The organism is Luteibacter sp. 1214 (assembly GCF_031455395.1).
In the GTDB taxonomy this organism is placed as follows: domain Bacteria; phylum Pseudomonadota; class Gammaproteobacteria; order Xanthomonadales; family Rhodanobacteraceae; genus Luteibacter; species Luteibacter mycovicinus.
Map to the genome: position 1 here is coordinate 401,006 of NZ_JAVDSQ010000001.1, position 57,671 is coordinate 458,676.

The 57,671-nt window shown below is 64.5% G+C and carries 33 protein-coding genes (1 of these 33 cut by a window edge); 13 read left to right on the forward strand and 20 right to left on the reverse strand.

Annotated elements, in window-relative coordinates; all coding sequences use genetic code 11:
• From J2X57_RS01770 to J2X57_RS01805, 8 genes are read right to left on the reverse strand one after another with little or no spacing between them, the layout of a single operon-like run.
• Entirely contained in the window at nt 1–777 is a 777-nt protein-coding gene (locus J2X57_RS01770) for a DUF1080 domain-containing protein (RefSeq protein WP_309863063.1), read from the reverse strand.
• A 20-nt stretch (nt 778–797) separates the two neighbouring features.
• On the reverse strand, nt 798–1,703 hold the full coding sequence (locus tag J2X57_RS01775; protein WP_309863065.1) for a TIM barrel protein: 906 nt from the start codon (nt 1,701–1,703) through the stop codon (nt 798–800).
• 2 nt (nt 1,704–1,705) lie between these two features.
• The gene (locus J2X57_RS01780) at nt 1,706–2,761 is read right to left on the reverse strand and encodes a sugar phosphate isomerase/epimerase (RefSeq protein ID WP_309863069.1); all 1,056 of its coding nucleotides are present in this window, start codon (nt 2,759–2,761) and stop codon (nt 1,706–1,708) included.
• A gap of 1 nt (nt 2,762) precedes the next feature.
• Nucleotides 2,763–3,353, reverse strand: coding sequence for a gluconate 2-dehydrogenase subunit 3 family protein (locus J2X57_RS01785; RefSeq protein WP_043694001.1), 591 nt, complete (start codon nt 3,351–3,353; stop codon nt 2,763–2,765).
• 9 nt (nt 3,354–3,362) lie between these two features.
• Nucleotides 3,363–5,054 carry a GMC family oxidoreductase gene (locus J2X57_RS01790; RefSeq protein WP_036113240.1) on the reverse strand — a complete coding sequence of 564 codons (1,692 nt, stop codon included), beginning with the start codon at nt 5,052–5,054 and terminating at the stop codon, nt 3,363–3,365.
• 10 nt (nt 5,055–5,064) lie between these two features.
• Entirely contained in the window at nt 5,065–5,937 is an 873-nt protein-coding gene (locus tag J2X57_RS01795; protein ID WP_309863075.1) for a sugar phosphate isomerase/epimerase, read from the reverse strand.
• Nucleotides 5,937–7,163 carry a nucleoside permease gene (locus J2X57_RS01800; RefSeq protein ID WP_090352008.1) on the reverse strand — a complete coding sequence of 409 codons (1,227 nt, stop codon included), beginning with the start codon at nt 7,161–7,163 and terminating at the stop codon, nt 5,937–5,939. The genes J2X57_RS01795 and J2X57_RS01800 overlap by 1 nt, the downstream gene beginning before the upstream one ends.
• On the reverse strand, nt 7,160–8,350 hold the full coding sequence (locus J2X57_RS01805; RefSeq protein WP_309863080.1) for a Gfo/Idh/MocA family oxidoreductase: 1,191 nt from the start codon (nt 8,348–8,350) through the stop codon (nt 7,160–7,162). Before J2X57_RS01805 ends, J2X57_RS01800 begins: the two co-directional genes overlap by 4 nt.
• Nucleotides 8,351–8,750: 400 nt before the next feature.
• Here J2X57_RS01805 and J2X57_RS01810 point away from each other — a divergent pair, with 400 nt between their 5' ends.
• Together J2X57_RS01810 and J2X57_RS01815 are read left to right on the forward strand one after the other, a co-directional pair.
• Nucleotides 8,751–9,746 carry a LacI family DNA-binding transcriptional regulator gene (locus tag J2X57_RS01810; RefSeq protein ID WP_309863084.1) on the forward strand — a complete coding sequence of 332 codons (996 nt, stop codon included), beginning with the start codon at nt 8,751–8,753 and terminating at the stop codon, nt 9,744–9,746.
• A 30-nt stretch (nt 9,747–9,776) separates the two neighbouring features.
• Nucleotides 9,777–11,354, forward strand: coding sequence for a Gfo/Idh/MocA family oxidoreductase (locus J2X57_RS01815; protein ID WP_309863088.1), 1,578 nt, complete (start codon nt 9,777–9,779; stop codon nt 11,352–11,354).
• A 55-nt stretch (nt 11,355–11,409) separates the two neighbouring features.
• Here the strand turns inward: J2X57_RS01815 and J2X57_RS01820 are convergent, their stop codons facing one another.
• On the reverse strand, nt 11,410–12,342 hold the full coding sequence (locus J2X57_RS01820; protein WP_309864352.1) for an alpha/beta hydrolase: 933 nt from the start codon (nt 12,340–12,342) through the stop codon (nt 11,410–11,412).
• A gap of 109 nt (nt 12,343–12,451) precedes the next feature.
• Here J2X57_RS01820 and J2X57_RS01825 point away from each other — a divergent pair, with 109 nt between their 5' ends.
• Complete coding sequence (locus J2X57_RS01825; protein ID WP_309863091.1) at nt 12,452–12,796, forward strand: MerR family transcriptional regulator; 345 nt, start codon at nt 12,452–12,454, stop codon at nt 12,794–12,796.
• A gap of 706 nt (nt 12,797–13,502) precedes the next feature.
• Here the strand turns inward: J2X57_RS01825 and J2X57_RS01830 are convergent.
• Complete coding sequence (locus J2X57_RS01830; RefSeq protein WP_309863094.1) at nt 13,503–14,129, reverse strand: hypothetical protein; 627 nt, start codon at nt 14,127–14,129, stop codon at nt 13,503–13,505.
• Nucleotides 14,130–14,550: 421 nt separating this feature from the next.
• Here J2X57_RS01830 and J2X57_RS01835 point away from each other — a divergent pair, with 421 nt between their 5' ends.
• Complete coding sequence (locus J2X57_RS01835; protein WP_309863097.1) at nt 14,551–18,264, forward strand: P-loop NTPase fold protein; 3,714 nt, start codon at nt 14,551–14,553, stop codon at nt 18,262–18,264.
• Between the two features lie 600 nt (nt 18,265–18,864).
• Here the strand turns inward: J2X57_RS01835 and J2X57_RS01840 are convergent.
• Complete coding sequence (locus J2X57_RS01840; RefSeq protein ID WP_036113303.1) at nt 18,865–19,755, reverse strand: alpha/beta hydrolase; 891 nt, start codon at nt 19,753–19,755, stop codon at nt 18,865–18,867.
• Between the two features lie 586 nt (nt 19,756–20,341).
• Here J2X57_RS01840 and J2X57_RS01845 point away from each other — a divergent pair.
• The 3 genes from J2X57_RS01845 to J2X57_RS01855 are packed head-to-tail and all read left to right on the forward strand — an operon-like array spanning nt 20,342 to nt 25,985.
• Complete coding sequence (locus J2X57_RS01845) at nt 20,342–21,457, forward strand: efflux RND transporter periplasmic adaptor subunit (protein ID WP_309863102.1); 1,116 nt, start codon at nt 20,342–20,344, stop codon at nt 21,455–21,457.
• The gene (locus tag J2X57_RS01850) at nt 21,454–24,543 is read left to right on the forward strand and encodes a CusA/CzcA family heavy metal efflux RND transporter (protein WP_309863106.1); all 3,090 of its coding nucleotides are present in this window, start codon (nt 21,454–21,456) and stop codon (nt 24,541–24,543) included. The genes J2X57_RS01845 and J2X57_RS01850 overlap by 4 nt, the downstream gene beginning before the upstream one ends.
• Nucleotides 24,540–25,985 (forward strand): efflux transporter outer membrane subunit, encoded by a 1,446-nt coding sequence (locus tag J2X57_RS01855; protein WP_309863109.1) that lies wholly within the window; start codon nt 24,540–24,542, stop codon nt 25,983–25,985. Before J2X57_RS01850 ends, J2X57_RS01855 begins: the two co-directional genes overlap by 4 nt.
• Before the next feature lies 1 nt (nt 25,986).
• Here the strand turns inward: J2X57_RS01855 and J2X57_RS01860 are convergent, their stop codons facing one another.
• Entirely contained in the window at nt 25,987–27,603 is a 1,617-nt protein-coding gene (locus J2X57_RS01860) for a histidine kinase famiy protein (RefSeq protein WP_309863112.1), read from the reverse strand.
• 197 nt (nt 27,604–27,800) lie between these two features.
• The gene (locus J2X57_RS01865; protein ID WP_309863114.1) at nt 27,801–28,343 is read right to left on the reverse strand and encodes a helix-turn-helix domain-containing protein; all 543 of its coding nucleotides are present in this window, start codon (nt 28,341–28,343) and stop codon (nt 27,801–27,803) included.
• 121 nt (nt 28,344–28,464) lie between these two features.
• On the opposite strand from J2X57_RS01865, the gene J2X57_RS01870 reads away from it, so the two are divergent.
• Nucleotides 28,465–29,451 (forward strand): NADP-dependent oxidoreductase, encoded by a 987-nt coding sequence (locus J2X57_RS01870; RefSeq protein WP_309863117.1) that lies wholly within the window; start codon nt 28,465–28,467, stop codon nt 29,449–29,451.
• 8 nt (nt 29,452–29,459) lie between these two features.
• Here J2X57_RS01870 and J2X57_RS01875 read toward each other — a convergent pair whose 3' ends face one another.
• Nucleotides 29,460–31,094 (reverse strand): NAD(P)/FAD-dependent oxidoreductase, encoded by a 1,635-nt coding sequence (locus J2X57_RS01875; protein ID WP_309863120.1) that lies wholly within the window; start codon nt 31,092–31,094, stop codon nt 29,460–29,462.
• Nucleotides 31,095–31,311: 217 nt separating this feature from the next.
• Between J2X57_RS01875 and J2X57_RS01880 the strand changes: the two genes are divergently transcribed.
• Nucleotides 31,312–32,727, forward strand: a complete 1,416-nt coding sequence (locus tag J2X57_RS01880; RefSeq protein ID WP_309863123.1) for an NAD-dependent succinate-semialdehyde dehydrogenase — start codon at nt 31,312–31,314, stop codon at nt 32,725–32,727.
• Nucleotides 32,728–32,758: 31 nt separating this feature from the next.
• Here the strand turns inward: J2X57_RS01880 and J2X57_RS01885 are convergent, their stop codons facing one another.
• Entirely contained in the window at nt 32,759–34,108 is a 1,350-nt protein-coding gene (locus J2X57_RS01885; RefSeq protein ID WP_309863126.1) for a PepSY domain-containing protein, read from the reverse strand.
• 224 nt (nt 34,109–34,332) lie between these two features.
• On the opposite strand from J2X57_RS01885, the gene J2X57_RS01890 reads away from it, so the two are divergent.
• The gene (locus J2X57_RS01890) at nt 34,333–35,355 is read left to right on the forward strand and encodes an MBL fold metallo-hydrolase (RefSeq protein WP_309863129.1); all 1,023 of its coding nucleotides are present in this window, start codon (nt 34,333–34,335) and stop codon (nt 35,353–35,355) included.
• Between the two features lie 25 nt (nt 35,356–35,380).
• On the opposite strand, the gene J2X57_RS01895 is transcribed toward J2X57_RS01890, so the two are convergent.
• The 3 genes from J2X57_RS01895 to J2X57_RS01905 all read right to left on the reverse strand — a co-directional run bounded on the left by J2X57_RS01895 (nt 35,381) and on the right by J2X57_RS01905 (nt 38,260).
• Nucleotides 35,381–37,096: a M1 family metallopeptidase gene (locus J2X57_RS01895; protein ID WP_309863133.1), complete on the reverse strand. Its 1,716-nt coding sequence runs from the start codon at nt 37,094–37,096 to the stop codon at nt 35,381–35,383.
• Between the two features lie 88 nt (nt 37,097–37,184).
• Nucleotides 37,185–37,565, reverse strand: a complete 381-nt coding sequence (locus tag J2X57_RS01900) for a VOC family protein (RefSeq protein WP_309863137.1) — start codon at nt 37,563–37,565, stop codon at nt 37,185–37,187.
• Nucleotides 37,566–37,603: 38 nt separating this feature from the next.
• Entirely contained in the window at nt 37,604–38,260 is a 657-nt protein-coding gene (locus J2X57_RS01905) for a DsbA family oxidoreductase (RefSeq protein WP_309863140.1), read from the reverse strand.
• A gap of 117 nt (nt 38,261–38,377) precedes the next feature.
• Here J2X57_RS01905 and treS point away from each other — a divergent pair, with 117 nt between their 5' ends.
• The gene (gene treS / locus J2X57_RS01910; RefSeq protein WP_309863144.1) at nt 38,378–40,450 is read left to right on the forward strand and encodes a maltose alpha-D-glucosyltransferase; all 2,073 of its coding nucleotides are present in this window, start codon (nt 38,378–38,380) and stop codon (nt 40,448–40,450) included.
• A gap of 18 nt (nt 40,451–40,468) precedes the next feature.
• Here the strand turns inward: treS and J2X57_RS01915 are convergent, their stop codons facing one another.
• A complete protein-coding gene (locus J2X57_RS01915) occupies nt 40,469–41,344 on the reverse strand; it encodes a bestrophin family ion channel (protein WP_309863147.1) in 876 nt (291 codons plus the stop codon).
• Between the two features lie 24 nt (nt 41,345–41,368).
• A complete protein-coding gene (locus tag J2X57_RS01920) occupies nt 41,369–41,782 on the reverse strand; it encodes a hypothetical protein (RefSeq protein WP_309863150.1) in 414 nt (137 codons plus the stop codon).
• 547 nt (nt 41,783–42,329) lie between these two features.
• Between J2X57_RS01920 and J2X57_RS01925 the strand changes: the two genes are divergently transcribed.
• Complete coding sequence (locus J2X57_RS01925) at nt 42,330–43,208, forward strand: efflux RND transporter periplasmic adaptor subunit (RefSeq protein ID WP_309863153.1); 879 nt, start codon at nt 42,330–42,332, stop codon at nt 43,206–43,208.
• Between the two features lie 61 nt (nt 43,209–43,269).
• Nucleotides 43,270–57,671 carry the 5' portion of an Ig-like domain-containing protein gene (locus J2X57_RS01930; protein ID WP_309863156.1) on the forward strand. 22,387 nt of this gene lie beyond the right edge of the window, so the window shows 14,402 of its 36,789 coding nt (coding positions 1–14,402); the start codon lies at nt 43,270–43,272; its stop codon lies beyond the right edge, outside the window.

A 57,671-nucleotide genomic window follows, 5' to 3' on the forward strand; every position in this document is an offset into this window, starting at 1 on the left:
TTAGTCCAGCGGACGCACCCAGATATTGCGGAAGCTGATCGGTTGCGAATGGTCGCCATGGGCCTGCAGCTTGATCGCCGCCGTCGTGTACGGCTTGTACTTCGGCTTGCCGATGTAGAAGGTCTCGCCGGTCAGTTCGGTGTGGTTTTGCACCAGCACGCCGTTGTGAAACAGCGTGAGGTACGCCGGCGACTTCACCGAGCCGTCCGCGGCGAACACCGGCGCGGTCCATACGATGTCGTAGGTCTGCCAGTCGCCAGGATGGCGCGCGGCGTTGACCAACGGGGCCGCCTGTTTGTAGATGCTCGCGGCCTGTCCGTTGACATAGGTCGCGTTTTCGAACGAATCCATGATCTGGACTTCGTAACCCTCGTCGCCGGGGCCGGTGGAGGCAAGGAACACGCCGCTGTTGCCGCGGCCCTGGCCCTCGCCGGTGATGTCCCTGGGAATCTGCCATTCCAGGTGCAGCTGATAGCTGTGGAAGCGCTGCCGGGTCTGGATATTGCCCGTGGTCTTGTCGACGGTGACGATGCCGTCGTGCACCTTCCAGGCCGCCGGCGACTGGTCTTTCGATGCCTCCCAACCACGGAGGTCGTGGCCGTCGAAGAGCACGACCGCATCGGACGGCGGCGCGTTCTCCTTTGCACCTGGAGTCACCACCTTCGGTACCGGCTCCCATCGTTCCGTGGCCTTCGGATCGTCTTGTGCCAGGGCGCAGGACGAGCCCAGGCTCGCGACAGTAAAGAGGGTGAACGTGGCGGCGCCGATGCGCTTCATGGGCATTCCTCTGGAAGATGTCATACGGTGCAGATCCTGTAAGCCTCGGCGAACGAATCGAAGGGATTCGGGCGCGATGGCGAAAATTCGTGAGCGATGAAGCCCTGGTAGTTCAGATCGGCGATGGCCCGGGCGACGGCGTGGTAGTTGAGCTCCTGCGTGCCGTCGATGTCGTGGCGGCCAGGTACACCGCCCGTATGGAAGTGACCGATCCACTGGATGTTGTCGCGGATGGTGCGAATCACGTCACCCTCCATGATCTGCATGTGGTAGATGTCGTAAAGCAGCTTCACGCTGGGAGAACCGAGGCCCTTGGTCACGGCCACGCCGAACGCGGTGCGGTCGCCCTGATAGCCATGATGGTCGACCTTGCTGTTCAGCAGCTCGAGGCACAGCGTGATGCCGTTTTCCGCGGCGTACGGCGCGATCTTTCCCAGTCCGGCAATGCAGTTGTCGATGGCCCGCTGGTCGTCGATACCGTCCTTGCGGTTGCCGAACATGGTGATGATGTTGGTGACGCCGGCGCGTTTGGCAAGCGGGATCGTGGTCTCGATCTCCCGGATCAGAACGGCATGGTTCGCCGGATCGTTGAAGCCCATCTCGATGAAGTTGTCCCGCCTGGCGGGATAACCCATCGATACGGCCAGGCCGTGATCCGTCACCACCGACCACTCATCGGCGTAGAGCAGATCGACGCCTGCGAAACCGAGGGCCTTCAGCCGCGTGCACAGCTCGGGAAGCGGGGCCCTGGAGGTCCAGCGGCTCAGCGATTGCCTGAGCCGGCCACCGCCGATAGCCGGGGCTCCCACCCTGGGGCCGCTTGTCGCGGCGGAGGTGAGCAGGGGCGCTGCGCCCGCCATCGCCGCGGCCGTGGCGATACGGCCCAGCGCGTTACGGCGCCCGATATCGGTGGTGTCGTCACGCATGCTCATTCGAGCCCCAGTATCTGGCGATTGAACGAACGCTCGCTACCCGACGAAGCGAAATCGTCGAAGGCGCGTTCGGTGACCTTGATGATGTGGTCGCGGATGAAGGGAGCACCTTCCTGCGCGCCCTGCTGCGCGTCCTTGATGCAGCATTCCCATTCGAGCACCGCCCAGCCGGGGTAGTCGTATTGCGCGAGCTTGCTGAAGATCGCACCGAAATCGATCTGGCCATCGCCCAGGGAACGGAAACGTCCCGGCCGGTCGATCCAGTTCTGGTAGCCACCGTAGACGCCTGAGCGTCCGTCAGGCCGGAACTCGGCGTCCTTCACGTGAAACGCGCGGATACGCTCGTGGTAGTGGTCGATGAACCGCAGGTAGTCCATCTGCTGCAACACCATGTGGCTCGGGTCGAACAGGATGTTCGCCCGCGGATGGTGGTCCACGGCGTGGAGGAAGCGCTCGAAGGTGGCGCCGTCGTGCAGGTCTTCACCCGGGTGCAGTTCGTAACAGACATCGACGCCCGCCTCGTCGAAGGCATCCAGGATCGGCTTCCAGCGCCGGGCCAGCTCCGCAAAGGCTTCGTCGACAAGCCCGGCAGGGCGTTGGGGCCACGGATAGAACAGCTGCCAGGCCAGGGCACCGGAGAACGTCGCGTGCGCCTTGAGGCCGAGGTTCCTGCTGGCGGTTGCCGCGAGCTTGAGTTGCTGCACGGCCCATGCCTGGCGTTCTTGCGGCTTGCCACGCAGCTCCGCGGGAGCGAAGCCGTCGAACAGGCGATCGTAGGCAGGGTGCGACGCCACCAGCTGCCCTTGCAGGTGAGTGGAAAGTTCCGTGACCTGAAGGCCGTGCCCGGCCAGCATACCGATGATGTCGTCGCAGTAAGCCGTGCTGGCGGCGGCCTGCTGGAGATCGAACAGGCGTCGATCGTTGGAAGGGATCTGCACGCCGACAAAGCCAAGCGACGAGGCCCAGCGCGCGATCTCGGGCAGCGAGTTGAAGGGCGCCTCGTCCGATGCGAACTGGGCGAGGAAGATGCCGGGACCCTTGAGTGTCTTCATATCAGATCTTCAGTGAGGCTTCGACCGCCCAGGCATGTCCGTTGCCGGCCTGGGATAGCGGGATATCGGGCTGCCAGCGGGCGGGTACCGGGTCGTACTGAAGCACTTGCGTGCAACCGGGCTGGGAGAGAAAGAAGCCCAGCATCGTGAGCTTCTTGGTCATGAGCACGAAGTCGCTGGCCGGGGGCAGCTTGCCACCCTTCGGTGCGGCGAGCGCCTCGGCGTGAAGCTTCTTTACCAGCGCTTTGCGTTGCGCGTCGCTCAGCTGGAGAAAGGGCTTGCCACCGGCCTTGTCGAAGGCGGCCGCGGCGTCGAGGTAGCGCGCTTGGTCATCTTTTGCATAGACCGCCTTGAACAGCTGGTCCATGAATAAAGGGACGCCCGCGTCGACCGCGCCCGGCGTATCGGTGCGCGGGATGATGATGTCCGACACTGCGCCAACGAGGCTGTACTGCGCCGGGTCGAAGAATTCGGGCCTGGCGGCCGGTGCTTGCGACGCGGCGTGCGCGTCGAACACCGCCAGGAGGGACGGTCCCGCGATGGCGCCGATGGCCAGCGCGGACATGCTTTTCAACCATTCGCGACGATTCATGGGCGGTCCTCAGAGATTGCCGCGCTTGAGTTCTTCCACGGCGTGGTTGGCCGCGCGTGCGGTCAGCGCCATGTAAGTGAGGGACGGGTTCTGGCAGCCGGATGAGGTCATGGCCGAGCCATCGGTCACGTAGACGTTCTTGCAGGCGTGCATCTGGTTCCATCCGTTGAGCACCGAGGTCTTCGGATCGCGGCCCATGCGTGCGGTACCCATTTCATGGATGCCGGCGCCGACGTTCGCCTTCATCGTGAAGTGGCTCACGTCGCGGTAACCCGCACCGGTGAGCATCTCCACCGCGTCGTCGATGATCGCCTTGCCCATCGCGATCTCGTTTTCCTGGTGGGCCGCGTCGAAGTTGAGGACCGGCATGCCGTACTTGTCCTTGTGGCTGCGATCCAGCGTCACGAAGTTCTTGTGCGAGGGCAGCATCTCGCCGAAGCCCATCATCGACACGTACCACGGGCCGGGCTCCTGGGCGGCGCGCTTCAGGTCTTCCCCCAGCGCGGCCTGGTCGACGAGGCGGGTCCAGTCCTGCCGGCCCGCGCCCCCCTGGAAGCCGAACCCGCGCAGGTACTTCTGCCGGTCGCTGCCGATGTTGCGGTAGCGCGGGATGTAGAAGCCCGTGGGCCGGCGGCCGGCGTAGTAGCGGTCTTCATGACCCTCCACCATGGCGCGCGCACCGGTCCCGAAAAGGTGATCCATGATGTTGTGGCCGAGCTCGCCGCTGTCGTTGCCGAACCCGTTCGGGAAGCGGGTGGAGGTGGAGTTCATCAGGATGTGTGCGGTGCCGAACGTGGAGGCGCACATGAAGATCACTTTGGCGAAGTATTCGGTCTGGTGCCCGGTGTTGGCATCGAGCACGCGCACGCCGGTGGCCTTGCCCTTGTCGTTGTCGTAGATCAGCTCGTACACGATGGCGTCGGTCACCATCGTCATGTTGCCCGTGCGCTCGGCGGAGGGCAGGGTGGACGAGTTGCTGCTGAAGTAACCGCCGAAGGGACAACCGCGCATGCACATGTTGCGGTACTGGCAGGTGCCACGCTGCGGGCTCTGGTCATGCTTGAGCGGGGCGGACAGGTTCGCGGTACGCCCGATGATCAGCTTGCGCCTGAACTTGCTGTCCAGCTTGGCCTGAAAATCCTTCTCGACGCAGTTGAGGTCCATGGGCGGCAGGTAATTGCCGTCCGGCAACTGCGCCAGATGATCGTTGTTGCCACTGACGCCGATGAAATGCTCGACGTGGTCGTACCACGGGGCGATATCGTCGTATCGGATGGGCCAGTCCACGCCCACGCCTTCCTTGCCGTTGGCCTCGAAGTCCATCGGGCTGAGACGGTAGCTCTGCCGGCCCCACATCAGCGAGCGCCCGCCGACGTGGTAGCCGCGGAACCAGTCGAACGGCTTGGTTTCTTCGTACGGGTTGTCGATGTCGTCGGCAAACCAGTGCTTGGTCGACTGGGTGATGCCGTAAAACGACGGGCGCGTGTGCTTGGGCCAGCGGGCGAGGTCCTCCTGCGTCGGCTCGTCACCGTATGGCAATTCCCACGGCGCCTTCATGGCGGTGGGGTAATCCAGGTGCTTCACCATCGGGCCGCGGTCGAGCACGAGCGTCTTCAGCCCTTTCTCGGTGAGTTCCTTCGCCGCCCAGCCACCGCTGACACCGGTGCCGACAACGATCGCGTCGTATGTGTTCTTTTCCATGCTCAAGCCTTCAGCGCAGCGGATGCAGGTAGTTGAAATCGACGCGTGCGGCGTCAAGCGAACTCATGCGGGTGTATGGGCCTTCCTGCTCGACGAAGCAGTGCTTCAGTCCGTTGGCCTCGGCCGCCGCCATGATGGGTTTGTAATCCAGCGTGCCGCGTCCAAGCTCGGCGCCCGGGTAATCACCTGCATGGCCGGGGAGGAAATCCTTGGCGTGCATCAGTGCGATGCGGCCTGGGTTGGCCCTGAAATACCCGGCCGGATCCTTGCCACCCGCATGCGCCCAGCCGCAGTCCAGCTCGAAGTGCACGAACGTCGGGTCGGTCTCCGCAAGCAGGATGTCGTAAAACGTCTTCCCGTCGCCCACGTCGGTGAACTCCGCGTGGTGGTTGTGATACGCGTAGCGCAGTCCGGCTTCGTGGGCTCTCTTGCCCAGCGTATTCGCACGTGCGGCGATGCGCCTGGCGTCATCCAGGGTGTAGGTCGGCTCGCCCGGCTTCCCGCTTTCTTTTTGCAGGATCGACGGCAGCGAGCTGCTGACGATGTACTGCGCGCCGAGCGTATGCGCGGCCTTTATGCCCGGCTCGAAGCCGAGGCTGTCGAAGTGCAGGCTGGGGCAGCCCAGATCGGCGACCTTCAACTGGTCGCGCAGGCTCTCGGCCGTGCTGGTCACGATGGCTTCGATCTCCGTATACCCGATCGCCTTGAGCGTTCTGAGCGTGCCGGCGGGATCGGCCTGATAGGCGTCGAGCACCATGTACAGCTGGATGCCGAGGCCCTTGCCCGTCGATGCGGCGGCAAGGAGTTTGCCTGGCGCAGCGAGGCCGAGGCCCAGCGCGGTGCCGAACACCGCGGAGCGCGCGAGGAATTGCCTGCGATTCATCATGTGGGACGGGTTCCGGGTGAGTGGGCGCCGACGACGCCACTGGCGATGGCCGCCTTGCGATCCTTGAACAGCAGGACGAACAGGGCGAAGACGGCGGCGGCGAAGGCGCCGGCGATGATCCAGATGCCATGCCAGTCATGGCTGCCATCGGCGCGGGTATAGGTCTGGACCACGATGCCCGAAAGCCACGAGCCCACGAACATGCCCAGGCCGTACGTGAGGAAGGTGATCAGGCCCTGTGTGGCCGCGCGCAACGCTGGCGGTGCCTCGCGGTCGATGTAGATCTGGCCGACGACGAAGAAGAAATCGAAGCAGACGCCGTGCAGGACGATGCCCAACCAGAGCATCCACATCAGCTCGCCGCTGCCGCCGAAGGCGAACATGCCGTAGCGCACCACCCAGGCGAGCATGCCGACGGCGAGCATCCACTTCACCCCGAGGCGGCGGAAGAACCAGGGAATGAGCAACATGAAGAACAGCTCGGACATCTGCCCGCCGGTCATCTTGCCGGCGGCGTTCACCACGCCGACCTCGTTGAGGAACAGATTGGTGAAGGCGTAGTAGAACTGCAGGGGGATACAGATCAGGAACGAGGCGAGGGCGAACACGAACATGGAACGCTCGCGCAGCAGGTGCAGCGATTCCAGCGGCAGGGCATGGCGCAGTTCGAAACGGGTATGGCGAGCCAGCGGCGGTGTCGGCGGGAGGGTGAAGCAGTAACCGGCCATCACCACCGAGAGGCCGGCAGCCAGGAGCAGGGGAGATGCCGTGGCTTCCACACCCCATGCGCCGACCACCAGGCCGACCACGATCCAGCCGATACTGCCGAACACGCGAATGGCGCCGAATTCCTCCTGCGGACTCGCGATGTGGCGCATGGCCAGCGACGCCGTGAGGGCCAGCGTCGGCATGTAGCACAGGCTGTAGGCAAGCAGCGGCGCGTAGACCATCGCGAACGTCGTCTGCTGCGCGGCAACCACCAACAGGACGGCACCGAGCAGATGCAACAGTGTCAGCACCCGCCGCGTATCGAACAGGCGATCGGCGAGCAGACCGACGAACAGCGGTGAGATGATCGCGCCGACGGCGGTAGTACCCGCGACAGCACCGATTTCCGTGCCGGTGAAATGCAACGTCTTGCCGAGCCAGGTGCCGACGGTGACGTACCACGCACCCCAGATTCCGAACTCGAAAAGCATCATCACTCTAAGGCGCCATTTCATCCGCGTTTCCTCGTGGGTCGTGTGGGGGCGAGTGGATCTTCAACGGGCTGCCACGCGCCGCCGGCGGCATGGCTTCTGAGCATGGCGTCCACGACGAGGCTGTTGCGGTAGCCGTCGGCGAACGTCGGCAGCGCAAGGGGTTTCGCCTTGGCCGTGGCGCCGGCGCGGATCCATGCGTAGGCATCCGCGATCACATTGCGGAACGCATCCGCCCAGGCTTCGGGATGGCCCGCCGGCAAGTGGGCGTACGCACGCGCGCCGGGCTCCATCAAGGCGGGATCGCGCGTGAGCACCTGGTTGGCCTTGTCGTGATGACCCAGCCAGAGTTCGTTAGGCTGCTCCTGCCGCCACGCCAGCGAGCCTTCGCGCCCGTTCACCTCGAGGCGCAGATCGTTCTTGTGACCCGGCAGCACCTGGCCCACGGTGACGCAGCCGCGTGCGCCGTTATCGAAGCGCAGCAGCACGCTCGCGAGGTCTTCGCTGGTGATCTTGCGTCGCTTGCCGGAGCGCGTCGCCGATCCGGAAAAGGCTTTGGCCGAAGCATTCGGCGCCTCACGTACCGGCACGACCGTGTGCAGGTCGGCCAGCACGGCGGTGATCCGCGCGCCGGTCACATGTTCGGCCAGGTCGCACCAGTGCGACCCGATATCGCCCAGAGCGGAGCTGGCCCCGCCGAGCCTGGGGTCCAGCCGCCAGCTATACGCACGTTCGTCGGTGAGCCAGTCCTGCAGGTAGCACCCATGCACGAAGACAGGCTTGCCGATCGCCTTATCGGCGACCATGGCACGCGCCTGCTGCACGAGGGGATAGCCGCGATAGTTGAAGGTGACGACGTGGGCGAGGTTCGCCTCGCGCGCGGCTTCGTAAAGCTCCCGTGCCTCCTGCATGGTCGCGGCGAGTGGCTTGTCGGAAATGACGTGCTTGCCGGCGCGCAACGCCGCCAGAGAAACCTCGCGGTGCAGATGGTTCGGCGTGGTGTTGTGCACGACCTGAACGGCAGGGTCGGCAAGCAGTTCGCGGTAATCCGCATACGCCTTGCCGGCATTCAACTCACGCGCCCGCTTCGTCGTGGATTCGAGACGGGAGCCAGCGATGCCGACGATGTCGACATCTCCCAGCCGACGCACGGCGTCCAGGTGATGGGCTGCGATGAAGCCTGGGCCGACGAGCCCCATGCCGAGACTCATCGATCGTTCGTCCTGGCGCTTGTCGATAGCGACTTGCTTGCCATGTTTCCCCCCGACGGTCTTATGCCGCCGAAATGTATTCGATTACATTCGATGCCACGCGGTGCGAAATAAGTGCGACCTGCATGGATTTCCCATATTCACCGCGTCGGGTGGTGGAACCGCGCCCTGAACATGCCAAGATATGTATCAGACGTACGAAGCGACCTGCAACGATTTTATGTAATCCATTACATTGCGGCGCAGCATATTTTCATTGCGGCCAGCGCTTGCTGGCCAGTTCGAAAAGGCTGTGCAAAAGGATGATCAGCGCGTGAGTGCCGACGAAACAAAGCGGAAAGGGAAACGGGCCGCTCCGGACAAGGAGGCTGTCGCAGATGTTGCGCCGCGTCCTGCACGCGTGCGTACGGTGAAGGAGATCGCGGCCATCGCGGAGGTTTCCGTTGCAACTGTCTCTCGCGCGCTGCAGCGTCCCGAGCTGGTCAGCGAAGAGACGAGGCTGCGCATCCACGAGGTGGTCAGGCGGCTCGGCTATACACCGAATGCTCTTGCGCGCAATCTGCGCACGGCCCGGACACGCCTGATCATCGCGTTGCTCCCGGACATCGCCAACCCGTTCTTCTCGGAAGTGATCCGAGGCATCGAGCAGGTGGCGTACGAGAAGGGATACTCCGTCCTCCTCGGCGAGACGCAGAGCAGCCTGGTGCGGGAACAGACGTATGCCGACATGGTCGCGGCGCGCCAGGCGGACGGCATCATCACCATGTTCCATCGCGTGCCGGCCATTCCGATGGACGGGCGCCTGCCGCTCGTCAACGCTTGCGAGTACGTCAAGGACAGCGCTATTTCGAGCGTGTACGTGGACAACGTCGGCGCGGCCGCCGCGGCCGTCGAGTACCTCGTGACACTGGGCCATCGCGATATCGCGTTCATCGCCGGCCCCGGCTCCAGCCCCATCTGCGTCGACCGCGAAGAGGGCTACCACCTCGCTCTTAAGCGGGCGAAGATCGTTGCGAATCCGGCGCTGACCGCCATCGGCGACTTCTCCATAGAAGCGGGGGAGCGCGCCGTCGAGATGTTCCTGTCGCAGGGCCGGTCCTTCAGCGCCGTGTTCTGCTCGAATGACGAAATGGCCATCGGCGCGATGCGCGCGCTGACCGCCGCAGGCCTGCGCATTCCGGAGGACGTCTCGGTCGTCGGTTTCGACGACATACGTTTCTCCCGCTACACGTCACCCCCGCTGACCACCGTGTCCCAGCCGAAGAACGCGCTGGGCCGCGAAGCCATGACCATGCTCATCGAAATCCTCAACGATCCCCAGGTGCCTCCGCGCAAGCGCGTGCTGTCAGCCGATCTGGTTGTCCGTGGCTCCACGGGTCCTCGTCGGGACCGGTAATCGTTGCACTGCAAGAGGCGATCATTCTCCATGACTGACGAACCAAAGATCGAGAAAGCGCAGCCCACCCGCACCGCCGAGACTAGCGCGGGCCATCCGGGCAGCGTCAACAGTTCACGCCGCAGCTTCATCGCCGGCACGGCCATGGCGGCGACCGGGCTGCTGATCCTGCCCCGCCATGTCCTCGGCGGTCCTCGCCATACCGCACCCAGCGACCGGCTGAATATCGCCGGCATCGGTGTCGGCGGGATGGGCGCCGCCAACATGCGCGCCCTGGCCAGCGAGAACATCGTCGCCCTGTGCGACGTCGACTGGGGCTATACGGAAACATCCTTCCGCAAGATGTTCGCCGGGGTGGGCGAACTCCAGGCCCGGCTTGCCAGGGCGCCGACCGCTGCCAGGCGCAAGGAACTGGAGGACCGGATCGCGCAGACGAAGCTGCTGTCCGGCAAGTTCGATTCCATCAAGCGCTACACCGATTACCGCAAGATGCTCGAGCAGCAGAAGGATATCGACGCGGTGGTCATCGCCACACCCGATCACCTGCACGCGGTGATCGCCAGCGCGGCCATGAGCCTGGGCAAACACGTCTACGTACAGAAGCCGCTCACCTGGTCCATCTTCGAAGCCCGCGAAATGGCGCGCAAAGCACGGGAAAACCCGAAGATCGTCACGCAGATGGGCAATCAGGGCCATTCCACCGACGACACCCGCCTGATCCACGAATACATCGACGCCGGCGCGATCGGCGAGGTGCGCGAGGTGCACGCATGGACCAACCGGCCGCTCGGCTACTGGCCTCAGGGCGTGCCACGTCCGCGCGCGGTACCGAAGCCCGACGACGCAAGCTGGGACATGGATGCGGTGAACAGCCGCCTCGCCAATGCCATGACCGGCAACTACCCCATGCCGAAGGGCCTGGAGTGGGACCTGTTCCTGGGCCCGGGCCCCGTCATCGAGTACCACCCGCTCTATCACCCGTTCAACTGGCGCGGCTGGACGGACTGGGGCGTGGGTGCGATCGGCGACATGGGCGCGCACCTGATCGATTCGCCGTTCTGGTCGCTCGACCTCGGCTTCCCGACCTCGGTGGAAACGGTCTCGACTCCTTTCAACCACGAGTCGTACCCCACCGCGACGATGACGTACTACGACTTCCCGGCTCGCGGCGACAAGCCGCCCGTCCGGCTCACGTGGTACGACGGTGCGCTGCTGCCGCCTGGGCTCGAGGCGCTGGGGGCAGGGCAGATGCACGATGGTGGCGTGCTGTACGTGGGTGACAAGGGCAAGCTGGTGCACGAAACCTATGGCGACAACCCGCGCCTGCTACCGCACTCGCTGCAGGAGTCGGTGGGTACGCCGCCGCGGAAGTTCGCTCGCATCGAAACCTCGCATGAAATGAACTGGGTGGACGCCTGCAAGGGCAAGGGGCAGACGACGTCGCCCTTTGAATACGCCGCGCGGCTGACGGAGGTGATGTTGCTGGGCGTCGTGTCGCTGCGAGCGGGTGGGCGCATCGAATACGATGCGCAGAATATGCGCGTCACTAACATGTCGGAGGCGAACCAGTTCCTGCGGCGGGACTACCGGGCAGGGTGGTCGTTGTAAAGGGGTTCGTTTTTCTGATCTGCCGGGCTGGTGATGCAAGAGCCGCGGCCCGGCATCAGTTGTCCCCCTGGGTCTGTGCGCGAGGCAATGTGACCGCACGAACAAAGGCTGACAGGTCGCGATTGAAGCGCTCAGGTTCCTCCAGGAACGGGGCGTGGCCGGATGCGGCGTAGAGCTTGCTCTTGATTCCTGGGTTGATGGCTTTCGCCCTCGCGATGCTCGGCCCCGGCATGACCAGGGCATCGTGTTCGCCATAGATCAGCAGCAGCGGGATCCTTGCCTTGCTCAGTCCTTCGGCCGCATCGACCGTCATCGATGGCACGGCGCGCTGCATCTCCCAGGAAGCGAGCGCCGCATTCGCCAACAGGCGCGAGAACGTGGTCGCGTCCGGTTCTTCGTGGAAGCACAACCTGAGGAATGCGCGTTCCCCGTCCAGGTGGGTCTTCAGGTCGGTGGAGGTCATGTCGCGATAAACCTCCGGGTGGGCCGTGATTTGGTCGGGCTTCAACTCGATCACGCCGTCGACATAGACCGCGCCGGCGACGTCGCCGTCGCCATGGGTCGCCAGATAATTCGAGATGACCGCACCGCCTAACGACCATCCTACGAGCACGGGCTTATGTGCTCCTGTCGTTTCGATGACCGCAGCCAGATCATCGGCCCAGCGCCGTCCATCGCGGTAGGCGTCGGGATCCGTGGGCTTGCCGGACAGGCCGTGCCCGCGCAGGTCATACGTGATCAGCCGGTAATGGCGCAGGCGAGGATCCTGCAACTGCTTTTCCCAGTTGAGCCGGCTTCCGAGGAGGCCATGGATCAGGACGACCGGAGGACCGGCAGGATCGCCGGTTTCCTGCACGGCGAGGACGACGCCATCGGAGGCGGTGACGGTGTATGCCTTGTTTTCCGCATGCGCCGCCGGCGATCCCGCCAGCATCGCAAAGACGATCAGCAGCGCACCGAACGCGCGATAGAACCTCGACAGACACATAAATGATGACTCCTGGGTCGGTTGGACAAGCTCAGTCTGAACCCTCACACTGATGTGACTGTCAAGCGAAAAAACGGTGTCGCCTTCCATGTCTAAGCCACCGGCAGAAATGACCATCGGCGCGCTCGCGAAGGAAAGCGGTGCAAGCCTGCGATCAATCCGCCACTACGATGACAACGGGCTCCTGACCTCAGCTCGTGCGCTGAATGGCTACCGCCTGTTTTCCCGGGCTGCCGTGACCCAGGTCCGGCAGATCCAGCGCCTGATCGCCGCGGGATTCAGTCTGGCTGAGATTCGCGGATTTCCTGACTGCATGCGCATGATCGAAGGTGCCGCGGCCTGTCCGGAAACCAGTGACGTGCAGCGCCGGCGGCTCGCATCCATCGAGCGCCAGATCGCGGAACTGGAGCGGCGACGGACCGAACTGCGCGGGATGCTGTCCGAAGGGGTCTAGCGCGCCGGAGGCCTCACGAAGATTACCGGTCGACGCGCGTCCAGAGCCGATCGGAATTCTCGTCACGGTCCACGAAGCCGGGACCACAGTCGGGATGCCCGGCGTCGTCGGTGAACTAACTGTGTCGCGACATCATCTGGCGCCGTAGCCAGCTGACGAGAAACAGATGTTTATTCTTCGTGTCGCGGATTAAAAGACGAGCCTCGAAACTAGCGACGCGATATTAGGCACGAATGTCAATTTGCGCCGTCATTAATAATGGGATCGCGGCGGCAGTCCGAATGTAGCTGCCGTAGCCGCTCTTATCGATCTATCCTACGAAGTGCGCCCAGGAGCGCCATGGACCGAGACATGGAGCGATGACGCTACTTTGTTCCACAACCCCGCCGCTAAGACCCCACTTCCCGCGGACTGGTTCGATAGTGCGTCGAGTCATTCCTTGACTGCGGCGGACGCGCGACCCATTACCTTGCCCCGTAACCGTTTCAGATGTTTTAGGCAATGGGCGCGGACCTGGACACAACGCCTACATGCATCCGGGCGACAACAAGGTGAGGGCGTTCTGGACCACGTGTCACAGTGGCTCTTGCAACCGGGCCGCAAGGGCATTCAGCAGGCGTAGTTCCGTCTCCTCGACTACCCCCCCCGGACGTATGTCTCCTGTTACGTCTGACGTAAAGATGTCACGTGCAGAGCCATTCAGGCCTCAAGAAGGCACGGTCATCGGCCGGGCCAAATCTTGCGGAAGACCCGTTGAAAGTGTGTAAGCAATGCCCCGCGTCTTGAACTCGTTCTGAATCCATATCGTGAGCTTCATCGTCAGAGTCACGCACATGAGAAAGAATTGCTTACTCGCGCCGGAACTCCATTCATGACGTTGTGTCGCGCGCCGTCCCATTGCGTCCGAACCCTCACTTGAAATGACGGACTGGGAACACTTATTGACGTTTGTCTCAGGGAACGCATTGTCGATGAGAGTCATCAGTGACTCGATATCACCCGCGCTAGCTTCAAACTTCAGCCGATGGGAATAGCGGTTTCGAATGGTATTGATCTTGTCCAGCGCTTTTCGACCTGCATCCGGCAAACCTAGATTGTGTGCTATCGCGAGTTTTGTTTTAAAAGGAACAAAGTCTATCCCCGCGAAAAGATCATCGACGGCAGTTGTCTTGGCGCACCAGATGTTGATAAATTCTTCCATAATAAGATGGAACTTCAGGACAACGGTGCTCTCATCCTGAGAATTAAGCATGGACAGGAGTGTTTTGGCATCGAAGATATTGGTGAAGTCTCCTCCGACGGGCACATGGAGTTCTGAATCAGCCTTTGTCATTTCTACCTCCATGCTATGCGGCTTGGGACGCCATCGCTCGGGGTGTCGGCCGGCGGTTTAACGAGGCTCCGCACGACCTTGATCCGAGTTGGTTATATATAGCGCACGTTACGTATCCGTGGCAGGATCTGCGCTCCAAAGTCCCAAGCAACGGCGGCGCCTTCAACGGGTGCAGAGTATTGAAGGGATCTGCAGCTTCTTCAAGGACGTAACGACAACCGTAACGGCGCGATCAGCCTTGTGCCTGCCGCGCCAGGCGATCGGCGGTAACGATCAGAGCACCTCATCGTGGAGCGGGGGCTTTTCCCGCGCAAGACCGGTCACAGGGGAACCGCATGGAAAAGGACGAGCTCGCCCGCGCGTATCGGCGAGGGCTTGGCACCGCGACCGCCGAGCACCGCCTTCGGCCAAGGAGAGATCAATGAAAGACTGGAGATCCAGGGCGAGGGCCTACGTCGATGACCTTGTCGGCCGTTTTCACCGAGCGAAACAGGCAATGTGGCCCGAGCCGCCGACGAACGCGGCGATGGAGACGCTCACACCGACGATCCTGACCTCCCCGGCAGCCGCCCACTACGAGCAGGATCTGGTCCAGGCCATGGCCGATCCGCTCGTACGCAACATTGCGATCACCGGCGGCTATGGGGCGGGCAAGAGCAGCCTCATCCAAACGTTCAAGGCGAATCATCGCGAATTCCGTTACGCATCGGTCTCCTTGGCGACGTTTCGCAAGGATCGACAGCCTACCGTCAGTGCCGACGAAGCCGTCGTCGCCGCACAGCCCTCGGAGGTGACGGTCGGGGAACTGATTAATCAGATTGAGGAGACCATTGTCCAACAGCTGCTTTATGCAGTCCCGGCCGAAGAACTGCCTCGTACCCGCCTCAAGCGAATCGTTCAGCCGCCGCGAATGCCGGCGATCGTATCGACACTTCTACTGCTGGTGGGCATGTCCGCCGCGGCGCGCCTATATCTGGCCTCGATTACCCTGCCGAACGGCCCGTCGCTGACACCGCTGTGGGCGATCCTCGATATCATCCCGGCGCTATACGCCGTTGTTGCCGCGCTCGGTATTGGCGCCTATTTGCTTTATCGCGTCGTGCGCTCGCTCTCGCTGGTGAGCGTTGACGGCTGGTCGGTCAAGGGTGGAAAGCTGGAAAGCATGCAGTCCAGTTCTGTGCTGCACAAGAACGTCGATGAAATCGTGTATTGCTTCCAGCGCAGCCGCACCAACGTGGTAATCATCGAGGATCTCGATCGTTTCGGTATACAGGACGTCTTTTTTCGCTTGCGGGAAATCAACGCGATTATCAACGAATCCAACGTCGCGCAAACCGTCCGCTTCATCTACGCCCTCAACGACGAGCTTTTCGCGGGCAGCGAGAAGACCAAGTTCTTCGACTTCATCCTTCCGGTCGTGCCGGTTATTAATAAGGAAAACTCCACGGCCAAGATGACCGAGCTGCTCCGCAAGCGCGCGATCGAAGGGCTAAATTACGCCGAGCGCGTCGACGCCGACCTAATCGAAACCGTCTGCTATCACATCGACGACCTGCGGCTGGTCAAGAACATCGTCAACGAATTCGATGTTTTCGCCCGCACCATGATGTCGGACGTTAAGCTGGACTGCGACAAGCTCTTCGCGATGATCGCGATCAAGAACCTTCATTCAGACCTCTACTGGCAGCTGACCAAACGCAAGGGGTGCTTGTACGAGCTTATAGCAGGGTACCCGGACTGGCGAGCCGATCACGCTGCCACCGTCCGCGCGAGTATTGCGGTGCTGGAGCGAATGATAGACCGCAAACGGATGGATGCCGCGCGGCAGAAGGACGAGCTGCGCATGCTTGCGTGGTACCACATACAGATGCGCGGCGGTTCGAAGGAAATCCTCTGGCTCAAATTAGGTTACGAGAGATACAGCTTTGCCGAATTTCTAGGAGACGACGTCTTTGATGAGCTAACAACACCCACGTCGCAAGTGGCACTTATTAATGCCAACTCGCAACACATGGGTCTCATCAATGTGTCGGACGTGTTGGCGGACATCGACTATGACGTGAGGCTCGAGGCGATCAACGCGGACGACGAATCCCTTCATGCGGAGATCGCGACCAAGGCGGCCTATCTTGCCGATCTCCAGCAAATGCCGCTCAAGGACGGCATCACGACGGGTTATCAAGTCGCCATCGGCGACGAGCTAGCCAAGCTCCCCTTGGTGAAATACTTGCTGGCTTCGGGGCATCTTGACCAGGACTACTCGGACTACCTGAGTTACTTCTACGCTCATGCGATCAGCGTGGACGATATGAACCTACTGCTCACGTTACGACGCGGCGAAGCATGCGAGGTCACCGCGAGCATCGATGATCCGGAGAAGCTGCTGAAGAAGCTTCGGCCGGAATATATCGACAAGGGCAGGGGTCTCATCGCCCCGCTGGTCAATCACCTGTGTGTAGTGCGTGAAACAGGGGTGGGGCAGAGGTATACCTTGCTCCTACGCCGCATCCTCGACGACGCAAGGGATTATCCGAACCGCTTCGCTGAAGTGGCCAAGGCGCTGCTCTCGCGTGACAAGATGCGGTATGTGATCCGAACCGTGGCGTCGGAGGAGCCGCGCCTGCTGGGCGCGCTGCTGGCGAGCGATGGCCTATCCGACGACGATAGCCGCCAACGACTGGTCGTGGCCGTCTTCGAGACCCTTGAGGTCCACGAACTCTGGCGGATGTACACCGCCGACCAGACTTTTCGTGACGAGGTCGCGGGTATGCCTCGAGTTACGCTAATTGCACCCCACCTGGGCTCAGCGACGGGCGGCTGGGCGTGGATCGAAGAATCGCAGCTACGGTTCGGCCGTCTTGACCGGGGAACGGCGTCAGACGTACTGGATATGCTTGTGGCCCACGATGCGCTTGCTCCGACGCTGTCGATGTTGCGCTTGGTGGCGGCACCGGTCACCACAGCCAACCAGGCGAACGACTTGGTGACGATACAGCGGCTACGCGACGGGGCTCCTTCGACGATGGATGCGTTTCTCACGCGGCATATCGATGCCGTGATGGAGCATTTGCTAGCGCAGCCTGGGTATCTGGCCGAGTCGACGGAAGCGGCGCTCTGGGCGATCAATGAGGTGTCGACGATGGACCTTGCCGCCGACTACTTCGAGCGAACCACCTGTTCGTTCGCGACCCTCGATGTGCTTTACAATGCACTTTGGTCCAGCGCTCTCAAGGGCGACAGGGTGGACGATCGGGTCCTCGCGGTGTGGATGTTCGCGGACCATCTGCAGCAAGTCGCCGAGGGACTCGACGACACCGTCGACGCCGACCGGCAGGTATTGATCGATTACTTGGTCCGCCACGCAGGATCGCTTTCAGGCGAGCTGTGGGTTGACCTAAAGAATCACGCCCAGATGAAGGAGTGGCTCATTTCGGAAGCGCGCCTGCCTGATACGACAATGACGCTCCTTCTGGCTGGGACGATGGTTGACGACCCGTCAATCATCACGGAAAGGGTGACGGATAGTCGCCTTCTCGCACTTGCTTGCGCCGCCGCGTTGACCATAAGCGAGAGGATGTGGGCGGCACTCGCCGATCGCTCTGCTGCGGTGAAGGCAGCGTATTTGTCGAGCCAATGGGGGAGGTTAACAGGTACCGCTATCGAAGCGAGCATGCCCCTCGATGTCGCTTTCCTGCTTTATCGCGACGGAGTTCTCTCCCGGCAGGATGCGGTTCGTGTGTTCGGACGCTTCGAGCATGCCGCCTTCGCAGCGTCACCCGATGCGGTGGTTGTCATGGGGAAGTTGGCCGCCGAAGCGTGCGCCGCGAACGAGCCTTTCCCACCCACGCTGGTCCAGACCGCAGCGCACATTGCCGCCATGTCTGGCCTGGACCGGCAAACGGCCGCCCATCTGCTTGCGCAAGGCATGCCGGCGCTTGGATGGCCCGCAGTGATGGAGCTCCTCCAGCGATTCGACGACGATATGGCACGTTTGCAGCCACATCGAAACTTCGAAGTGGATCGCACCTCGGCGCGGGATTCTATTCTGCGGGCGATGGATTCGCGCAAATGGTTCTCATCCCTCACATGGAACGAGACGACCGTGAGGGGGCGCGTCAAGAAAGTCCCTTCCTAGACCATCGGGAGTCGCTGCCACGCTTCCGAAGGCTTTATGCAATAAGCGAGGGCAAGTTCACCAAAGAAGTGGGCAGGGCCAGCCGCAAGAGTCGTCAGAGGAGACATCGTCGGCCAGCTTGGCGCAACCGGCCACCAGCCGGAAGAGGGCCAAGATCAGTTCCAAAGCGCACGTTGCTCCTGCCCGAGCGGCTACGACGCTTCGTCGCACAGCATGGTTGCGGTTTGAGGATTATCATCATTCGCCCAATGCAGAACGGGTCGAAAACGGTGCAAGGAATGGATCGTGAACGAGCTTTGGCGCTAATTGAGCCGCAGTACGATTATCTCGCGCGACCGCGCCGCCTTCGTAGCGATGTGGCGGATGTAGAACTTGCGGGCAAATTGCCCAAATACTCGACAACGGCCAAGCCAATCACGCCACTGGAACCACCAAAGCTTATTTTACATAATATACATTATGCGAAGTTGGGATAACCGTGACGGCGCTACGCTGGGAACTCACGCGCTGCTGATTAACCACTCAGCACAACGGCTCCCAGCCACGTCCTCCGCGCCCGGGTGAATCGCGTAAGCGACCACCCTCTCCATTCCTCAGTCATCAACCGTGCGCGTGACCGCGGATGTGCTGACAGACGAGATGCGCCACTTCCATGGGGGCTTCACGCGCAGGGAAATGACCCACCCCAGAAAGCACCTGACGTCGATAGCCGCCACTGAAGTAGGATTCGAGCCCTTCGGACTCTTCGGGCGGGTCGCATTCATCGGCGCCGCCCTGCAAGAACAGCATCGGCACCTCGAGCGTTTCGGTCGCATCGACCATGGCGCGCGCCGCGTCGTAGTCGGGGTCCATTGGACGGAGTTCCCAGCGCGACTGGTAGCCGTGAAGAGTAATCGCGACCCAGTCCGGATTTGAAAAGGCTTGTGCCGCCACCGCGAAGGCGTCTTCGGTGATCCACGCCGTCGGCCCCCACGTGTCCCATTGCCGTCGGGCAAAGCCGATGGGATCGTTGCGCACCGCTTGCGCGCCCGCTTCCGCCGTCATGAACCACTGATACCACCAGCGAGCACATTGTGGGTAAGCCGGAACGGTGAACCGCCCGCGAGGTGAATAGCCGATGGCAATGACGGTGGCGGATAAGAGGCGCGCAGGCGCCATCGCCGCCATATGGTAGGTGGCGCGGCCGCCCCAATCGTGGCCGACAATATGGAAGGCGCCGATACCCAGGGCGTCCATGAGATCGAACGCGTCCTGAGCAATGGCGACCCCCGAGCCATCGCGAATGGTTGCGCCGTCGCGAAACTGCGTTTTGCCAAACCCCCGCAGGTCCGGGGCAATCCACCTCAAACCTGCCGCTTCCAGATTCGGGACGACCCCGCTCCACGCGCTGGCATCGTCCGGCCAGCCGTGAAGAAGCAGCACGGTTTGGCCGTCCCGAGGTCCACCCTCGGCATAGTGAATACGAAGCTTTGCGGTGTCGACCAATGGCATCTGGAGTTCCTCGACGGATGAAAGTGCCATCGCCGCGCGGCGGTGGACTGACGCGCATCCCGATGGGCGGAAGCTGACTATCCGTGGCTCGACCCGAAGGCCGCATGAATTCCCTGCCGTTCCCTCGCGATTCTTGAATCGTTGCTGGTCTGCATGGCTAAACGTTCCACCCGGCCGCGATCGCGAAAAGAAAGTGTAAATTCTTCAACACCGAAAGATTCGGGAAAAATCCGTACGCATACACTTAGCCACTTGCTGCTGAAGTGCGGATCGATCGTGCCCGTCATCAGTGCGTCTGAAACGACAGAGGAGCACGCCTGGCATCCCCCCGTCACCCAACGGGCTTAGGTTTCCAACCGGAATATATGGACAGTTATCCCAGTCGAATGATCATCGCGATCGATGTATCGCTGATGGCCACCCATCATCCAACCCCCTGCGCGCAAGGCGTGGGCCGGATCCGCCTGGGCTGATCCCGCTCGCTCCCGGCCGCTGTCGGAGCAGAGCGATGTACAACATCAAAAATAGCGTGCCGGCCACCCTGGCCCGGCGCGGATGCCGGTGCGTGCGCTTACCCGGTCGTGCCATGAACCACCCTGCCCTCATCGCTGCCGCTCTGGCGGCTGCGCTCCTGCTGGCCGGTTGTGACCGGGCCACACCCGATGTCGCGTCCGATGCCGCGCCGGCTTTCACTGTCCATGGCAACCGCATCGAGGTCGGCCCGCATTCACCGCTGCGGAGCGAGCTTCGCATCGCGCCGGTCGCTGTCGACACAGCGCCCATGCATGTCAGCTGGCCCGCGACGGTGGAGATCGACCCTGCCCGCTCGGTGACGGTGCTCGCACCGGGTGCCGGGCGGATCGCCCGGGTCGACGTCGTCCTGGGTGAAAAAGTGCGGGAAGGACAGGTCCTGCTGACGATGACCTCCGGCGATGTCGCGCAGGCCCGGTCCGACCAGGCCCGGGCGCGCGACGCCGAAGCCCTTGCGAAGCAGGCGCTGACTCGCGCTCAGCGGGTGACTGAAGCGGGTGGCGCAGCCACGAAGGATCTCGAGGCGGCCAGGAGCGCGTATGCGCAGGCGTCGGCCGAGCGTACCCGGGCGGATACCCAGGTGGCGGCACTCACCGGTACCTCACGCACGGCGTCAAACGCGTCCGTCCTCGACATTCGTGCACCCATGGATGGCGTCGTGACCTCGCTCGGTGTCGCGGCGGGTTCGCGGATCAATGACACCAGCACCGTGCTGATGGCGGTCACCGACCTCGATCGGGTGTGGGTCACCGCCAACGTGCCGGAGGCGGACAGCGCATCGGTGTCCGGCGGGAGTAATGCAACGCTCACTTTCACCGCACTGCCAGGCGTGACCTTGCAGAGCAAGGTCGATGTCATCGATCCGGTGCTCGACAGCACCGCGCGACGCATCAAGGTCCACCTCAGGGTGGACAACGCCGGGCACCGCCTGCTGCCGAATATGTTCGGGACCGCTGCGTTCGAGGTTCCGGGCGGCCCTCGCGTCTTCGTACCGCAGACGGCTCTGGTCATGGATAACGACCGGCGCAGTGTGTTCGTCGAGCGCGCGCCCTGGCAGTTTGAGCGTCGCGACATCGATACGGGACGCGACGAAGGCGCGACCGTGGAAGTCGTTCACGGCCTGCAAGCCGGCGATCGTGTCGTCGTGCGTGGCGGAGTGCTGCTGCAATGATCGCGCGCCTGATCGCCTTTTGCTTCCACCGCCGTGGCGTGGTGTTCGCCGTGATGCTGCTGACCCTGGGCTACGGCTACTACGCCTCGACCCAGCTGGCCATCGAAGCCTACCCCGAGCTGAGCGACGTCACTGCCCAGGTAACTACCCAGGCCCCCGGGCTGGCCGCCGAAGAGGTGGAGCAGCAGATCACGACGCCGATCGAGCGTGCGCTCGCCGGTGTGCCCGGGCTCGTCTCGATGCGGTCGAGCAGTTCATTCGGGCTGTCCCTGATCACGATGACGTTCAGCGAGGGCAGCGAGGATTACTGGGTGCGCTCACGCATTCGTGAGCAACTGGAAAACGTGACACTGCCGGCCGGCGTGTCTGCGGGACTGGATGCCGTGACCGGCCCGGCGGGCGAGATCTACCGTTACACGCTCGAATCCCCATCAAAGAACCTGATGCAGCTATCCGAACTGCAACGCTGGACCGTCATCCCGGCGCTGCAGAAGGTGCCCGGTGTGGCCGCCGTCAACAACTTCGGCGGCTTTACGAAGGAGTACCAGCTCACGGTCGACCCCGATGCGTTGCAGCGCTACGGCGTGGGCATGAACGATGTCATCGCCGCCATGAGCGCCAATAACGCGAACGCCGGCGGCGGCCGGATCTCGCGTGGCGAGCAGTCGTACGTCCTGCGTGGTATCGGTCTGGTCCGGACCCTGGACGCCATGGGTGCCATCGTTGTCAGTCACAGCAACGGCGTGCCCGTGATGCTGCGCGATCTTGGGCAGCTGTCCTACGGTCACCAGACACGCGAAGGCATCCTCGGCAAGGACGGCAATCCCGATGCGATCGAAGGCATCGTGGACATGCTGTTGCACGAGAACGCCTCGCGCGTGCTCCAGGGCATTCATACGACCGTCGATGAGCTGAACCGGAAGCTCGCGGCGGAGGATGTCCGTATCGTTCCCTATATCGACCGCGACGATCTCGTGCAGGCGACGGTGCACAAGGTCGAGCATACGGTCATCGAGGGTGTGGGTCTCGTCTGTATCGTGCTGATCCTGTTTCTGGGCAGCCCACGCAGCGCGCTGATCGCCGCCGTCACGATCCCGTTTTCGCTGGTCGTGGTGTTCATCCTGATGCATCTGACGCACACGCCGGCGAATCTGTTTTCCCTGGGTGCCATCGATTTCGGCGTAATCGTCGACGGTGCGATCGTGGTGACCGAAACCATCCTGCGTCGCCGCGAGGCCGATCCGGAGGCGACGCTCACGCCCGAAACCGTGCTGGATGCGACGGGCAAGGTGGCGCGTCCGATCTTCTTTGCCACGCTCATCATCATCACGGCCTATGCGCCGCTGCTGGCGTTCGAGCATGCCGAAGGCAAGCTGTTCGCTCCCATGGCGTACACCGTGGGCTTCGCCCTGATCGGCGCGCTGGTGACGACGCTGGTGCTCGTCCCCTCGCTTGCCTACATGGCGTTCCGCAGGCCGAGGAAAATCTTCCACAACCGACCGCTGGAACGCCTGCAGGACGCCTATGGACGTGCGCTGAAGCGTCTGATTGGCCGGCCATCGGTGGCGGTGATCATCGTTGTGGCGGCCCTGGTCTGCGTCGTATCGCTGGGCGCCAGCGTCGGCCAGGAGTTTCTGCCTGAGCTGGACGAAGGTGGACTGTGGGTGCAGGTGCAGCTGCCCTCGGGCCTTTCCCTGGAGAAGGCCAGCAGCATGGCCAGCCAGTATCGCGACGCGGTGCGCGAGTTTCCCGAGGTGTCGTATGTGGTGACCCAGCTGGGTCGCAACGACGACGGTACGGACCCGTGGACACCCTCGCACATCGAGTCCGGTGTGGGCCTCAAACCCTATGACAGCTGGCCGCATGGCGAGACGAAGGCGCAGTTCATCACCAGGCTCAATCGCCGGCTGCAGGCCATTCCCGGCATCAGCGTGGGCATCAGCCAGCCCATCATCGATGGCGAGAACGACAAGATAGGCGGTGCGCACAGCCCCCTGGTGCTGCGCATCTACGGCGACGATTTCAGGGAGCTTCGCCGCATCGGCGATGCCGTGGTCGGCGTGCTGAAGGGCCTGGACGGAACGGCCGACGCCTCGGTGTTCCAGGAGCCGCCGGTGCCGCAGGTGGCGATCGAGATCGACCGCGAAGCCGCCGCGCGCTATGGCATCAACGTAAGCGACGTCGACGAGCTGATCCAGACGGCCCTGGGCGGCGCCCCCGTGTCTCAGGTGTACGTGGACGACCGGGTTTACAACATGACGGCCAAGGTCTCGCGCGACATCGCCAGCAGCCCGGACAAGCTGGGTGCCCTGACCTTGCGCAGCGCGGAGGGCGCGCAGATTCCCCTGTCCTCGGTCACGCGGATCCGGGAGCAATCCGGTGAGGCGACGGTGGCGCACGAGATGGGCGAGCGGAACCTGATCGTGCGGATCGACAACCGTGGCCGCGCGCTGTCGGATTACCTCGCCGACGCGGATCGCCAGATCGCAGCGAAGGTGACTTTCGACAAGAGCCGGTACCGGCTGCAATGGGGTGGCCAGTTCGAAAATCAGCGACGCGCGCAGTCGCGGCTGGCGTTGGCGCTTGTCATGGTACTCGCCGTGATGACGATCTTCCTCTTTTCCGAATTCGGCAGGCTGCGTCAGGCGGCGCTGGTGCTTGGCGTGGTGCCGCTCGCGGCCGTGGGTGGACTGATCGCCATCACCGTGCGCGGTGAGACACTGAACATCGCGACTGCCGTGGGCTTCATCGCGCTGTTCGGTGTGGCTGTGCAGAACGGCGTGATCATGGTCTCCAACTTCAACCGGGTGCGAGAGAAAGGTGCATCCGTCGAAGCCGCGGTGCTGGCGGGTGCCACGCAGCGATTCCGCCCGGTGCTGATGACCGCTACCGTGGCCACGGCAGGCATGCTCCCGGCCGCGTTGGCCACGGGAATCGGTACCGATGTTCAGCGCGGTCTGGCCACCGTCGTGGTCGGTGGTCTGGGCATTGCCACGTTGCTGACCCTTTTCGTCCTGCCTTCGCTTTACTGCCTGATCGAAGAGCGCGCGCAGCGCCGCGCCGCCCGGTCGAGGAGCATCGTATGAACCTGTGCAAAGTCCTGTTTGCGTCTCTCCTGATGGGTGGACTTCTCGTGTCGATGGCCGGCTGTGCGGTCGGCCCCGACTTCGCCAAACCGGACCTGGCGAAGGCCTTTCCGTCGCCCACCGTCCCGGCCACGGTCTCGCCCGATGAGCGGGACCACTGGTGGTCATCGTTCGGCGCGCCAGCGATGGACGAGCGCGTGGCGCGGGCGCTGCGCGACAGCCCCGATATCCAGGCGGCGCAAGAAGCTCTGCTGGCGGCGCAGGAGACGGCGCTCGCGCAGCGGGGCGCATTCTTTCCTGCCGTCACGGCTGGCGTGAACCCCACCCGGCAGAAGACATCGGGCGCGCTGTCCAGCGTGCCCGCCGACGGGAGCTATGTGTACAGCCTGCACACGGCGCAGCTGTCGATCGGCTACTCCCCCGATCTCTTCGGCGCGAACCGGCGCGCCGTCGAATCGTTGGTCGCGCAGGCGGACGAGCAGCGCTACCAGTGGCAGGCGGCACGCCTCACTCTGATCGCCAACCTGTGCGTCGGTCTTATCGAGGAGGCCAGCCTGCAGGCGCAACTGGACGCCATCGATCAGTCGGTCAGGGTCCAGCAACAGTCCCTGGAGATCGCCCGCAAGCGATATGCCCTGGGTGATGCGGCGCAGAGCGACGTACTGCTCCAGTCGGCGACATTGACCGCCACACAGGCCCAGCGCCCCGCGATCGAGAAACAGTGGCTGAAGCAGCGTGACCGCAACGCGGCACTGGAAGGTCGCCACATGGTCGATGCCGGGGAGCGCTCCCTCGCACTGAGCGATTTCACCTTGCCGACGGATCTGCCCACCAGCGTGCCGTCGGCATGGCTGGAGCAACGACCCGATATTCAGGCAGCCGAGGCGCAATGGCATGCGGCCTCGGCCCAGGTGGGTGTCGCGGTCGCCGCCCGCCTGCCCGCGCTGACCCTTAGCGCCAGCGGTGGCTCGTCTGCGGCGCGGTTCGGCGATCTGTTCGGGCCGGGCACGGCCTTCTGGAATCTGGCCGGCGATCTGGCGGCGCCGATCCTCGACGGTGGCACGCTCCGGCATCAGCAGCGCTCCGCCGAGGCCAACAACCGCCGGGCGGCTGCGTTGTACCGCAGCACGGCCATGAATGCGTTCGCCGACGTCGGTGACGCGTTGCATGCCCTCGAAGCGGACAGGCGCGCCTTCGATCTGGCGCAGGCGGCCAGGGGAACCGCGCTGGCCAGCTACCGCATCGCCCAGACCCAGTACGCCGCCGGTGACATGAGCCTCATCGCGCTCCTTACCACCGAACAGGCCTGGCGCGATGCGGAGCTGTCACTGATCACCGCGCGCGCGGCTCGTCTCGAGGATGCCGTCGCCCTGAAGCAGTCCATCGCCAGCGGCAGCGAAGATCCGGCCCGCACCGCAGGCAAGGAGCAACCACATACCTGACTCAGCTCACGCCGGTCGGGCCATCGAGCACGAAGCGTATCTTCCGTAAAAGGTCGATGCGGGAATACGGTTTGCTCAGCACATCGAACGCGATGCCTCCGGCATCGGTCCGCTGAAGCGACTGCGACGCATAGCCTGTTGTCAGGAGCACCTTCACCCCCGGACGAATGGCCCTCGCCCTGCGGGCGAGCGACACGCCGTCGAGGTCGCCCGGCATGACGATGTCGGTGAAAAGGATATCGAACGGGAGATCGTCCCCAATACGCTGGAGCGCCTTCTGCGGATCCGTAAAGGCTTCGACCCGATACCCATGAGACTCGAGGATTGTCCGGGCAAGCCCGGCAAGATCCTCCCTGTCGTCGACGACCACGACACGCTCGTGCCCCTCCCGGTCGGCAGCCCGGTCGATGCGTCGGACCGGCTGCGGACCGCGACCGTCAGTTTCCGTGGCCACGGGGAAATACATGGTCAGGGTCGTTCCCCTGCCCTCCTCCGAAGAAACGGCCACGGCGCCGCCCGACTGCTTCGCGAAGCCGTAGACCATCGAAAGACCAAGGCCTGTTCCCTTGCCCTCGGGCTTGGTCGTAAAGAAGGGATCCATGACGCGGGCAGCGACGTCCGGCGCCATGCCCGACCCGTTGTCGATGACGTCGATCGCCACGAACGCGTCGCCACGCGTGGCAAGTTCCCCCTGATTATTGATCTCCAGTGGCGTCGCGTTTCTCGTGCGAAGCGTCAGACGCTTGCCGGCCCGCCCTTCCATCGCATCACGCGCGTTGATCGACACGTTCAGCAATGCGACTTCCAGCTGCGTTGGATCGAGGCGCGCGTTTTGCGTATCCGGAGCGAGGTCGAGCTCCAGATCGATGTCGGCGCCGATGGAGCGCTCGAGCATGTCTTGCATGTCGGCGACAACCTGGTTGGGATTGACGACCCGACCCTGCAACGTCTGCTTTCGCGAAAAGGCAAGAAGCTGGGAAGTGAGCGTCGAGGCCCGCTGAATACCGGACTTGGCGCCGGCGATGAAACGCAGCAGCTTGTCGCGCTCGATCTGCGGCCGGGTCAGTCCCACTTCGACGGATTCGACGTAGCCGATCATCAGCTGAAGAAGGTTGTTGAAGTCGTGCGCGATGCCACCCGTCAGCTGCCCGAGGGCCTCCATCTTCTGCGCCTGACGCAGCGCGTCTTCCGCATCACGTCGCCGGCTGACATCGAGCTGAGACGCAAAGAAATAGACCACCTCGCCTTTGCCATCGTAGACAGGTGAAACGAAAAGCGCGTTCCAGAACGTCGACCCATCGCGGCGGTAGTTAAGAATTTCGGTAGCGATTTCCTGCTTGGCGGCGACCGCATCGCGGATGGCCGCGATGGTCACCCGGTCGGTTCCGGGGCCCTGCAGAAGCCGGCAGTTCCGACCGATGAGCTCGTCGGTCGAGTATCCGGTCATCCGAAGAAACGCGGGGTTCGCGAAGATGATGGGGTTGTCCGGCTTTCGCGGGTCGGTGACGATCATCGGCATACGTGTCGTCGAGACAGCCGCAAAGAAGATGTCACTTCCCGGATGGTCAACTCCCTCGTAATCGATACGGGTAGGCACCCGCTCTGTCGGGTCACTCATGCAGCGGTCTCCTGAGACGAGCATCGATTGTCCCGACGACCCTGAAAAGGATCGATGAAGGCTCGCTCTTTCGGGTAGCGCATGCGCAAATAACTGGCGACGGCTTCGAACTTCGCCGGCCGGTTGCTTCCACGCGGGCAGAAGCGCTACGAGCGCACCGGAGCGCATCGATGTCCGAGACGTCGGCCACATCGGCTTTAACGGGCCGGACGTCGGCTGCAAGCAGGCATGTTCTCTACCGTGAAGAACGCCCGCCGGAACTGATCGGCCAGCGGTACCGACTCGTCCTCGAACCAGGCACCGAGCGCATGGCCAGCGATGGCCATACCCGTCGACGCAGTCAAGTCGGCAACTGTCGGGTCGACTCCGCGGCCAAGCAACGCTCCCGCTACAGTCCGGGTAACCGCAGCCGACTTAGCCAACTGTCGCTCCTGAAGCGCCGGCGTCTGCGCGATGACCGACTGCGCCGGCCCGGCGAGCGGACGGTTCTCCTCGAACAGCGTGACCGTCGCCTCGAATGCCCAAAGCACAACCCGAAGCGGACCGAGCTCGGCCGGTGCCCTTTCGATCGCATCCCCCAGCCTGGCGTGCAGTTCGGCCTCGTCGAACAGCACCTCCCGCTTATCCGGGAAATGTCGGAAGAAGGTCCGCTCCGTCACTCCGGCTCGCGCCGCGATTTCGGCCGCGGTCGTGCCGTCGTAACCCTTCTCGAGAAAGAGTTCGAGGGCCGCCTCCTGCATGCGGCGGCGCACATTGTTTCGACTTCTCGGCACGTTCGGACTCTCTATTGTCAGTGACTGACATTGCGGCTATAAATGTCAGTCACTGACTTTAGCGCATTCCGCCGGATGGAGAACCTCTGTGACCACGAAAACAATGCACGCGCTGTCCTTCCACGCTCATGGCGAACCGACCGAGGTCCTGAGACTCGACGAGACGCCTCTCCCCGTGCCGCAAGCCGGCCACATTGCGGTGCAGGTCCACGCCTGCGGGCTGAATCCCGCCGACTGGGCTCTTTGCCGCGGCCTGTCCGCCCGCAAATTGCCTTGCGGCGTCGGGCTGGATGTTTCGGGCACGGTTCTGGCCGTCGGTGAGGGCGTCACTAACGTAGCCATCGGTGATGCGGTGTACGGACCGGCAGATTTCAGGAACTACCCCACGGCAGGCGCCGCCCGCGTCGCCATCCTCTATTACTGGAACCGACTCCCTAACCGCCTCACGCATGTCGATGCCGCCGCGCTACCCATGGTGGTTGAGACAGCAGCGCGATATCTGACCTGGTCGGGCGCCGAGAAAGGCCAGACGCTCCTCGTCAACGGCGCCGGGTCGATGGTGGGTTTCGCCGCAGTGCAGATGGCGCTGTTCGAAGGCATCCGTGTCATCGCCACGGCCGGTGACACCTTCGCCGATCGATTGCGTGCAATGGGAGCCACCGTGGTCGCGCATGGAAACGGAATGGTCGATCGCGTTCGGGCGCTTGGACAGCGCCCAGACGTGATTCTCGACACGGCCCCCATCAACTTGAAACCAGGATCGGTCGGCGCTCTTCCCGACCTCATCGACATCGTGGACGGCGATCCGAGCCGAGTCATCACCGCGGCCGATTTCGAGGGCGCGGCGAAAACGGGGGCACGCACCGGAGCGGAACGTGTGCAGGCAGAGGGCGGCTTCCGGCTTCGCTGGGACGTTTTGGAGCGCTACGGCGAACTGGCCGCCGAAGGGCGTTTCAATATCCCTGTCGCCCGTACCTTCGCCCTGGAAAACTGGCGCGACGCACTCGAGATAAGCCTGGCGGGTCAGGCTCGAGGCAAACTCGTGCTGACGGTCAGCGACGCGATCGCACTCTGAAGAAGACGTCACTTCCCCCCGTTGATACTCAGCGCCACCGCTTCCGCCACGCGGATCCCGTCGACCGCTGCGGAGAGGATGCCGCCCGCGTACCCCGCGCCTTCACCCGCGGGGAACAACCCTCGGGTGTTGAGGCTCTGGTACGTCTCATTCCGGCGGATACGTACCGGCGATGACGTACGTGTCTCGACACCCGTCAGCAGCGCGTCATTCATGCCGAAGCCCTTGATCTTCCGATCGAACGCCGGCAAGGCTTCACGAATGGCCTCGATCGCATACCCGGGAAGCGACGGTGCAAGATCGGTCAGACGCACACCCGGCTTGTACGACGGCTGCACGCTGCCAAACTCTTCGGACGCTCTGCCCTTGATGAAGTCGCCCACCAGCTGAGCGGGCGCACTGTAATCGCGACCGCCCAGCTCATACGCGCGCGATTCGAGCGCACGCTGCAGGGCGATGCCGGCCAGCGGGCTACCGCTGTCATCGAACGCGGCGAAGTCTTCCGGGTCGATGCCGACCACGATCGCGGCATTCGCGTTGCGCTCGTTGCGTGAGTACTGGCTCATGCCGTTGGTCACCACGCGCTCCGGCTCGGAGGCCGCGGCGACCACGGTGCCGCCAGGGCACATGCAGAAGCTGTACACCGAGCGGCCGTTCTTGCAGTGATGCACGAGCTTGTAGTCGGCGGCACCGAGGAGTGCATGCCCCGCCTGCGGCCCGAACCGGGCCTGATCGATGATCGACTGCGGATGCTCGACGCGAAAGCCGATGGAGAACGGCTTGGCTTCCATGTACACACCGCGATCGTGCAACATGAAGAACGTATCGCGCGCGCTGTGTCCCACGGCCAGCACGACATGATCGCTCAACAGTTGCTCACCGCTGGCCAGCGTGACGCCGCGCAGCTGGCGGGAGCCATCGGCGGCGGTGTCGATGAGCAGATCCTCGACACGCTGGTTGAAGCGGATCTCGCCGCCCAGCGATTCGATCGTCTCGCGCATCGACTCCACCATCGTCACCAGACGGAAGGTGCCGATGTGAGGCTTGCTGACGTACATGATCTCTTCCGGCGCGCCGGCCTTGACGAACTCGGTGAGCACCTTGCGACCGTGGTGCAGCGGATCGGAGATCTGGCTGTACAGCTTGCCGTCGGAGAACGTCCCTGCCCCGCCCTCGCCGAACTGCACATTGGACTCCGGCTCCAGCTTGCGCTTGCGCCAGAGTGCCCACGTGTCGACCGTGCGTTCGCGCACGGCTTTGCCGCGATCGAGAATGATCGGTCGGTACCCCATCTGCGCGAGCAGGAGGCCGGCGAACAGGCCGCAGGGCCCAAGACCGATGACAATCGGACGCTGCTTCAGATCGGCCGGCGCGTGGGCGACGAACCGGTAGCTGGTGTCCGGCGTCGGCTGCACGTGCTTGTCGTCGGCATGGCGCTCCAGCAGGCCCTTTTCGTCCGCCACCTCCACGTCCAGCGTGTAGATCAGCTGGATGTGGCCGCGCTTGCGGGCGTCGTGACCGCGGCGGAACACCGTGAAACCGAGCACGCCGCCCTTGCCGAGCCCCAGCCTGGCGCGGATGGCCGCCTCGATCGCGCCTTCGGCGTGGTCGAGCGGGAGCTTGATGTCGGTGAGTCGGATCATGAGGGCGGTCTGGCGGCGTGACCGGGTATTTTCGCATGTTGGGCAGGGGAATGCTGCGCGCGGCTGTCCCGCTGCCAGGACCCGAACTACACTGGTCGACGAACCCCGACAACCGATAGCGACGCGACGTGAACCAGAACGGCGCAAGACAAAAAGCAGCGAACCGGGATGAATGCCGCCAGCCATAACCCCGGGGCGCACCCCTCTGGAGTTTGATATGACCAACGAAGCAAACAGCCCCGCCGCGATCTACGCCAACGGCGGCGTGTCCCGGAATCCCGCCAGCGACGAGCTCATCGCGACTTACCCCTACCAGACCCCGGACGAAGTCGAGCGGCTGCTCGATAACAACGCCTCCGCGTTCCGCCTGTGGCGTGCCACGCCGATGACCGAGCGAGTGGCAGCCTACCGTCGGCTGGCATCCACCTTGCGGGAACGTTCGGAAGCGCTCGCTTCGCTCATCACCGCCGAGATGGGCAAGACGATCGGCGAAGCACGTGCCGAAGTCGCCAAGTGCGCGGTGACGATCGACTGGATCGCCGGGAACGGACCGGCCATTCTCGCCGACGAACCCGTTACCGTGGACGGCGACGACGAGGTCTACGTGTCTTACCTTCCCGTCGGCACCATTCTCGCCGTGATGCCGTGGAATTTTCCGATCTGGCAGGTTCTTCGCGCTTCAGGGCCGGTCATGCTCTCAGGCAACGGCTTCGTTCTCAAGCATGCGCCCAACGTGATGGGTGCCGCTCACGCCTTGCAGGAAATCTACGAGGCGGCCGGCTTTCCCAAGGGGTTGTTCGCAAACCTCAACGCCGATAACGAGACGGTCGCGCACGTCATCGAAGACTCCCGCATCGCCGCTGTCACCTTGACCGGCAGCATGCGCGCAGGAGCGGCTGTCGCGTCGACCGCAGCCAAGGCTTTGAAGAAGAGCCTGCTCGAACTCGGTGGAAGCGACGCGTTCATCGTCCTGGCCGATGCGAACATCGATCGTGCCGTCGAGGCGGCGATCCGCGGGCGCTTTCAGAATGCCGGACAGGTCTGCCTGGCGGCCAAGCGCTTCATCCTCGAGCGTCCCGTCGCGGAGGAGTTCACGCGCAAGTTCGTTGAGGCGGCGAAGGCCCTGAAAGTCGGAGACCCCATGGACGCGTCGACCCAGATCGGGCCCATGGCGCGAAAGGACCTGCGCGACGAGCTGCATGACCAGGTCGAACGGACGATCGCCGCCGGCGCGACGCTGCTTCTGGGTGGCAAGAAAGTGCCGGGAGCCGGAAACTTCTACGAACCGACCGTACTGAGCGATGTCGCTCCGGGCATGGCCGCATTCGACGAAGAGACCTTCGGTCCGGTCGCCGCGATCACCATCGCGGACGATGTGGAACACGCCATCGAACTGGCGAACACCAGCGATTACGGGCTATGCGGCAACCTGTGGACCGGTGACGTAGCCCGCGCACAGCGCATGGCACGTCGCCTCGAGACCGGCGGCGTCTTCATCAACGGCTTCAGCGCATCGGACGCGCGCATTCCGGTCGGCGGCGTGAAAAAAAGCGGCTACGGCCGCGAGCTTTCGCACTTCGGCCTGCGCGAGTTCACCAACGCGCAGGCGGTCTGGGCGAAAACGGTTAGCTGAGTACCGGCCTGAGTCCGCTCACCGGGACGGACTACGTCCCGGACAGGCCAAGGAAATGGCGTCCGCGTTCCCATCGACGCACGACGAACCGTTCAAGCAGCAGTACGAGCAGCAGCGTGACCCCAAAGAGCGGCAGAAAGACCGCCAGCAAGACGATCAGCGCCACCAGGACGCCTCCCGCCCGTGTATCCCGACGCGCGGGAGGCGCACCAAGGACCCCCACCGGACGGCGTCGCCACCAGAGCACGACCGAGCTCACCGACATCGTAAGCAAGCCGAGGGCCGTGATCACGCCAAGTATCTGGTTCAGTGGCGCGAACAGCTGACCCTCGTGCATCGCCACGCCGTAGCCAATCAGACGATCGAGGAACGGCCGATCGGCAAAACGCACCTGGGAAACAACGGCGCCGGTCAGCGGATCCAGCCGCGCCTCGATACGTCGAGGGCGGTTCTGCGTATCGCTGCGCGCCGACCAATGCGGGTTCAACGCCGACGGCGGACTGATCAGCACCGGCGCTGGCCACCCGAGTGCGGCGACCTTAGGCGCCAGTACGTTGACCGGGCTATAGGCATCCGGATCGACCATGACGGTGCCGGTCGCGGCACCCATGCCTGCCATGTGCGCGTGCTCGTCCATGACAGGCGTATTCGCCGCGCGGTTGGTCTTGCGCTCGGCGGCGCTGCCGATGGTCCAGTCCTGCGTGATCGTGGACTGTGCATACAGCCGACGACCTTCCTTGAGCATGCCGCCCCATGACTTTGCCCAGGGCAGGCCCGAGAGCAACAACGTGAGGGCCATCAGCGATATCCAGACGCCCGTCACCGCATGGATGTCGCGCCAGAAGATGCGCGAGCCGCTGGCGAGGCGGGGAATCAGCACGCCACGCAAACGGCCTCCACGAGGCCACCACAGGTAAAGCCCGGTGAGCAGCATCACGATGGTCCAGCTCGCCGCCAACTCGACCAGCATTGAGCCGGGCGTCCCCGCCATCAGTTCGCCATGGAGATAGAAAACGATCTGCATGAAACGGTCGTTTTCATCGACGACATGCAGCACGGTCGCGGTCGAAGGATCGACGAACACCCGAATGACCCGGGGCCCCTTGCCGATCAGCACACGGGTGGCCTGATCGGGCGTGGCAGGCAGTTCATAGGCGTTGAGCACCCCACCCGGCACCGCCGCGAGGGCCGCGGCGATCTGGACGAACGGCGCCTGCGGCGCGCCATGTGCCACGTGCGCGTAGTCGCGCTCGAGCCACGGCTGAACCTGCGGCTTGAACAGATAGATCATGCCGGTGGTCGCCAGCCACACGATGAAAGGCAGGCAGAACAGTCCGGCGTAGAAGTGCCATCGCCAGATCATGCGGTAACGCGAACCCATCGATGGTCCTTGGCTGGAAATAAGTCTGGACCCACGTCCAGAGATCGCGATTATCCTACCCTTCGGCTGCTCACGTACGCGGCAACATGCCGCGCACGCCGTGTCCTGGCAAGCCGTGCGTCGTCCACGGCGACAGCCCACGATGCCGGGCCGTGCGATTAATTGAACCCGCTGGTATAGTTTATTACCTGCCCCCCACATCCCTCCCCGCCCCGGAACCTCGAGTGACCACCTTAGCCCTCTGCCGCCGGCGCCCGCTTCCGAACCACGACCGCTCGCCGCAGTATCGCGAGGGGCGTTTCACCAATCCCCGGCCTCGTCCAGCGATGGGGTTCTGGGAAGGACTGAAACTTACCTGGCTGTTCGTCCGGGGCAAGCCCGCAGGCACGGTGCCGGACCGCCCGATTCCTGTGCGCCCGGTGACGCGAAGCGAACTCGAGGCCGCGCCCGACCGCAGCCTTTATCGACTGGGTCACTCCACCATGTTGATGAAGCTTCGCGGCCAGTTCTGGCTGACCGACCCGGTGTTCTCCGAGCGTGCCTCGCCCGTCAGCTGGGCCGGCCCCGCGCGCTTCCACGCCCCGCCGATCACTATCGACGAGCTGCCGCCCATCGCTGGCGTGATCCTGTCGCACAACCATTACGATCATCTGGATCGCGCCGCCGTGCTGCAACTGGCGGCGAAGACGGCCCGCTTCATCGCTCCGCTGGGTGTGGGCGACCAGCTGGTGGCCTGGGGCATCGACCCGGCCAAGGTTGAACAACTCGACTGGTGGCAGTCCACCGAAGTCCAGGGCCTGCGCCTGACCGCCACGCCAGCCCAGCACTTCTCGGGTCGTGGACTGCGCGACAGCGACCATACGCTGTGGGCATCGTGGGTCATCCAGGATGACGAGATGCGCGTGTTCTTCAGCGGCGACAGCGGTTACTTCGACGGCTTCAAGGCCATCGGTGACGCGTATGGGCCTTTCGACCTCACGCTGATGGAAACCGGTGCGTACGACGAACGCTGGGCGTTCGTCCATATGCAGCCTGAGCAGACCTTACAGGCGCACCTCGATCTGCGCGGCCGATGGTTGCTGCCGATCCACAACGGCACCTTCGATCTCGCACTACATCCGTGGGAAGAACCGTTTGAACGCATCGTCGCGCTGGCCAGCGCCGCGGACGTGCAGATCACTACGCCGATGATGGGCGAGCGCGTGGACATGAAGGCACCAGACGAGATGGTCGCCTGGTGGCGCTGATCCCGGCACGTCCGTCGTCAGGGCATCAGTGCGGCCTGGGCTTGCGCTTGTCCATGTAATCGCGATACGCCTCGATCCCCGTATCGCGGCGGAGCAGCTTCGAATCCGGGTCGATGGTATAGGACGCGCCCTCGGGCAAGGTGACGTCGCCTCGTCCGTCGGCCATCGGCAGGGTCACGATGCGATCGCCGATCCGTACGTCCACCGGCATCGGGAATGGGCCCTTGCCCGGCACCGACCAGTCCAGGTGAAGCCGCTGCCCTTCACGGGTCGCGACGATCTCCGGCAACGCCGCCTGGTAGAGATACACGTTGAAGAACCAGTGCATGTCCTTGCCGGTGACCCTGTCGACGATGTCGACGTATTCCTTCGTCGTACCGTAACGCGGCGCGAAGTTGCCCGGCACCGGATGATCCGTGCCGTACACCAGCTCGCGTGCCGCCCGGTAGAACGCCTCGTCGCCGATCAGGTTGCGCAGGGTGTGCAGCATCAGCGCACCCTTGTTGTAGATGTCCTGGCCCGGGCCACCGCGCTCGTCCTCGTACACGTCTTCCTCGCGACGCGGCGTGCCGGACACGATCGGATGGTGGTTGGCTATCCGGCTGCGGATCTGCATCAGGCTCGCGAAATACGACATCTTCCCGCCGATGGACTCGGCGTAAGCGGGCTGCATATAGGTCGCGAAGGCCTCATGCAACCACATGTCGTCCCAGTTGGCATTGGTCATCTGGTTGCCGAACCACTCGTGCGCCAGTTCGTGCTGAAGCAGGTCGTCGTAACCGTAGACGTTTTTCGCATACTCGTTGCCGTAGGCGTTGACGGTCTGGTGCTCCATGCCTTTGAACGGTGTCTCGGCGACGCCCATCTTCTCCGTGCCGAAAGGATACGGACCGACGGCGCTTTCGAGGAAGTCGAGCATGGCGGGAAACTCGGCGAACAGCTGCTTCGCCTTCTTTTCGTCGTCCACGTACCAGTAGTGCAGCGGAATGACGTTGCCGAAGCGACTTTTATACGACGCGGACAGCTCGCGATACGGCGCGATGTTCAGGGCGACGCCATACGTGCTCACGTCGTGGCTGCGCCAGTGATAGGTACGCATGCCGTTCGCTTCGTCCATACCCATCGCCACGCCGTTGCCGACGGCCACCAGCGGTGCGGGGACGGTGATGTGCTCGTCCACCAGCTTCGGGCGACCCTGCGGATGGTCGATACAAGGCCAGAACAGGTCGCAGCCCTCGCCCTCCACCGCGGTAGCCACCCAGGGCTTGCCGTCCGGCGTGGTCGCCCAGACGAATCCACCGTCCCACGGCGCATGGACGGCCGTATGCGGGCTGCCGTGATAGACGACACGCACGGTGGTTTTTGCGCCCGCCTCGAGCGGACGCGGCAGGTCGATGGAAAGACGGCCATCCGGATTGCGATACCCGCTCACCGGTAACGCCTTGCCGTCGACCTCGACCGAGTCGATGGGCAGGTTTCGGTCAAGGTCCAGCACGACGCGCTTCAGCGGCGCGGTCACCCCGAAGGTCAGCCGGGCGTCGCCCTCGATCCAGTGCCTGACGGGGTCGACGCGAATGCCCAGATCGGCATGGTCGAACGTCACCGCCAGCTGCTCGGATGCGCGCGGCGCACCGGAGTTACGGGTGTAGTCGGTCAGCGGCGGCGGCGCCGGAGGAGCCGAAGGGGTGCAGGCTACGGTGCCGAGCGCAAGGCCGAGGCCCAGCAGGAGGGGGTATCGCATACCGGAAAAGACCGTCAGGACAGGCGGAATCGCGCGGCAACGATACCGGCCCGGTCCCTTCCGGTCATGGGTCGTTAGACAGGTAGATTTATTCCGGCGGTTCCCACAGCTCGACCTTGTTGCCCTCCGGATCCATGACCCAGCCGAACTTGCCGTACCCGGAGTCGTCGGCCATCTCGAGGACCTCGCAGCCCTCATCGCGCAGCACCTGGAGCAAGGCATCCAGGTCGTCAACGCGGTAATTGATCATGAAAGGTGCGGCGCCGACGGGGAACTGGTCGCCCCCGGCGGCACCTATCGACCAGATCGTGCTACCCGCGGCAGGATCGGTCGCCGCATCGGCCCAGCGGAGTTCAGCGCCGCCCCAGTCCTGCACGTCGATGCCCAGGTGCGCCTTGTACCAGGCGCGCAGCGCGACGGGGTCGCGTGCCTGAAAGAAGATTCCGCCAATACCGGTGACTCGCTTCATCCGATCCTCCTCGACACGCGCGGCGATGGGTCTGGCCCTCAGTCAGTCTGAGCCTCGGCGGCGATACCGCGCAACTGCCGCTCAAACTCCTCCGGGGGCTGGCCACCGGAGATCAGGTAGCGGTCGTTCACGATCACGGCCGGGACGCCGGAGATGCCCCGGCTCTGCCAGAGCGCCTCATCGCGGCGCACCTCTTCCGCGTAGCGGTCGGAATCCAGCACGGCACGCGCGGCGTCACGATCCAGACCCACCTTCGCGGCGGCGTCGACCAGCGCGTCGTGGTTGCCCGGGTCGGTCTGCTCGGTGAAGTTCACGACGAACAGCTGCCGCTTGAGCTCGAGCTGCCTGCCCTGATCCCGAGCCCATGCCAGCAGACGGTGCGCGTCGAAGGTGTTGTAGATGCGGCTGGCATCCGAGGTGCTCATGGTGAAGCCGAGGTCCGCGGCCCGTGCCGCGATACGGTCGCGGTTGACCCGCGCCTGGTCGGCGGAGATACCGTACTTGCCGACGATGTGCTCCAGCGCGTTTTCGCCGCCGGCGACCATGCCCGGGTTGAGCTCGAAGGGATGGAAAACCAGCGACGCCTCGACCTCGTCCTTCAGACGCTCCAGCGCGATTTCGAGACCGCCCAGGCCGATGACACACCAGGGGCAGGCAATGTCGGAGACGAAGTCAATTTTCAGGGGCGTGGGCATGACGCGGTAACCTTCTCGTTTGCGCCATCGGGGACGCGACCCTCGGGACATGGCTACACCGCCCCTGCACTTCAACCCTTCTACGCTCCGCCCTCACTCTGCTTGCACACATCGAAAATGACCGACGAAACCCAGGATTACGTGGCATGGCTGCTCGAGCGTTCCATGCTGATGAAGGCGCGCGAGCGCGCGAGGCTCTACGGCGGCCAGTCACGGCTGTGGGCGTTTCCGTATGCCGAAAGCCGGGGCCGTAGCGCGTCGGAGATGGCGTCCGTCTGGTTCACCGCCTATCCGGCGTCCCTCGTGACGCGCCCCGGCCAGTCTGTGCTGGCCGCTCTGGGTCAGCACGACCTGTGGCACGCGCTGTCCGTGCTCGGCGTGCAGGGCATGCACGTGGGTCCCACCAAGGAGGCCGGCGGTCTGCGCGGGCGCGAAAAGACGCCGACGATCGATGGTCACTTCGACCGCATCGGTCTGGATACCGACGAAGAATTCGGCACGAGCGCGGAGTTTTCGGACATCTCGCGCATGGCATCGGTATTCAGCGGCATCGTCATCGACGACGTGATCCCATCGCATACCGGTAAGGGTGCCGATTTCCGTCTCGCGGAAATGGCGTATGGCGACTTCCCCGGCCTGTACCACATGGTGGAAATCCGCGAGGACGACTGGAGCCTGCTGCCGGACGTGCTGGAGGGGCGCGACTCCGTGAACCTCGGACCCCTGGTCGTGGATGCCCTGCATGAGAAGGGTTACATCGTCGGGCAGCTGCAGCGGGTCATTTTCCTGGAGCCCGGGGTCAAGGACACCGACTGGAGCGCGACGGCACCTGTGACGGGCGTCGACGGCAAGGTCCGCCGCTGGGTCTACCTGCATTACTTCAAGGAAGGCCAGCCGGCGCTCAACTGGCTCGATCCGTCGTTCGCCGCCCAGCAGTTGGTGATTGGCGATGCCTTGCACAGCCTCGATGTCATGGGCGCACGCGGCCTTCGCCTCGATGCCAACGGCTTTCTCGGCATCGAGCGACGGGCGGGCGGCCCGGCCTGGTCGGAGAGCCACCCGCTGTCGATCACCGGCAACCAGATCATCGCCGGCATGGTGCGCAAGGCGGGCGGCTTCAGCTTCCAGGAGCTCAACCTGACGGTCGACGATATCGCGGCCATGTCGCGTGGCGGCGCGGACCTGTCCTACGACTTCATCACCCGACCGGCGGTGCAGCACGCACTGGCGACCGGCGACACCGAGTTCCTGCGGCTGATGCTGCGTAGCGTGCACCAGCATGGCATCGATCCCGCCTCGCTGATCCACGCGATGCAGAACCACGACGAGATGACGCTGGAGCTGGTCCATTTCTGGACGACGCACGCGACGACACCCTTCTTCTTCAAGGGCCAGACGATGCCCGGCGCCATGCTTCGCGAGCAGATCCGCGAAATCATGTATGAGCGACTCAGCGGCGAGCACGCGCCTTACAACCTGCGTTTCGTCACCAACGGCATCGCCTGCACCACCGCCAGCCTTGCCGCCGCCGTGCTCGGCCTGCGCGACATGGAAGCCCTGACCGACGACGACATCGAGCGGATCCGCAAGCTGCATCTGCTGCTGGTGATGTTCAACGCGCTGCAGCCCGGGGTCTTCGCCATTTCCGGCTGGGATATCGTCGGCGCCCTCACCCTTCCGCCCGACGAGGTCGCTTCCCTGATGGCCGACGGCGACACGCGCTGGATCAACCGCGGCGCCTACGATCTGATGGATCTGGATCCCGAGGCGACCGCGTCGAGCCAGGGCCTGCCACGTGCGCGCGCGCTTTACGGCAGCCTTCGCGAGCAGCTGGAGCAGCACGATTCGTTCGCCAGCCGCGTGCGTCGCGTCCTCACGGTACGCCAGGCCACTGGCTTGCCCGGTGGTCACCAGCGTCCCATTCCCGACGTGATCGCCCCCGGACTGCTCGTCATGTTGCACGACCTGCCTGCCGGGCGCGGCGTCCAGATCACCGCACTCAACTTCAGCGCCGAGCCGATCGACGAGCAGCTGATTCTCGAGAACGTCTCCGCCGGTCCGGTCGTGGATCTGCTCAACGAGACCCTGGAGGGCGATGTCGGCGAAGACGGTGTCCTGCAGATTCACCTGGATCCGTACGAAGGCCTGTGCATGAAGGTGGTCGGCGTGGCGCCGCATCCGACGTTCTGAGGCGCCACGCCAGCCTGCTCATTTGAGGACACCCGCCTCGATCGGAAACGGCGACAGCTGATGGTTCTCGCGCAGTCCGTCGCGCACATCGATCTCGATGCCGCGGGTGACGGCGCTCATCGGAACATCGTTGACGCCGTTTTCGAACGGGTCCTGCAGATCGTTACCGGACTGCAGAAGGCCGAGGAAGAGCACGCCGGCGACCGTCGAACCCAGCGGGGTCAGCAGGCCCAGTTGTTCGACCAGGCCGAACGGCAGCAAGGCGCAGAACAGGTGCGTGAACGCCACCGGGTAAACCGAGTATTGCTGCGGTAACGGCGTGTTCTTGATTCGCTCCATCCCGCCCTGCGCGTTCGAGATCTCCGCCAGCGTCCGCGCGAAGGCGGCACGGATGATGGAGTCGGGCGACGCATCGCTCAGGAGCGCGCCGGTACGCAAAGCGATGGCGTTGGGCGCGTTGGCCACGGACAACAGGTCCGCGATCTCTTCTTCCGACAGCAGACCGTCCAGCTCGCTACGATCCTTCTGTCGGCGAAGATGCAGACGGAGAGCGTGGACGAAGGCGATCTGCCGATAGGAGATTTCGCGGGCCACGCGGGCGTCGTCGAGCAAGGTCCAGGCGTCGCGCACGAGGGTACGTGAGCAGTTGACCATCGCGCCCCAGAGCGTCCGCGCCTCCCACCAGCGCGCATACGCGGTGGCGTTGCGAAAACTCAGGTAGATCGCTACGGCGGTGCCGAACAGTGTGAGCGGTAGCGCGGGAAACGTATCCCACGACTCCTGCGTGACGTACCAGGCGGCTGTCACCAGTACGTCCCAGCAGAACAGGATCAGGAGTGGAACGCCGACATACCGCCAGAGGTGACTCACGTGCGCATGGCCGGGAACGAGCATGGTTTTTCTCCTCGATGGTTGGCGTCAGCTGCTGCGCGACGTGTCGGGGGTTTTCGTATACGCGCCAAACCCATCCGAAGCGGTCGGCAGCGACTTGCTCTGCGTCGCGGGTGTCTGCACAGCGGGTTTCTGCGCGGCGTCGTCGGCGCCCCGACCTGTGTCACGCGCCTGAACGAGGCCCAGCGCGAGCACCAGCGTCAGAATCAGCATGGGTACCGAATCGCGGATGCCGAACCAACGCATGAGAATCGCGGGCGGTGCCGCGAGCACGACCATCGTGCCGAACCATTCAGCCGTCCAGAGGTCCAGCCGGTTCGGCGCATCGGAGGCGACGACGAACGTGGCGCACGCCGCCACCGTGGCGATGAGCGGCAAATGCGGACGAGCGCGGTAGAGCACGTAGGCCGCGGGGTCGATCTGTGAAGGCTGTGTTGGCATGCAAGGCTCGCTTTGCAGGGGGACGTCCCGAACTTGCAAGAGGCACTCGCGCGTTTGCAACCCGTGATTGGCATCGAAGTTCAGGGAGGGACGCGTTCGCTCCCCACGGTTTCACCGGTCAAGGGTCGCCAAAGCGCGTCGTGATGCGGCATCGCACCATCGGGACGCGACTTGAAGACGGGCCGCTATAACCCCTCGCGTGGTCGGAGTCGATTCAGACACGGGATGGCGGTGGCGGCCTTTGCCGATTGCGAGCGTGAGGTTCTTCTGATCCACCGCTTCAAGGGCAGCGCCGGAGGCCAGCGACACAAACTTGCGAAAAGGAGCCCTCGTTGGCCGTCGCAGACTTACGTTGAGGAAAATCGTGCAAGACATTGATCCATATCCTTTGACGGAGCGCCCATCCCGACTGCGTTAGCGCTTTCGTTTTTTTATACGCAACTCAGGCTTGCTGAGGGCTTTGCGCTCCGCTAGATTTCGCGGCCAGACCGCCGTACAGGGGGCGCCGCATCCGTGGTGCTTGCGGGGGTCTGTCAGGGGCAATGGATTGAAGCTTCGTCACGATGATGATGCGCTGCGGGCATGGCCCCGGCCGGAAGGACGCACCTGGCGACTGGCGTGCGCCGTAAGCGCGGCCGTCGCTGTCGCCCTGCCCCTCCGCGCCGCGCCGGCGACACCGCCCGGCCCGTCTTACGATTGCCTGATCGAACCGGCGCAGACCGTCGAGCTCGGCACGCCGGTCACCGGTATGGTCGAGAAAGTCCTCGTCCAGCGAGGCGACCGGGTGAGGCGCGGTCAGGTGCTGGCCGTTCTCGAATCGCACGCCGAACAGGCGGCTGCGGACCTGGCTCACTACAAGTCGCAGTTGACCGGTCCGAGTCAGATGGCCGAGGCGAAGATCGAGTTCGCGGACCGGAAGTATGCGCGCCGGCGCGATATGGCCGCCGAGAAACTGATGTCGGCGCAGGACCGCGACGATGCCGAGGCGGAACTGCGCACGGCGAAGGCCGAACTGCAGACGGCGAAGGAAAACCGCGAGGTCTCCCGCCTCGAGTACAACCAGCAGAGCGCACAGCTCGCCCTGCGCACCGTACGCAGCCCGTTCGACGGCGTCGTCGTCGACCAGATGATCTGGCCCGGCGAGACCGTCGAGCCCGGCGCCACGAAGCACGCCATTCTCAAGGTCGCCCGGGTCGACCCGCTGCGGGTCCGCGTGGTGATGCCGATGCGCGCCTTCGGCGAACCGAAGATCGGCGGCACCGTGCGCGTCACGTCCGAAGTGCAGCCGGGCAAACCCTATACCGCGAAGGTCGCCAACATCGATCGCGTCATCGACGCGGCCAGCGGCAGCTTTGTCGTGCTTCTCGATCTATCCAACAGCGCGCTCGACCTTCCGTCGGGCGTGAAGTGCAAGGCCCAGTTCTAAAACCTCTCCCAATCGTGTGCCGTGGCGGGCAGCCAGGGCGCAGCACACCAAGGATGTCAGCATGGAATCGTCGTCTAATCGCTCGTCGGGCAAGGATCTGGGTCAGGAAAGCGCGCCGCCGGAGAACGCGCCAGCCGCGATCCGGTTCGAGGCACTGGAGCCGAGGGTGTTGTTGTCGGGGGATGTGAATCCGGCGGCGATCGCGATCGACGGCAGCCTGACGGCGCCGGGGCAGCAGAACCAATACCAGTTCACCCTCCAGGACGACCGTCGGATCGTCCTAGACAGCCTCACCAACCGCAGCGACATCAGCTGGACGCTGAGCGGGCCGTCGGGAACGGTGGGCACCGCGGCGCTTGGCTATACGGATGGGGGCTACCGCTCCCCCGCGTTCGACCTTGCGGCCGGCACGTATACGCTCAGCGTCGACGGCACCGATGACGCGGTCGGCAGTTACGCCCTCCGGATCATCGACGCCCAGGCGGCCGCCGATGTCGCCGTGGGTGCGTCCACCAGCGGATCGCTCACGCGGGGTAACGATTCCGCGGTGTATCGCTTCGATGCGAGTGCCGGTCAGAAATTCAGCTTCGACGGCCAGTTCGCCTCGTCCGACGGCACCTATGCCAACACGACCTGGCGCCTCGTGGACCCGTACGGGCGTGACACCGGCAGCAATGCCTCGGTCAACGGCCACACGGGATTTACGGCGGCGTATGCCGGCCAGTACCTTCTCGTCATCGAGGGCGCCATCGCCAACACCGCGCCCGTGGACTTCTCGTTCCAGCTGAATACGATCGCGGACACCGATCAGGACACCTCGCTGGATAAGGTCGAGACCTTCCTCGCTCCCGGTCAGGGCCAGGAATACCGATACCACTTCCACGTCGATCAGGCGCAGTCCGTCCTGTTCACCAGCCTTTCCGGTCCCGACTATCTCTGGTCGCTCACCGGACCCGCCGGCAAGCTCGTCGACAATGACTACGGCAGCAGTGCCGGATCGCGGGATGCTTACTGGCTCGACGCCGGCGATTACACGGTGACCGTGACCTCGGCCTTCAGCGCGCCGGGGACGACGCCAAGCGGATTCGTGCTCCGTGGCACGGCGACCGCAACCTCCGTGCTGACGGGCGCCACGGTAAACGACACGATCGGCGCGGCGGACGGCCGGCGGCTTTACACCGTCGATCTGGTCAAGGGCCAGGCCTACGCACTGAGTGGACTGACCTCGTCGCAGGGTTACGTATCCTGGCGCCTGTTCGACGCCTACGGCCGGGCCGTCAACGCAGGCAATTCGGCGGCGGCGTTCCTGAGGTTCGTCGCCGGCACAACCGGGCGCTACACGCTGGCCCTGGGGACCAGCGAGACCCAGACCGACTTCGGTTTCTCTTTCCAGGCCGTGCCGGATATCGTCACCACCCTCGATCCGGCCTCGTTCGATCTCGCTTCGCGCATCAGCGGCGCCGTGGGCCTGTCCGGTCAGCGCAGCGTTTACCGCTTCCATCTGGACGCCTCGACTTCCCTGGTCTTCGACACGGCACAGGCGACCAGCGGGCTCGCGTGGTCTCTGACGGGTGCTTATGGCAGCGGATTCACGCGCCGATACCTGTCCAGCGATCAGGACGACGTAGCGGCCAACGGCCTGCCGCCGGGTGATTACGAGCTCGTGATCGACGGCGACCCGGGCGTGACGGGTACGTTCGCGTTCGCTATCGGCAAGTCGAACCCGGATGCGACCGGCGGGACGCCCGTCCAGCCGCCCGCGGACGCGCTGCCTCTGACCCCTTCCAGCGTGGTTTCGGGTGCGCTCGGCACGTGGGATGCCCAGGCGGTCTATCGCTTCCATGTGAGCACCGACGGCGTCTTCGCCTTCGACAGCCAGAGTCCGTACTCGTCCGCCATCTGGTCGCTGAGCGGCCCTGGTGGCGTCGTCTTCGACCAGCGTCAGATCTACAGCGGCGACATCGCGCTGTTCCTCGTCGCGGGTGACTACACGTTGACCGCGCAAGGCGCCTCTTCCGAGTGGAGTTACAACAACGGCAACTACGCTTTCCAGCTGATCGACGCGTCGGCGGCCAACAGCATGCCGCTGGGCCAGCCGACGACCGGCACACGCTCGCCAGCCAGCGCCACGCTGGCCTGGCGCGTCGACGCCACGGCAGGGACGCGGCTCAGTATCGCCACCTCTTACACCGGGTCGTATGCGACCTACGTGTTGATCGACCCCTATGGCCGCACGGTCGTTGGGCAGTACGACCCGTTACTGCCGGACTACGTGTACGACGTGGCGATCTCCGGGACCTACACGTTCCTGGCCGTGGGCTCTTACGGCGCGACCGGGACCGGTCGCGATACGGTGACCATCAGCCAGGTCGATGCGCCCAGCGCGCCGCTCGCGCTCAACGACGCCATCGCAGGCTCCCTGGCCGGTCGCGCATCCGCTGCCTCCTATACCTTCACGATGGCCCACGCGGGCTGGGTCACGTTCGACGCGATCGGTGGTACGACGTCGTCCAACGTGCAGTGGAGCATCTCGCGCGACGGTTCCGTTCGCGTGGGCTGGTACACGGCGACAAGCGACAGCAGCCCCTTCTGGATGGAAGCGGGCGAATACACGTTCGCCGTGCGGAACACGGTGAATACGCCGGCGAATTACCGGCTCCGCCTGCTCGATGCGTCGGGTGCGCCGGATGTCATGCCTGGCACGGTCGTGACCTCCAACGGCACCGGCGACCAGATTCGCAGCTTCCACCTGCACGGTGAGGCTGGGGAGCAGATCTACTTCCAGGCTCTCAGTGGCGCGAATGCCGCTGGCTGGCGTCTCCTCGGCCCCGACGGCAGGATCGTTTACGACAGTTACTATTTCTCAGACGCCGCGAGCATCGCGCTGACCGGCACAGGTGACTACCTGCTGCAGATCATCCCGCGATCGAATCTGGCCGGGCAGTCGCTCTCGCTCGACTTCACCATCGGTCAGCGACCGGTCACCGCCAGGCCCGTTGCGCTGAATACGCCGGTAACCGGAAGCATCGCGTCGCCGGGGGAGTCGATCCGCTATGGCTTCACCCTCGATGCGGCGGACACGGTGTACTTCGCCCCGACCGCGTTCGATAACAACACTCTCTGGAGCCTGACCGGTCCTCGCGGTGTCGAGTTCACCTCACGCAACCTCGACCGCACGGGCATGCTCCTGCGCCTTCCGGCGGGCACGTACGTTCTGACGCTGACGCGCAGCGATCTCGCGGTGGGCGGCTTCGGTTTCTCCATGATCGGCCGCGCGGCGCAGGCACCGCTTGTCGCCGGCGCCACGGCCAGCGCCACGCTCGGGATGAGCGACCACACGGTCTACGGGCTCGATCTGGCCGCGGGCGACTACCTTCCGGTCCTCACCGCCACGGGCGGCGATGCGTACTGGAATCTCTACGACAGTTTCGGCCAGATCGTCGCCTACGGCGCGACGTACTACAACGCCACTGCGACGACGCTGCGAGGGGGACACTACACGCTGGTCGTCTTCCCGTCGGGAGTGCAGGGTCAGGTCGTTACCGTGGCCACCAGCGTGCTTTCCGTCACGCGTGAAGTGCGAACGCTGGTACCCGGCGAAAGCGTGCATGATGTCATCGCCGCGCCTGGACAGTCCTGGAGCTACGACTTCACGCTGGCAAGGCCGGACGTCCTGCTGCTGGACGCGCTCAATGAGCGCGACGATGTCGACTGGACACTCACCGGTCCCGAGGGGCAGCTGACCGGATCCTCCGCGTTCCGCGATGTCACGAACGGCACGGCATTGCCGTATGCCGGAACGTACCGCCTGACGATCACCCCGCGCGGACTCGCCACGGGCGACATCGACTTCCGCGTGCTGTTGCTCGGCAGTGCGACGACGCTCACCGTCGATACCCTCGCGGCCACCTCGCTGCCGTCGACGGGCGCCGTCGTCTACCGTCTGGACGCCGGCGTGCGCGACTACGTCAAGCTCGCCGCGAGCCAGAGCGGCCAGACGTTCGAGGTGTATCTCCTCGACGCCAACGGGCAGAGGCAGGGCGGCTGGACAGCCGGTTACGGCGCGGACGGCACCCTGATCCTTCCGCTCCCCTCGGCAGGTACCTGGTTCATCGAACTCCGCGCGGCCGGCGCTCCCTCCGGCACACCGATCGACACCAGCGTGACGCATCTGCGTGCCTTCGAAGGCGACGCCACCCCCGGTGCCGGCGTCAGTGGCCATGCAAGTGAACCGTCCGTGCCGCAGGTTTGGCGCGTCGCACTGAACTATCCGACGCGCTTGCTCATCGGCGGGGACGCGGGCTCCGCCTTCACCTGGATACTGCGTGGCGCGGACAACAGTGAGGTCGCGCGGGGGACCGGCTCGACCGCCCTGCCCGTTTCCCTGGGCAATGGCACGTACACCCTGGAAATCGGAGGCGCCGACTTCGTCGGCGATTTCCATCTCGGCCTGGTCGACCTGGGCACGCTGGCGGCACTACCGTTCGATGCGGTAACCCAGGCCAGCGTTGACACCACGGGCTCCGCTGTCTACCGCATCGAGGCCGATGCCGATCTCACCGATCTCGCCCTGACCGTCTCAGGCGAGGTCGCCGTCGATGTCTACGATGGCGCGGGTAAGCGCGTTTACTCTGCCAACGGCCCGTTCATCGGCGCGGCCATCGGCAGGTCGCTGGCGAACGGCGTCGACAGGATCGTGGTCATCCGGGGTGCGGCAGGCGCGTCGTACACGATCGCATCGACCCGCAAGGCGGGGCAGCCCGGGACATCCATCGACAGCGTCACGCTCGGCACCGACGTCAGCGGGACCCTCGCCCATGCGGGCGATGGGGCAAGCGTTCGCCTCGTGGTGGCTTACGACCAGATCTTGCCGCTTGGCGAACTGCTACGCGATACCGGATCGCGCGCCGTGCGCTGGCACATCGCGATCGGCGGCGTGATCCATGACGGCAGCGATCCTGCCACGCTCGGACTGCTGCTCGCCGCCGGCGACTACACCCTCACCGTCGAGGCGCTTGCCGACGATGCGCTGTTCGCCTGGCACAGCGTCGATAGTGCGGGAGCGACTCCGGCGTTCGACGGCGATACCGCCGTCACGATCCCGGCTGGCCGCGATTTGGCGATCTATCGCATCGATGTGCGTTCTCCGCACGCGCTGAGCATCGCGGTTGCCGGCATGCCTGACACGGCTTGGAAGCTCTATGGCGCGGACGGTGTCCTTGTGACATCGGGCACCTCGACGACATCGATCGATACCCCGTTGCTGGATGACGGCCGCTACATCCTCGTACTCGCTCAGTCCATCCGCCAGACCGATGCGACCGGCACCCTCAGCATCACGTCGCTGGGGCTCCCCGCCTTGCCTGCGGACGGTAAACTTTCGGGCACGCTGGCGCGTACCGGTGACGGCGTCGCGTACGCCATCAGCGTACCGGCGGGCGGCCTGTTCCAGATCGACAGTCCGGTATCCGCGGACGGGGTCCGCGTGAAGCTCATGCGGCACGGCGTCGATGGAGTCTGGAGCGACATCGGAGCCATCGCTGGGGAGCCCCGCTATCTGGCGTCGGGCGACTACGTTCTGTTCGTGCAAGCCACGAGCGACGATGCCACGTATGGGCTTCAGAGCCTTTCATCGTGGTCCGCATCCTCCCTTGACGCTGGTCCGGTCGCGACCGCCCTGCCGCAGGCGTCCGGCTCCGCGTTCTGGACCGTCGACCTCGCTCCGGGTCAGTCGCTGGCCGTGACCTTCGCCTCCGCGGGAAGCGACATGACGTGGTCGCTGCGGGGTCCCGACGGGTCGATCGTGGTCGACGCCACCGGGGCAGGCACGTTCAGACTCGGGCCCGTCGCCGAAGGCCGGTACACCCTCGTCGTCCACGGGGGCGGCGACAACGACGACGGTCATTACGACCTTGCCGCGACAAGCTATGTGCCGACGGTGCTGCCGTCAGGCACGGTCACCGGCCAGACGCCTGAGCAGCCGGGCGTCGCGGCGTACTCGCTGGACGTCGCCACCGGCGGCAACTTCCTTATCTGGAACGGTGACGCCGGCACCCAGATCACCGTGCTCGATGCGAACGGTTACGCAGTGCTGCGCGACGGAAGCTCATCCTGGGTGGATAAGGGGCGCTACACCGTACTCGTCGGCGCAAGCGAACCGGGCACCCCGTTCGCGTTCACCTTGCTTGACCTCGATGCGGCCACACCGGCCGGCGCGACGACCATCGGCGCGACGCTCGTGGATGACGCGTCCGCCGCGGTCTACGCGCTGCCCGCGGATACCGCCGTGACCGCGCTGTCCCTTCAGATCACCGACGGCGACGAGAACGATCTCGCGTGGATGATCGTGCGGAACGGACAGACGATCGATCAGGGTCAGGGCGCGTTTACCGGCTCGCGTCGATTCGCGGGCGGCGGCTATCGGCTCATCGTGGCCCGGAGCCAGGGTGCGTCGGGCAGCATCACGTTCGCTCTCAGCGCGACGCCGGTAGAGGACGTGGTCAAGCCGATCGCGCTGGGTACCGCGGTACCGCTGACGATCGACGACACGAACGATTATCGCCAGGTCTTCGGCTTCGAACTGACGCACGATACGGAGATCGCCATCGTCCTGCCGCATGGCAGCGACATTTACGCCTTCTACCGCGTCGTCGATGCGCGTGGCCACGCCGTGGTCGACTGGAATTACACGGGCTACCAGGCGAATCCCCTGTCGCTTGCGGCGGGCAGCTACCGCCTCGAGTTCGACCGGCAACGCGGCGACGGCGAACAGCCGCCGTCCTTCGCCGCGCGGTCGGCGGAAGCTTCCAGCGACGGCGATGCGATCACCACGGTCACGGTGATCGATCTTGCCGACGCTCCCCGGCTTGCCGACGGAGGTACGGTCGATGTCGAGCTGCACGGCCCCACGGACTCGGCATGGGTCCGCATCGAAGGCCAGCCCGGCGACACGTACACCCTCACGTCGACCGATCAGAACGCGTCGTCGTTGTCGTGGGAGATCCTGGAGACCCAGGGCGATACGGTGACTTCCGCCAGCGGCGGCCAGTCCGTCACGGTCCTGTTCGATGCCTCGGGCCGGTTCTACGTCCGGGTAAACGGATCGTACGGCTCCGGGCGCCTGACGCTGACAGCCGCACGCACGAACCAGGGGAGTCAGGCGTCCCCCGACGTGGCGATCACTGACGGCGGCAGTCAGACGGTGGCGTTGCAGGCGGGCACCACCCAGACCTTCACGCTGCACGTCCAGCAAGCCGACCTGTTCCGTCTGGTCACGCAGGACTATCTGTATTCCGTCTCCTGGAGCCTGCTCGACAGCACCGGCCACGCCGTCGCCGGGAGCCGTTCCATGAACTCTACCGAGTGGCCCACGGTCAGACTCGGCGCGGGTGACTATCGCCTCGTGTTCACGAACCAGGGCGACAACGTCAGTTTCGACTTCTCCGTGCTCACGCTTGCTTCGGCGACGCCGATCGATCCGACCGCCACGGCCATGACGGGCATGCTGACCGCGATCCCGGTGAAGGCAGGACAGACGTACTACATCACGCCCGCGGCGCAGGCACGTCTGGTGATCTATGGCAGTGACCTGTCGGTCCTGGCCGACCTGTCCAGCGGGGACGGCAACGGCGCGCTGCTGACTTTTACCGCGACGGCGGATGGCTTCTGGTACGTCGACGTGCTGCAGTCCGGCTATACGGCGGACTATTTCATCAATCGCCCCACGCCAGCGATCGTCGACACGGTCAACGACGGACACGTCCCGCAGATGGGCGCGGTCGACATCCGCACGGTGCATGTCGACCATGCCGGGCGCTACGCCGTCGGCTTCGCCTTCGGCTACGACAATGTCGTGCTCACGAATCTTGCTACGGGCGAGCGCTTCGAAGTCGACAACAACAGCAGCCAGCGCTACATGGTTCTCGATCTGGCACCGGGCGACTACACCTTCTCGATCGCCAGCGCCCAGGGTTCCTACAACTGGGGAACGACCTACCGGTTCGCGTTCTTCGACCTTGCGAAGGCGACGGCCACGGCCGCCACCGGTTCGACCAGCCTGACACTCGCGGGCACCACGCCTGCGTTCCAGCGCATCGATGGCAAGGCGGGTCAGCAGCTGTTGCTGACGAGCGCCATGCGCGATGACCTCGATACCGCCGCGCAGTGGACGTTGCTGGACGCGAGCGGCAAGGTCGTCAGCTCAGGTGGTACGAGCACTCCCGGGATCCTGCCGCGGTTCCCGGCCGACGGAACCTACTATCTGGTCTGGGTGCAGAGCAATAGCGACGCGTCGCCTACGGTAGGCGTCACGCTGACCAATCAGGGCTTCAACGCACTGCCTGCCGCCCGGCCGGGCGAAACATTGCACATATCGCCGACCGGTGACGAGGGTCGTCCGTTCGTAGCGAGCTACGCGGTTGAACTCACAGGACGCACGCCTCTCCTTCTCACGTCCAGCGGTGCCGACGCCTCGATCTCCTGGGTGATCACCGGCGTCGGCGGCGTCGTTGCGTCCGGGTATCTGGGCAGCGGCAGCGACGACCTTGCGCTCGCTACTCTCGATGCGGGTCGTTATGTTCTCACGTTCACGGTGGATGCCGCGTCCCCGGCATTCGACGTGCGTATGTTCGATACTCAGTCGGTGAAGCCCATCGCGTTCGATGAGCCCGTGCACATCGCTGCCGGCACCGCTCAGCCGGCCATGTTCTGGCTCACCGGTGGCGGACAGTTCCGTTCGAATACGGAAAGCTTCGGCTACCAGGAGGGCGCTTACGGAACATGGCAGCTCTATGACGAGAGCGGCAACCTAGTCAGATCCGATTCGCTGCAGACACCCTATCCGGCCTTTATTGACGGAGGGCGTTATCTGCTGGTCGTCAGGACGGGCTACTCTGCCACCTACCCCGACGGCGTGCCCGTCACATTCATGCTGAAAACGGCGACGAACTATGGGTTCGGCCAGGTCGTACAGCTTCAGGAAGGAAGCTCTCTCAGGTTCGACCTCGACACGCCACGCCACGTGCTCGTGGACATCACCCAGTTCAATGGTGCTGGTCAGGCCTGGACGCTTTACCGAAATGGCGTCGCCGTCGAGCAGGGACACTTCACAGGCGTCGATGCCGACGCTGGCCTGTTGCTCTCACTCGACGCCGGCAACTACGAGCTCCGCGTCAACAACGCGTGGCCCAATTACCTCTCGGCACGACTGATCGACCTCGACAACGCCCCTGCCCTGTCCCCGGGCGACGGGATCTCGAGCCAGAACATGGACGGTTACGCGGACGCCTGGCGGCTCGATGCCAGTGAAGGATCGGTCTTCCAGCTCTCCGGCTCGGACTACTACGGCACCTGGTCGCTCTATGACGCGTTCGGCCATCGCGTCGCTACGCTCTCCGCGGGCGACAGCGTTGCCGCCATGCCGCGCACGGGCACTTACCTTCTGGTACGCGACAGCTACGGAAACTCGTCGTACACGCGCTCTTTCAATGTCACCGTGTCCATCGGCGTTCCGGTCGCATCGCCGATCGTCATCGGCACGCCAGCCGCCATCACGCTGCAGGGTACGGGCTACCGGGATTACGTTTTCGACGCGACGGCTGGACAGATGCTATGGCTGGGATCCGCGAACGGCAACTTGCGCGCCAACGTTGAGATCTTTGACGCGCATGGCATCCTCGTCTATGCGCATGCCCTGAACGGTCTGGGCACGCAGGCTATCCATCTCGCCGACGGCGGACGCTACACGATCCGGTTCACCAACGTCGACGGCTATGCGCAGGACACGCGGTTCACTCTGTCCAGCCTCGACGGCGCTTCCAGCATCGGGTCGGGCAACGGTGCCACCGGCATCCTCCATCCCGATGGTCAGGCTCTCGCTTATCGCGTGACGGTCGATCAGAACGGCATGTTCGCGTATGACCCCGGCTCCCACATCTACAACAATGGCGGCGCCACGTGGAAGCTCGTGTCGTACCTGGGCGACGCCGTCGCCAGCGGTTCGGCGGACTACCCGAGCGGCACGCTCCATATCGTGCCGGGCGACTACCTGCTCGTGATCGTATCCAGCAGCTGGTACACGGGCGATATCTCGATGGGCTTCTCGGTCTCCGTGTCCGAGACGCCGCTGCCCATCGGCAGCATCGCCTCCGGTTCGCTCACGGAGCTCGGCCAGGTCTCTTACGGCCTGACGCTCAGTGAACCCCATCTGCTGACCTTCGATAACCTCGACTCGTCCAGCGGCCTTACCTGGCGCCTGATCGGCGACGACGGCCAGGCGTTGATGAGCTCGTCCGTCGCGGGCTCATACAGTTACTGGTCCTGGACGGTTAATCCGACCGTGATGGTTCCCGCCGGCCACTGGACGCTGGTGATAACGAACGGCAATACGTCAACGGCGGCGTATCGGTTCCACGTGATCGACGATCAAAACGTCAGCGCCACACCGCTGGATACGGCCATCGACGCCACCCCTGCCTCCAATGAAGTGCGCACGTACGGCTTCGATCTGGTCGCGGGTGAGAGCTACTACTTCGACGTGCTGCCGGGCGAATTTGCCACCGACACGTCGGCAACGCCCATCGCCTGGACGATTCTCGACCCGAATGGCCACCCGGTGATGAGCACGCGCTTCCTGGCGTCATGGGAAGGCGTCTACGACACCGATGCACAGGTATACCGCTACCGTCTCACCGGCACCGGCTTCGACCTGCCGAAACTGGCTCTGAGCGGCCGCTACACGCTGAGCGTCGAACGCTTCGACAACGGCACGGCGACATCGCCCGGCGTCGCCTTCCGCATGGTGCACGTGCCCGTAACCGAAACGGTCGTGCTGGACACGCTCGTGACCAACCCCGCACCGGATCTCGCGGTGAACCAGGTCGCCGTCGCTCCGGCCAGCGATATCCATACCGGCCAGACCATCGACCTGAGCTGGACGCTCGAGAATCGCGGTTCGATCGCCACCACGGGTACCTGGAACGACCGCGTCGTGGTGCGCAACGCCGCCACGGGCGCGATCATTCTCGACATCGTGCTGCCGTACGACGCCACGGATCCGTCCAATGCGCCCATCGCCGCGGGCGGTGCCATCGTCCGGCACGCGCTGCTGCACCTGCCCGATGGCGTGGACGCCAGCGGCACGCTGTCGATCACGATCATCGCCGATTCGGACAACCTGCTGAACGAAAGCAATGCCAGCGGGACGGCTGAGAGCAACAACACCGCGCACCTCGATATCGAGGTCGCCCTCGCACCCTACGCGGACCTGACCGTCGCCGGTCTGTCGCTTTCGCCATCGAGCGGCTTCGTACCGGGCCAGAAGGTGGCCGTCGACTGGACGTCCGCCAACGCGGGCAACGCGGACATCCTCGCGCCGTTCAGCGAAACGCTGGAGGTGCGCAACGCCTCGACGGGTCGCATCGTCGCCACCGTGACGCTTCGCGACGTACTGAACGACGGCCCCTTCGCCGCCGGCGCCACCAAGGCACGCCACGCCACGTTCACCTGGCCGGACGGCGTCGATGCGGCGGGCAACTTCACCATCCGCGTGATCGCGGACAGCGCCAACGACGTCGCCGAGGCCAACGCCGCCGGTACGGGAGAAGCGAATAACGTCGTCGCCGGCAGCGTAACCGTCGGCCCGGACCTTACCGTCCGCAACCTGCAGATCGTCACGTCCACCGTCCAGGCCGGTGGCCTCGTCACGGTCACCTGGGAAGACTGGAACGACGGCAGCAGCCCCACCAGCGCCGCCTTCAACGACCGCATCACCGTGTCGCGTGCCGACGGTGGGCTGGTGCTCATCGACGCCACGCTCCCCTACGATCCGCTCGCTCTGGTCGACGGTACGGCCAATGGTCCGATCGGTCCGGGCGGCCACAAGCTGCGCAGCTACACCTTCCGGCTCCCCGACGGCGTGCGCGGTGCTGGCAATCTCGCCATCACCGTCACCACCGACCAGAACGCTGCCGGCGTCGGCGTTCTGTACGAGGCGAATCTGACCAACGATGCCGAGTCGAACAACAGCGCGGCGACTACCGTGCGCTCGGCGACCACGTCGTATGCCGACCTCAGGGTCAGCGGGCTCACCGCCCCCACCCAGGCGGCCGGTGGGCAGACCATCAACCTCGGATGGACCGTCACGAACCAGGGCGGCGCCATCACCGGCGGCGCGTGGACCGACGAAATCGTGCTGAGCAAGGACGGCACGTTCGGCAATGCCGACGATATCGTCATCGGCAGCATCCGTCACACCGGTGTGCTCGGCGTGAACCAGAGCTACGCCCAGGCCCTCGCCGTGACCCTGCCGCTGCTGGCGGAAGGTGGCTACTACCTGTTCGTGCGCTCCGACTCGCGCGCGGAAGTGCTCGAGCCAGATACCCGCGCGAACACGATCAGCACGGCGACGCCGCTCAACGTCATCGCGTCGTACACCGACCTCGCGGTGACCCAGGTCACCTCGCCTCCCAGCGCGAACAGCGGCGAGAGCATCAAGGTCACCTGGACCGTGACCAACGCCGGCAACCTGGCCACCGATGTCGCCCTCTGGAACGACCGCGTGGTTCTTTCGCGCGCTGGCCAGGCCGATGTGGTGCTGGCGGGTTCCGTGGTCCACAGCGGCATCCTCGCAGCCGGTGGCAGCTATACCGCCACGGCCACCCTGACGCTGCCGCGGGACCTGGTCGGTGACTACACGATCCAGGTCATCACCAACCTCAACAACGCCGTCACCGAGGGTGGCCGCAGCGCCAACAACACGCTGACGTCGTCCACGCCCTTGCATGTCGTGCTCGCGCCGGTGGCCAACCTTACCGTCACCGAGGTGTCTGGCCCGGCCGCCGTCCGCCCGGGCGACAGCGTCACGGTCGCCTACACCGCGAACAACACGGGCAACGACGCGACGACCACCGCCTGGCGCGACATCGTTTACCTCCGCGACGCCAACGGCAACCTCACGGAAGTGGGCAGCCGGTTCTACACCGACGCGATGGCGGCCGGTGCGCATGCGGCGCGCACCATCACGGTAAGCGTGCCGACGCAGCTGGCCGAGGGCGTTTATACATGGGTTGTCCGTACCGATACGGACAACACCGTCTACGAGCGCGATGGCGAAGGCGACAACACGACCGCCGCCGCGGGCAGCGTCACGGTCGCCCGTCCCGACCTCGCGGTCGTCACTGTCGGCGGCCCGGCGACCGTGCAGTCAGGCACATCCCTGCACGTCATCTGGCATGTCGACAACCACGGTGGCGCCGCCACGGGCGACTGGGTCGACCAGGTCTTCCTGTCGGTGGGTGGCAAGCAGACGAAGCTCGCCGACATCGTGCATACCGGTGGCCTCGCCAGCGGCGCAGGCTATGACGCCTCCGCCGACATCGCCGTGCCGCTGGATGCACGCGGCGAGTACGAGATCATCGTGATCACCGACGCGGGCCGCGTACTGGACGACCACTCCCGTGCCGACAATACGGCGAGCACCGCCGTCCTCGTTCAGCTGGCGCCCCATGCCGACCTTGTCGTGAGCGCCGTGCAGGCGCCGACCACGCTGATCGCCGACCCGGCCACCCTCGCGGTGAGCTGGACGGTGACCAACGCGGGTACCGGCGCCGGCGACACCACCGGCTGGATCGACCGCATCATCCTGTCCACCGATGACATCATCGGCAACAGCGACGACCGCGTCGTCGGCGAAGTGCGTCATGATGGATCGCTGGCCGCGGGCCAGAGCTACCGGGGCGACTTCACCACCCTGCTGCCTCCGGGCCTCACCGGGCGGTACAAGCTCTACGTCGTGACGGATGCCACGAAGCAGGTCTTCCAGGACGGTTCCACCGCGAACGACACGCTGGCCGCGGATCACTTCGTCGATGTGATGCCCAAGCCGTATGCCGACCTCGTCGTGCGGAACGTCTCGACCCAGGGCACGGCGATCAGCGGGCAGCCGCTCGTCGTGACCTGGGCGGTGGCGAACCAGGGCATCGGTATCACCGATCAGGCCGAGTGGTCTGACAGCGTGTGGCTCAGCAGCAACGCCGACGGCACGGGCAACCGGATCAACCTCGGCGGTGCCAGCCACATCGGCCAGCTCGAGGTCGGCGACAGCTACGTGCGCAGCATCAACGTGACCGTGCCTAACGGGCTTTCCGGCACCTGGTACGTCAATGTCCGCACGAGCGGACCGTTCGAGTTCATCTACGGCGACAATAACGAGGGTCACAGCGCCGCGGTACCGGTGCAACTCGCGCCGTCGCCCGACCTCTTCGTGCAGGCCGTCAGCATGCCGGCCAGCGCAGTCGAAGGCAGCGTCGTCGACGTCGCCTGGACGGTGATCAACCAGGGCGATGCCCAGGCCGTGGGCACATGGGTCGACACCGTGCTCCTGGTCCCGACCAGCGGCGGCCAGGCCATCACGCTCGGCACGTACACCTATGACCGTCCGCTCGATGCCGGCAAGACCTACACGCG

Excerpts from the sequence above, each read along its gene's own strand:
- J2X57_RS01770 (WP_309863063.1), bottom strand. The coding sequence starts at position 777 with ATGAAGCGCATCGGCGCCGCCACGTTCACCCTCTTTACTGTCGCGAGC.
- J2X57_RS01775 (WP_309863065.1), bottom strand. The coding sequence starts at position 1,703 with ATGCGTGACGACACCACCGATATCGGGCGCCGTAACGCGCTGGGCCGT.
- J2X57_RS01780 (WP_309863069.1), bottom strand. The coding sequence starts at position 2,761 with ATGAAGACACTCAAGGGTCCCGGCATCTTCCTCGCCCAGTTCGCATCG.
- J2X57_RS01785 (WP_043694001.1), bottom strand. The coding sequence starts at position 3,353 with ATGAATCGTCGCGAATGGTTGAAAAGCATGTCCGCGCTGGCCATCGGC.
- J2X57_RS01790 (WP_036113240.1), bottom strand. The coding sequence starts at position 5,054 with ATGGAAAAGAACACATACGACGCGATCGTTGTCGGCACCGGTGTCAGC.
- J2X57_RS01795 (WP_309863075.1), bottom strand. The coding sequence starts at position 5,937 with ATGAATCGCAGGCAATTCCTCGCGCGCTCCGCGGTGTTCGGCACCGCG.
- J2X57_RS01800 (WP_090352008.1), bottom strand. The coding sequence starts at position 7,163 with ATGAAATGGCGCCTTAGAGTGATGATGCTTTTCGAGTTCGGAATCTGG.
- J2X57_RS01805 (WP_309863080.1), bottom strand. The coding sequence starts at position 8,350 with ATGAGTCTCGGCATGGGGCTCGTCGGCCCAGGCTTCATCGCAGCCCAT.
- J2X57_RS01815 (WP_309863088.1), top strand. The coding sequence starts at position 9,777 with ATGACTGACGAACCAAAGATCGAGAAAGCGCAGCCCACCCGCACCGCC.
- J2X57_RS01820 (WP_309864352.1), bottom strand. The coding sequence starts at position 12,342 with ATGTGTCTGTCGAGGTTCTATCGCGCGTTCGGTGCGCTGCTGATCGTC.
- J2X57_RS01825 (WP_309863091.1), top strand. The coding sequence starts at position 12,452 with ATGACCATCGGCGCGCTCGCGAAGGAAAGCGGTGCAAGCCTGCGATCA.
- J2X57_RS01830 (WP_309863094.1), bottom strand. The coding sequence starts at position 14,129 with ATGACAAAGGCTGATTCAGAACTCCATGTGCCCGTCGGAGGAGACTTC.
- J2X57_RS01835 (WP_309863097.1), top strand. The coding sequence starts at position 14,551 with ATGAAAGACTGGAGATCCAGGGCGAGGGCCTACGTCGATGACCTTGTC.
- J2X57_RS01840 (WP_036113303.1), bottom strand. The coding sequence starts at position 19,755 with ATGCCATTGGTCGACACCGCAAAGCTTCGTATTCACTATGCCGAGGGT.
- J2X57_RS01845 (WP_309863102.1), top strand. The coding sequence starts at position 20,342 with ATGAACCACCCTGCCCTCATCGCTGCCGCTCTGGCGGCTGCGCTCCTG.
- J2X57_RS01850 (WP_309863106.1), top strand. The coding sequence starts at position 21,454 with ATGATCGCGCGCCTGATCGCCTTTTGCTTCCACCGCCGTGGCGTGGTG.
- J2X57_RS01855 (WP_309863109.1), top strand. The coding sequence starts at position 24,540 with ATGAACCTGTGCAAAGTCCTGTTTGCGTCTCTCCTGATGGGTGGACTT.
- J2X57_RS01860 (WP_309863112.1), bottom strand. The coding sequence starts at position 27,603 with ATGAGTGACCCGACAGAGCGGGTGCCTACCCGTATCGATTACGAGGGA.
- J2X57_RS01865 (WP_309863114.1), bottom strand. The coding sequence starts at position 28,343 with ATGCAGGAGGCGGCCCTCGAACTCTTTCTCGAGAAGGGTTACGACGGC.
- J2X57_RS01875 (WP_309863120.1), bottom strand. The coding sequence starts at position 31,094 with ATGATCCGACTCACCGACATCAAGCTCCCGCTCGACCACGCCGAAGGC.
- J2X57_RS01880 (WP_309863123.1), top strand. The coding sequence starts at position 31,312 with ATGACCAACGAAGCAAACAGCCCCGCCGCGATCTACGCCAACGGCGGC.
- J2X57_RS01885 (WP_309863126.1), bottom strand. The coding sequence starts at position 34,108 with ATGGGTTCGCGTTACCGCATGATCTGGCGATGGCACTTCTACGCCGGA.
- J2X57_RS01895 (WP_309863133.1), bottom strand. The coding sequence starts at position 37,096 with ATGCGATACCCCCTCCTGCTGGGCCTCGGCCTTGCGCTCGGCACCGTA.
- J2X57_RS01900 (WP_309863137.1), bottom strand. The coding sequence starts at position 37,565 with ATGAAGCGAGTCACCGGTATTGGCGGAATCTTCTTTCAGGCACGCGAC.
- J2X57_RS01905 (WP_309863140.1), bottom strand. The coding sequence starts at position 38,260 with ATGCCCACGCCCCTGAAAATTGACTTCGTCTCCGACATTGCCTGCCCC.
- treS (WP_309863144.1), top strand. The coding sequence starts at position 38,378 with ATGACCGACGAAACCCAGGATTACGTGGCATGGCTGCTCGAGCGTTCC.
- J2X57_RS01915 (WP_309863147.1), bottom strand. The coding sequence starts at position 41,344 with ATGCTCGTTCCCGGCCATGCGCACGTGAGTCACCTCTGGCGGTATGTC.
- J2X57_RS01920 (WP_309863150.1), bottom strand. The coding sequence starts at position 41,782 with ATGCCAACACAGCCTTCACAGATCGACCCCGCGGCCTACGTGCTCTAC.